Origin of the sequence: Glutamicibacter sp. NPDC087344 (assembly GCF_044744225.1) — a bacterium.
In the GTDB taxonomy this organism is placed as follows: domain Bacteria; phylum Actinomycetota; class Actinomycetes; order Actinomycetales; family Micrococcaceae; genus Glutamicibacter.
The window spans coordinates 56861-114531 of the sequence record NZ_JBIUXY010000010.1; the positions used below are offsets into that span (position 1 = coordinate 56861).

Annotated in this window: 45 protein-coding genes and 1 pseudogene (2 of these 46 running past the window's edge); 31 read left to right on the plus strand and 15 right to left on the minus strand. The window is 58.9% G+C overall.

Features of this window, described 5'->3' with window-relative positions; translation table 11 throughout:
- Positions 1-1062, plus strand: a pseudogene (locus tag ACIOWL_RS16755) (CaiB/BaiF CoA transferase family protein); it begins 115 nt to the left of the window's first position.
- Here the strand turns inward: ACIOWL_RS16755 and ACIOWL_RS16760 are convergent.
- Positions 1059-2603 (minus strand): PucR family transcriptional regulator, encoded by a 1545-nt coding sequence (locus ACIOWL_RS16760; protein ID WP_400387613.1) that lies wholly within the window; start codon positions 2601-2603, stop codon positions 1059-1061. The pseudogene ACIOWL_RS16755 and the gene ACIOWL_RS16760 sit on opposite strands and share 4 nt — an antisense overlap.
- Positions 2604-2764: 161 nt before the next feature.
- On the opposite strand from ACIOWL_RS16760, the gene ACIOWL_RS16765 reads away from it, so the two are divergent.
- From ACIOWL_RS16765 to ACIOWL_RS16775, 3 genes are read left to right on the plus strand one after another with little or no spacing between them, the layout of a single operon-like run.
- Positions 2765-3943, plus strand: coding sequence for an acyl-CoA dehydrogenase family protein (locus tag ACIOWL_RS16765; RefSeq protein ID WP_400387615.1), 1179 nt, complete (start codon positions 2765-2767; stop codon positions 3941-3943).
- Between the two features lie 31 nt (positions 3944-3974).
- Positions 3975-5441, plus strand: a complete 1467-nt coding sequence (locus tag ACIOWL_RS16770; RefSeq protein ID WP_400387618.1) for an aldehyde dehydrogenase family protein — start codon at positions 3975-3977, stop codon at positions 5439-5441.
- A gap of 33 nt (positions 5442-5474) precedes the next feature.
- Positions 5475-6335 carry a 3-hydroxyacyl-CoA dehydrogenase family protein gene (locus ACIOWL_RS16775; RefSeq protein WP_400387620.1) on the plus strand — a complete coding sequence of 287 codons (861 nt, stop codon included), beginning with the start codon at positions 5475-5477 and terminating at the stop codon, positions 6333-6335.
- A gap of 36 nt (positions 6336-6371) precedes the next feature.
- Here ACIOWL_RS16775 and ACIOWL_RS16780 read toward each other — a convergent pair whose 3' ends face one another.
- Positions 6372-6803: a pyridoxamine 5'-phosphate oxidase family protein gene (locus ACIOWL_RS16780; protein WP_400387623.1), complete on the minus strand. Its 432-nt coding sequence runs from the start codon at positions 6801-6803 to the stop codon at positions 6372-6374.
- A 99-nt stretch (positions 6804-6902) separates the two neighbouring features.
- Between ACIOWL_RS16780 and ACIOWL_RS16785 the strand changes: the two genes are divergently transcribed.
- From ACIOWL_RS16785 to ACIOWL_RS16795, 3 genes are all read left to right on the plus strand, one after another.
- Complete coding sequence (locus tag ACIOWL_RS16785; protein WP_400387626.1) at positions 6903-7985, plus strand: App1 family protein; 1083 nt, start codon at positions 6903-6905, stop codon at positions 7983-7985.
- Positions 7985-8452 (plus strand): acyl-CoA thioesterase, encoded by a 468-nt coding sequence (locus ACIOWL_RS16790; protein ID WP_400387628.1) that lies wholly within the window; start codon positions 7985-7987, stop codon positions 8450-8452. Before ACIOWL_RS16785 ends, ACIOWL_RS16790 begins: the two co-directional genes overlap by 1 nt.
- Positions 8453-8515: 63 nt before the next feature.
- A complete protein-coding gene (locus ACIOWL_RS16795; protein ID WP_400387631.1) occupies positions 8516-9379 on the plus strand; it encodes a siderophore-interacting protein in 864 nt (287 codons plus the stop codon).
- A gap of 326 nt (positions 9380-9705) precedes the next feature.
- On the opposite strand, the gene ACIOWL_RS16800 is transcribed toward ACIOWL_RS16795, so the two are convergent.
- Entirely contained in the window at positions 9706-10302 is a 597-nt protein-coding gene (locus tag ACIOWL_RS16800) for a DNA-3-methyladenine glycosylase I (RefSeq protein ID WP_400387634.1), read from the minus strand.
- A gap of 81 nt (positions 10303-10383) precedes the next feature.
- Between ACIOWL_RS16800 and ACIOWL_RS16805 the strand changes: the two genes are divergently transcribed.
- From ACIOWL_RS16805 to ACIOWL_RS16825, 5 genes are all read left to right on the plus strand, one after another.
- Complete coding sequence (locus tag ACIOWL_RS16805) at positions 10384-10755, plus strand: ArsR/SmtB family transcription factor (RefSeq protein WP_400387637.1); 372 nt, start codon at positions 10384-10386, stop codon at positions 10753-10755.
- Between the two features lie 4 nt (positions 10756-10759).
- On the plus strand, positions 10760-11674 hold the full coding sequence (locus ACIOWL_RS16810; protein ID WP_400387640.1) for a cation diffusion facilitator family transporter: 915 nt from the start codon (positions 10760-10762) through the stop codon (positions 11672-11674).
- Between the two features lie 126 nt (positions 11675-11800).
- Complete coding sequence (locus ACIOWL_RS16815; RefSeq protein WP_400387643.1) at positions 11801-12550, plus strand: ABC transporter ATP-binding protein; 750 nt, start codon at positions 11801-11803, stop codon at positions 12548-12550.
- A 3-nt stretch (positions 12551-12553) separates the two neighbouring features.
- Positions 12554-15058 (plus strand): ABC transporter permease, encoded by a 2505-nt coding sequence (locus ACIOWL_RS16820; protein WP_400387646.1) that lies wholly within the window; start codon positions 12554-12556, stop codon positions 15056-15058.
- An 86-nt stretch (positions 15059-15144) separates the two neighbouring features.
- Positions 15145-15489: a DUF6176 family protein gene (locus ACIOWL_RS16825; protein ID WP_400387649.1), complete on the plus strand. Its 345-nt coding sequence runs from the start codon at positions 15145-15147 to the stop codon at positions 15487-15489.
- An 86-nt stretch (positions 15490-15575) separates the two neighbouring features.
- Here ACIOWL_RS16825 and ACIOWL_RS16830 read toward each other — a convergent pair whose 3' ends face one another.
- From ACIOWL_RS16830 to ACIOWL_RS16840, 3 genes are read right to left on the minus strand one after another with little or no spacing between them, the layout of a single operon-like run.
- Positions 15576-18902, minus strand: coding sequence for an ATP-binding protein (locus ACIOWL_RS16830; RefSeq protein WP_400387652.1), 3327 nt, complete (start codon positions 18900-18902; stop codon positions 15576-15578).
- 3 nt (positions 18903-18905) lie between these two features.
- On the minus strand, positions 18906-19598 hold the full coding sequence (locus ACIOWL_RS16835; RefSeq protein ID WP_400387655.1) for a DUF4194 domain-containing protein: 693 nt from the start codon (positions 19596-19598) through the stop codon (positions 18906-18908).
- A complete protein-coding gene (locus ACIOWL_RS16840) occupies positions 19595-21055 on the minus strand; it encodes a DUF3375 domain-containing protein (protein ID WP_400387658.1) in 1461 nt (486 codons plus the stop codon). Before ACIOWL_RS16840 ends, ACIOWL_RS16835 begins: the two co-directional genes overlap by 4 nt.
- A gap of 224 nt (positions 21056-21279) precedes the next feature.
- On the opposite strand from ACIOWL_RS16840, the gene ACIOWL_RS16845 reads away from it, so the two are divergent.
- Positions 21280-22548 carry a polysaccharide deacetylase family protein gene (locus tag ACIOWL_RS16845; protein ID WP_400387661.1) on the plus strand — a complete coding sequence of 423 codons (1269 nt, stop codon included), beginning with the start codon at positions 21280-21282 and terminating at the stop codon, positions 22546-22548.
- 37 nt (positions 22549-22585) lie between these two features.
- Here the strand turns inward: ACIOWL_RS16845 and ACIOWL_RS16850 are convergent, their stop codons facing one another.
- Both ACIOWL_RS16850 and ACIOWL_RS16855 read right to left on the minus strand, forming a co-directional pair.
- Entirely contained in the window at positions 22586-26044 is a 3459-nt protein-coding gene (locus tag ACIOWL_RS16850; protein WP_400387664.1) for a TM0106 family RecB-like putative nuclease, read from the minus strand.
- A 79-nt stretch (positions 26045-26123) separates the two neighbouring features.
- Positions 26124-26438 (minus strand): hypothetical protein, encoded by a 315-nt coding sequence (locus tag ACIOWL_RS16855; protein ID WP_400387667.1) that lies wholly within the window; start codon positions 26436-26438, stop codon positions 26124-26126.
- 177 nt (positions 26439-26615) lie between these two features.
- On the opposite strand from ACIOWL_RS16855, the gene ACIOWL_RS16860 reads away from it, so the two are divergent.
- Complete coding sequence (locus tag ACIOWL_RS16860) at positions 26616-27335, plus strand: M50 family metallopeptidase (protein WP_400387670.1); 720 nt, start codon at positions 26616-26618, stop codon at positions 27333-27335.
- On the opposite strand, the gene ACIOWL_RS16865 is transcribed toward ACIOWL_RS16860, so the two are convergent.
- Both ACIOWL_RS16865 and ACIOWL_RS16870 read right to left on the minus strand, forming a co-directional pair.
- Complete coding sequence (locus ACIOWL_RS16865) at positions 27300-28490, minus strand: YihY/virulence factor BrkB family protein (RefSeq protein ID WP_400387672.1); 1191 nt, start codon at positions 28488-28490, stop codon at positions 27300-27302. The two genes, ACIOWL_RS16860 and ACIOWL_RS16865, sit on opposite strands and share 36 nt — an antisense overlap.
- A 551-nt stretch (positions 28491-29041) precedes the next feature.
- Positions 29042-29584, minus strand: coding sequence for a TetR family transcriptional regulator (locus ACIOWL_RS16870; protein WP_400387675.1), 543 nt, complete (start codon positions 29582-29584; stop codon positions 29042-29044).
- 176 nt (positions 29585-29760) lie between these two features.
- Here ACIOWL_RS16870 and ACIOWL_RS16875 point away from each other — a divergent pair, with 176 nt between their 5' ends.
- The 8 genes from ACIOWL_RS16875 (at position 29761) to ACIOWL_RS16910 (ending at position 42450) form a co-directional block, all read left to right on the plus strand.
- Positions 29761-31293 carry an ABC transporter substrate-binding protein gene (locus ACIOWL_RS16875; protein ID WP_400387678.1) on the plus strand — a complete coding sequence of 511 codons (1533 nt, stop codon included), beginning with the start codon at positions 29761-29763 and terminating at the stop codon, positions 31291-31293.
- Between the two features lie 45 nt (positions 31294-31338).
- Entirely contained in the window at positions 31339-32280 is a 942-nt protein-coding gene (locus ACIOWL_RS16880; RefSeq protein ID WP_400387681.1) for an ABC transporter permease, read from the plus strand.
- A gap of 29 nt (positions 32281-32309) precedes the next feature.
- Entirely contained in the window at positions 32310-34022 is a 1713-nt protein-coding gene (locus ACIOWL_RS16885; protein ID WP_400387683.1) for an ATP-binding cassette domain-containing protein, read from the plus strand.
- On the plus strand, positions 34019-34858 hold the full coding sequence (locus tag ACIOWL_RS16890) for an ATP-binding cassette domain-containing protein (RefSeq protein WP_400387685.1): 840 nt from the start codon (positions 34019-34021) through the stop codon (positions 34856-34858). Before ACIOWL_RS16885 ends, ACIOWL_RS16890 begins: the two co-directional genes overlap by 4 nt.
- Positions 34855-36624: a glycoside hydrolase family 3 protein gene (locus tag ACIOWL_RS16895; RefSeq protein ID WP_400387688.1), complete on the plus strand. Its 1770-nt coding sequence runs from the start codon at positions 34855-34857 to the stop codon at positions 36622-36624. Before ACIOWL_RS16890 ends, ACIOWL_RS16895 begins: the two co-directional genes overlap by 4 nt.
- Positions 36621-39380, plus strand: coding sequence for a family 78 glycoside hydrolase catalytic domain (locus ACIOWL_RS16900; protein ID WP_400387690.1), 2760 nt, complete (start codon positions 36621-36623; stop codon positions 39378-39380). Before ACIOWL_RS16895 ends, ACIOWL_RS16900 begins: the two co-directional genes overlap by 4 nt.
- A 777-nt stretch (positions 39381-40157) precedes the next feature.
- Positions 40158-40946 (plus strand): transglycosylase family protein, encoded by a 789-nt coding sequence (locus tag ACIOWL_RS16905; protein WP_400387692.1) that lies wholly within the window; start codon positions 40158-40160, stop codon positions 40944-40946.
- Positions 40947-41076: 130 nt separating this feature from the next.
- Complete coding sequence (locus ACIOWL_RS16910) at positions 41077-42450, plus strand: CoA transferase (protein ID WP_400387693.1); 1374 nt, start codon at positions 41077-41079, stop codon at positions 42448-42450.
- Here the strand turns inward: ACIOWL_RS16910 and ACIOWL_RS16915 are convergent.
- Together ACIOWL_RS16915 and kynA are read right to left on the minus strand one after the other, a co-directional pair.
- Positions 42447-43286, minus strand: coding sequence for a PaaX family transcriptional regulator C-terminal domain-containing protein (locus tag ACIOWL_RS16915; protein ID WP_400387695.1), 840 nt, complete (start codon positions 43284-43286; stop codon positions 42447-42449). The genes ACIOWL_RS16910 and ACIOWL_RS16915 overlap by 4 nt on opposite strands.
- Complete coding sequence (kynA, locus tag ACIOWL_RS16920; RefSeq protein WP_400387697.1) at positions 43276-44139, minus strand: tryptophan 2,3-dioxygenase; 864 nt, start codon at positions 44137-44139, stop codon at positions 43276-43278. The genes ACIOWL_RS16915 and kynA overlap by 11 nt, the downstream gene beginning before the upstream one ends.
- Positions 44140-44291: 152 nt before the next feature.
- On the opposite strand from kynA, the gene ACIOWL_RS16925 reads away from it, so the two are divergent.
- From ACIOWL_RS16925 to ACIOWL_RS16940, 4 genes are all read left to right on the plus strand, one after another.
- Positions 44292-44978 carry a CE1759 family FMN reductase gene (locus tag ACIOWL_RS16925; RefSeq protein ID WP_400387699.1) on the plus strand — a complete coding sequence of 229 codons (687 nt, stop codon included), beginning with the start codon at positions 44292-44294 and terminating at the stop codon, positions 44976-44978.
- Positions 44979-45232: 254 nt separating this feature from the next.
- Positions 45233-46018: a 2-oxo-hept-4-ene-1,7-dioate hydratase gene (hpaH, locus tag ACIOWL_RS16930; protein WP_400387701.1), complete on the plus strand. Its 786-nt coding sequence runs from the start codon at positions 45233-45235 to the stop codon at positions 46016-46018.
- Positions 46003-46812, plus strand: coding sequence for an aldolase/citrate lyase family protein (locus ACIOWL_RS16935; protein WP_400387703.1), 810 nt, complete (start codon positions 46003-46005; stop codon positions 46810-46812). Before hpaH ends, ACIOWL_RS16935 begins: the two co-directional genes overlap by 16 nt.
- 84 nt (positions 46813-46896) lie before the next feature.
- Positions 46897-48207 (plus strand): DUF6350 family protein, encoded by a 1311-nt coding sequence (locus tag ACIOWL_RS16940; RefSeq protein ID WP_400387705.1) that lies wholly within the window; start codon positions 46897-46899, stop codon positions 48205-48207.
- 105 nt (positions 48208-48312) lie between these two features.
- Here the strand turns inward: ACIOWL_RS16940 and ACIOWL_RS16945 are convergent, their stop codons facing one another.
- Entirely contained in the window at positions 48313-48834 is a 522-nt protein-coding gene (locus tag ACIOWL_RS16945) for a DinB family protein (protein ID WP_400387708.1), read from the minus strand.
- A 150-nt stretch (positions 48835-48984) separates the two neighbouring features.
- Here ACIOWL_RS16945 and purN point away from each other — a divergent pair, with 150 nt between their 5' ends.
- Positions 48985-49551 carry a phosphoribosylglycinamide formyltransferase gene (purN, locus tag ACIOWL_RS16950; protein WP_400387711.1) on the plus strand — a complete coding sequence of 189 codons (567 nt, stop codon included), beginning with the start codon at positions 48985-48987 and terminating at the stop codon, positions 49549-49551.
- Between the two features lie 63 nt (positions 49552-49614).
- Positions 49615-51126, plus strand: coding sequence for an SDR family NAD(P)-dependent oxidoreductase (locus ACIOWL_RS16955; protein WP_400387714.1), 1512 nt, complete (start codon positions 49615-49617; stop codon positions 51124-51126).
- A gap of 82 nt (positions 51127-51208) precedes the next feature.
- On the opposite strand, the gene ACIOWL_RS16960 is transcribed toward ACIOWL_RS16955, so the two are convergent.
- Positions 51209-54220: an alpha-mannosidase gene (locus ACIOWL_RS16960; protein ID WP_400387717.1), complete on the minus strand. Its 3012-nt coding sequence runs from the start codon at positions 54218-54220 to the stop codon at positions 51209-51211.
- A 450-nt stretch (positions 54221-54670) separates the two neighbouring features.
- On the opposite strand from ACIOWL_RS16960, the gene ACIOWL_RS16965 reads away from it, so the two are divergent.
- Positions 54671-55249 (plus strand): TetR/AcrR family transcriptional regulator, encoded by a 579-nt coding sequence (locus ACIOWL_RS16965; protein ID WP_400387720.1) that lies wholly within the window; start codon positions 54671-54673, stop codon positions 55247-55249.
- 7 nt (positions 55250-55256) lie between these two features.
- On the opposite strand, the gene ACIOWL_RS16970 is transcribed toward ACIOWL_RS16965, so the two are convergent.
- Positions 55257-56594, minus strand: a complete 1338-nt coding sequence (locus tag ACIOWL_RS16970) for an MFS transporter (protein ID WP_400387723.1) — start codon at positions 56592-56594, stop codon at positions 55257-55259.
- A 150-nt stretch (positions 56595-56744) separates the two neighbouring features.
- Between ACIOWL_RS16970 and ACIOWL_RS16975 the strand changes: the two genes are divergently transcribed.
- Both ACIOWL_RS16975 and purH read left to right on the plus strand, forming a co-directional pair.
- Positions 56745-57521, plus strand: a complete 777-nt coding sequence (locus tag ACIOWL_RS16975; RefSeq protein WP_400387726.1) for a hypothetical protein — start codon at positions 56745-56747, stop codon at positions 57519-57521.
- Positions 57522-57617: 96 nt separating this feature from the next.
- Positions 57618-57671 carry the 5' portion of a bifunctional phosphoribosylaminoimidazolecarboxamide formyltransferase/IMP cyclohydrolase gene (gene purH, locus ACIOWL_RS16980; RefSeq protein ID WP_400387728.1) on the plus strand. 1617 nt of this gene lie beyond the right edge of the window, so 54 of the gene's 1671 nt are visible here — the first part of the coding sequence; the start codon lies at positions 57618-57620; the stop codon falls past the right edge of the window.

Below are 57671 nucleotides of genomic sequence, written 5' to 3' on the forward strand. Positions count from 1 at the left end.
AACGTCCCGGGACGGGGGATGACACACGCAGCTGGGGTCCTCCGTTCTCCGCCACGGGAGCCACCTACTTTGAATCCGTTAACCGCAACAAACAGTCAATAACGTTGGACCTGCGCAGCGAGCCTGATCTCAGCCTGGCGCGCGACTTGGCGTCCAAGGCCGATGTGCTGGTGGAAAATTTCCTGACCGGGGGGCATGGAGAAACTGGGTCTGGGCTACGAATCGCTCGCCGCGCTGAATCCTTCACTGATCTACACCTCGATCACCGGATTCGGCTCGGCGGGCGGATCAAAAATCCCGGGCTACGATTTTATCGTCCAGGCCTTGGGCGGGCTGATGTCGATTACCGGCGAGCCGGATGCGGAACCTGTGAAGGCCGGCGTGGCGCTGGTGGATGTCCTGACCGCCAAAGACGCTGCCATCGCGATCTTGGCCGCGTTGCAAAACCGTCAGACGACCGGTCGTGGCGCGCACCTGCAGGTCAATCTGCTCTCAAGCCTGCAAGGAGCGCTGGCCAATCAGGGGCAGGCCTACCTCGGCGCCGGGAAAATCGCTGAGCGTATGGGCAACGCCCACCCATCCATCGTTCCGTACCAGCTGCTGGGGTGCAGCGACGGGTCGGTGGCAGTGGCTTGCGGCAACGATGGGCAATTCATCAAGTTATGTGCCGAGTTAGGTGTTCCAGGGCTGAGTAGCGAGTCGAAATTCGCCACCAACACCCAGCGTGTTGTGCACCGCGAAGAGCTGATTCCGTTGCTTGAACAGGCGCTGCGAGCCGACAGCGCGGCCAACTGGCAACGCCGATTAACTGCGGCAGGAGTCCCCGCCGGCAAGGTGGCAAACATTGCTGAAGGTTTGGACTATGCCGCTTCGCTGGGGCTTGAACCCACCATTGAAGTCGTGGACGAGAGCGGTGCGCTCCTCGGTGAACAGGTGCGCCATCCGGTCACCTGGACACCGGCATTGGATACTCCGCGCTTGGCTCCGCCGCAGCTCGGAGCCCACAACGAAGCGGTCCGCGGATGGCTATCCGACACCGGAAAGATCGAGGGCAGGCGTTAGTATCCCTGCATTTCGGCTTGCCGCAGGGCCAACCACAGGTGCGCCGAGACATCCGGGTCATCAAGATCCACACCGAGCAACGACTGGGCCAACTGCATGCGGTAACGCAACGTATTTCGGTGCAGCCCTAGCTCCCGTGCGGCTTCCTCCCAGGTGCCGCGGTGCCGTAGATAACTGGTCACCGTGGCAACCAAATCGGTTCTGGCATACTCGCGCAGCGTTTTGACCCAGGTGGAGGCCTTGGCTTCTTCGCTGGAACCCAGGTGCGTCAGCGTCCCCTTGGGCGCCCGGAGAATTGCCGTGCGCAGCGCCTGGAAAACTGCGGGGAGCTGATCACCATGGATCGGCGCGGAGAGTACCGCGGCGGACTGGGACTCCTGCAGCGCCCTGCCGGGGGAGCGGCCTAATACTTGAAACTCGGTGCCTTCCAAGTCATCAAACGGTTGTGCGTCCAGCGCAGTCACCAAGGCCGCGTCAAGCAAGGCAATCAGTGAAGTCTCGTGCTCAAAAATGAAGGGTGAAGCCTTCAGCGCCGGCCCCAGGTCATGGGGTTCTGGGCTGCCCAGACCCCGGGTGGATTCCGCGGCCATGGCTACGGGAATACTCCCTTGGGTGCGGAGCGCGAGCAACCTGAGGGTTGAGGGGAGATCCGGCAAACCGGAGTCTTCGGCCAGCATCCTGGCCGCTTCGAGGTGTCCTCGCACCGCAAGTTTCGCCACCGCACCGCCAAGCAGTGCGGCGGATTCGCCACGTTGTTCTCGGTGGCGTGAACGCATTGCTAGCAGTACGCAGACCGTGGTGATGACCTGACGGTCTGCGGGTGTCAGCCGCCGCCCCGGCCCGAGCGCCAACACCCCATAAACTCGCGCGTTGATCAGCACCGGATAGAGCACCACCGGCTGGTTCAAAATTTCAAAGGTCGCTGCGCTGGGTGCCTCAAGCTTGTCGATCCGCTGCGTTTCCTTCAGGACCTGGGGCATAAACTGCCGTGCAGAGGCAGGCCACACGGTCTCAGGCTCACCAAAACTTGGCACAAACGCCGCCCAGCCGCCCAGTGATTGAGCCAGGCCACGCACCACGGCGGGGATCGCGTCCGGACGCATGGCGGCGCGGGCCAGGGCAGTTTGGGTTCCGAGCGAATCCATCAGGTCAGCGTTGCTACTGCGTATCGCCAGATTCCAGTAGGCCCGCGAGACGTTTTGAAATGGCACCTGATCCGGGACGATAACCAGCTCCAGATTCGTCTCGGCGCAGGCCTTGGCCAACGTGGCGGGGATCGTTGTGAGCGAGGGGCCCAGCCCAATGCCCAGAATCTTCACCGATTTCTCCCGCAGACGTTGAACGTATGCCACCGGATCGATCTGGCCATGGGCGAAGATCATGCCGGTGGTCAGCAGCAGTTCACCGCCTGCCAGGTAGGGGGTGGGATCCTCCAACTCGGAGACGTGAACTCCGGTAATTGGGGTGGCGCTATAGCGCCCGGTGGGGCCGGGTTCCAGGTCTGTTGCAAGCGCCGTACCGAGTTGAAGCAGAGTGATCATAGAAAAAGTATCTGATAATTTGCATTTCTTTGTACAGGTTATCTAAGGCGCGATGTGTCGAAGTTCCGTAGTTTCATAGGTAGGCAATTCAATGGTGCGGTACTGATCCTCAGCGCAACACCGTACTCATTCCATGTTTGACGACTCTGAAGGAGCACCCCGTGGCATTGGCAGAAAACGTATTGGATCCGGCAGACCTGATCAACTTTGATGCGCTGCTCACTGCTGAGGAGCTCGCGTTACGCAGCTCTGTGCGTAGCTTCGTGAATGAAAGCATCAAACCGAATATTGCCCGCTGGTATGAAGACGCCATCTTCCCGCTGGAAATTGTTCCCGAAATGGCAAAGCTTGGCCTGTTGGGGATGCACCTGAACGGTTACGGGTGCGCCGGGCGCTCAGCGGTGGAGTACGGGCTGGCCGGAGCCGAACTGGAAGCGGGGGATTCGGGCCTGCGCACCTTCGTTTCGGTTCAGGGCTCCTTGGCCATGAGCGCCATTTACAAACATGGTTCCGAAGCGCAGAAGCAGGAATGGTTGCCGCAGATGGCCAAAGGTGAGGCCATTGGATGTTTTGGGTTGACCGAACCAACTGCCGGATCGGACCCCTCCAGCATGAAAACCTTTGCACGCCGTGACGGCGAAGATTGGGTGCTCAACGGCTCAAAACGGTGGATCGGCCTGGCCAATGTCGCCAAGGTCGCGGTCATCTGGGCACAGACGGATGAGGGGATTCGCGGATTTGTGGTGCCTACCGACACCCCCGGTTTCCGGGCGACCCCCATCGAGTCGAAACTCTCCATGCGAGCCTCGATCCAGTGCGAAATCGAACTTATCGACGTGCGATTGCCCGGCACAGCAGTACTCCCCGAGGTCAAGGGCCTGAAAGGTCCCTTCTCTTGCCTCAATGAAGCTCGCTACGGCATTATTTGGGGCTCCATGGGTGCTGCCCGTGATGCCTTTGAAGTGGCCTTGAAATACTCCCAGGAGCGGTTGCAGTTCGACAAACCGTTGGCCGGGTACCAGATGACTCAGCAGAAGCTGGTGGACATGGCTCTGGAAATCAACAAGGGATTCCTGCTGGCTTTGCACATCGGCCGGCAGAAGGATGCAGGTACCTTGGACCTCCACCAGATTTCCGTAGGCAAACTCAACAACTGCCGCGAAGCCATCGAAATCTGCCGAGAGGCTCGCACCATCCTTGGTGGCAACGGAATCACCTTGGAGTACTCGCCATTGCGTCATGCAAACAACTTGGAATCGGTGCGCACCTACGAGGGCACCGATGAGGTCCATACCCTGATCCTGGGTAACAAACTCACCGGTGTTCCGGCCTTCCGCTAAGCGCAACCAAGATGAGAGAAGGTAAAACTCGATGACCCTTTCGCCTGGCACCACACTACTTGCCACGCTAGATCAATACATCAACGGCCAGTGGGTTTCTGGTGAAGCCGACCCCATTGATACTCGCAGTGTTATCGACCCCAACCGGGTCTTGGCCTCGGGCAACGCGGCCAGCGTCAAGCAGGTAGATCAGGCATTCCAGGCCGCCGTTGCCGCCAAAAAATCTTGGGCCGCGCTGCCCATGGCCGCGCGCGGCGCGATCCTGCTCAAGGCCGCGGCTTACCTCAAAAAACATGCCCAGGACTTCGGCGAACAGCTTTGCACCGAGGAAGGCAAAACCAGATCTGAGGGAATCGGAGAGGTATTACGCGCCGCGCAGGTGCTCAGCTACTACGCTGCCGAAGCCGAGCGTGCCGCCGGAAGTGTGTTCCATTCCCCGCGCGCCGGGGAACAGATTTTAGTGACCCATAAACCCCTGGGTGTCATCGGGGTGATCACCCCGTTCAACTTTCCTATTGCGATCCCGGCCTGGAAAATCGCTCCGGCGCTGATCTTTGGCAATACCGTGGTGTTCAAGCCGGCCAGTGCGGTGCCACTGCTCGCGATGCGTTTAGTGCAAGCTTTGGCTCACGCGGGTCTGCCGGCCGGGGTGTTAAACCTTGTGCTTGGCGGCGGTGCGCTGGGTGATACGTTCATGGAACATGAACACCTCGACGCGGTTAGTTTCACCGGGTCCACCCGGGTAGGGCGCAGGCTCTGCGCTGCCGGCGCGGCGCGGGGCATCCCGGTGCAGGCTGAAATGGGTGGCAAAAACGCGTCGGTGGTACTCGCCGACGCCGACCTGGAATTAGCCAGCGAGCAAGTTCTGCTGGGAGCATTCAGCTCCAGCGGACAAAAGTGCACCGCCACCAGCCGGCTGATCTTGGATGACACGATTGCCGACGAGTTTTTGGCCAAGCTCGCAACGCGGTTGGATACGTGGGTGACCGGAGACCCCCATGACCCGTCGGTCAACATGGGCCCACTGGTTGATGTTCGCAGCGCGGCGTCTGTCCGCAACGGAATAGATCAGGCAATTGGGCAAGGAGCAACGGTATTTTATGCCGGTGCAGCGCCGACCGGCGGTAGTTTCATCGCGCCAACCATCCTCCTGCTGCCCGCGGGGGCGGCCGGACGCCAGAACACCGCGTGGCGTGATGAGTTTTTCGCTCCGGTGCTCAGCGTCGTGCGGGTTCGCGGAACGGCAGAAGCCTTTGAAGCCGCCGAGGATTCGGAATTCGGACTGAGCCTGGCATTGTTCACCCGAGACCTGTCCACCGTGGTGGCCGCGCAACAGGAACTCACGGTAGGGATTTTGCATGTTAATTCGGAATCTTCCGGTGCAGATCCGCACCTTCCATTCGGTGGGGCCAAAGCCTCGGGTTACGGTCCCAAGGAACAGGGGGCTGCCGCCCGCGAGTTTTACACGCAGTCCACCACGGTGTATCTACGCGGATAGTTTGCGCCAGATGTCGAACAAGAAAAGAGAATTATGATGATCGAGCGCATCTTGGTGATTGGTGCCGGAACCATGGGGCGGCAGATCGCGATGAGCTGTGCGCTGGCGGGATATGCCACCATCCTGCAGGATGTCTCGGCTCAGGTATTACGCGAGGCCCGTGCCGAGCTGGAGGGCTGGGCAGCCTCCCGGGTGGCTAAGGGAAAAATGGCCAGGGAAGATGCCGAGCTGGCCTTGGGGCGGCTGAGCCAGTCAACCGACCTTGAGCGCAGCGCAGGGCAGGCGGACCTGGTAATTGAAGCGGCCGTGGAACAACGGGAGATTAAGGAGCGGATTTTCGCGCAGCTCGGCTGTGTTGCTCCCACCCACGCCATCCTGGCCACCAATTCCTCGACCCTGCCTTCGTCAGCTATCGCTGCGGCCAGTGGGCGGCCGGCGTTGGTATGCAACATGCACTTCTTCAACCCGGCCTTGGTCATGAAGTGCGTGGAGATCGTGCGCAACGGGCAGACCAGCGACGCCACCGTGCAGGCGGTCATGGGGGTCGCCAAGCGCCTGGGCAAAGAACCTGTCCTGGTGAACAAGGAAATCCCGGGTTTTATCGCCAACCGCATCATGGGCGCGATCAACCGCGAGGCGCTGGAACTGGCCGAAGCTGGGGTTGCGAGCATCGACGACATCGACACCACCGCTCGCACAGCCCTGGGGCATCCCATGGGACCCTTTGAGCTGATGGACCTAGTGGGCCTCGACGTGATCGACTTTATTGCTCAAATGACCTATGCGCAGAGCGGGGAAGAACAAGACCGTCCCCACCAGCTCATCACCGAGAAAGTGCGCTCGGGAAAACTCGGGCGCAAGAGCGGGGAGGGATTTTATCCCTACACCCACTAGGTCGTGCGGTGCGTGCTGGCGAGCCAGCACCCACGGCTAGATGACTTCGGGCTGCTCGCCTAGCTGGAAGTGGCGGCCGGAGATCGACCGCACGTGTATGCGGACCCAGAAATCCTTGAGGGTTGGAATCCATGGGCTCACCCCGCTTTCGCGGGCTTCTTGGATATCCGCCTCGCGTTCCAGGATCTCCGCGGTACCGTGCACCACAACGGACCAAGCCTCGTCGGCCAGGATTCCGTCGGCTTCGAACGCCACCTTGTCATTGATGGTCATCGCAGCGAGTTTGTTGCCCGGCGCGGTGCGCAAAAACAATTTGCCGTTATGAACCCCGTAGTTAACCGGGACGATATCGACGTCCCCCGCGACGGAGGTGGCAACACGCCCATGCGAGGTATGGGCCAACAGCTCCCAAGACTGTTCTTCGTTCAGGACGAGGACTGGATTGTTGTTGTCGTGATCGTATTTCATACCTTTTAGTTTTCTACGTAAAGTAGAAAACCGCAAGGGGAGGAACGACACTTTGTGATTTACCGCCTCGGAGGCCACCAGACATGAAAGACTGGGGGCATGAGCCATGCTGCAAGTGACGGGGTTGCGCGCCATGTCGCCTCCAGGTTAGAAGATGGATTTCACCGCTGGAGGGCCCGTGCTGGGGAGCGTAAGGGCTTTGAAACGGTGATTTTGCCCTACCTCGGTTACGGGTACGCCAGTACCAGCGGCGGGTGGATCAGGGTCCTTGCGCGGGTTGTTCTGGCCAAGCCGGGGGCCTTCGAGGACGGGCACCATAAACCCCAAGTCATCGCCGATGGAATCCGCGGATTTCGAAACTTTATCTCCCCAATCCTTCCTGGCGGCAAGGTCTCCATCAATGTTGCGGGGCAGCACTTTGAAGTGCAGGCAGATCGTGGCGGGGTACTCGACGCCAAACTCGCGGTGGACCTGAGCCCTGGGTGGCATGAAATTTCGTTGCGAGCCCATGATGGTGAAGACGCCCGCGCCAAGATCTTGGTCATTGATGAAAGCCAGCGTTTCGGGGTGATCAGCGACGTGGACGACACCGTGGTGGTGACCGCCTTGCCCCGGCCGCTGCTCGCGGCCTGGAATTCATTTGTCCTTTCCGAACATGCCCGGGTGGCGACACCCGGTATGGCGGTGATGATGCAGCGGATCTTGCACGAGCATCCACAGAGTCCCACCATCTACTTGTCGACCGGCGCGTGGAATGTCGCCCAGACGTTGCAGCGTTTTATGTCTCGCAACCTTTATCCGCGTGGGCCGCTCTTGTTGACCGATTGGGGACCCACCGACCGCGCCTGGTTTCGCAGCGGCCAACAGCACAAGGTGGACCAACTGCGCCGGTTGGCCGAGGAGTTCCCGCAAATTTCTTGGGTGCTGATTGGCGACGACGGACAACACGACCCGGCGATTTATGCGGAGTTCGCTCGTCGTTATCCAGAGCATGTGCGTGCAATTGTGATTCGCCAGCTCACTCCCTCCGAAGCGGTGTTAGCAGGCGGGCGCTCGCAGGAACTCTGGCGCACCACACCGGGTATTCCATGGGTATATGAGCCTGACGGGGCGCGGATCTTGCAGGGGCTGAGCCGGCTGGGGCTGGTTAGCGACGAGACGGATTTTCACGAGGAGAAGTAATGCCAGCTGTATCACTACGGGTGCAGGTTCCCATGCGTTGGGGCGATATGGATGCCTACGGTCACGTTAATAACGTGAACCTGATCAGGCTGATGGAGGAAGCCCGTATTGCCGGTTTTGGGGTACCTGGCGGCACCGGTGCTCCCGGGGTAAGCCCGAAGGCCGACATTTTTTCTGCAGTCCCTGCCGGAGTCCAGATCCTTGTTGTTGAACACCGCGTACGTTATTCGCGCCCGCTGGAATATCGTAATGTTCCGGTGAACGTCGACCTGTGGGTCGCGAACATCAAACCGGCCAGTTTTGAGATCTGTTACGAATTTCGCGATCCCATCGAGGACTACCTGTGCGTTAAGGCCGCGACAACGCTTGCCTACTTTGACCCGGCAGTGGGCCGTGTGCAACGACTGAGCGAAGCCGAGCGCGCCGGGCTGGCTGTTTTCGAAGGTGCGCCGACCTTCGCAAAATAGGGTGTCACGCTGGGGTGAATTAGGATTGAGATATTTAGTCTTATTCAGATAGGAAGTGCTCTCGTGGCCAATCCCCAAGCCGATCGCCCACAGGGCGGCGCACGCGCCGCCCGTCCACTGACCGTACTGCAGGTTTTGAGCAGGGAACAGATCGCCCCGCATTTGGTGCGCCTGACCCTGGGCGGGCCTGGATTCGCGTCATTCGTGGACAAGCCGGTCACGGATCGTTATATCAAGATTCTGTTCGCCAAACCTGAACTGGGCCTGACTCCTCCCTACGACATGGAAGAGTTGCGCGAGAAGTTGCCCCTGGAAGACCTGCCGGTGCGACGCACCTATACCGTGCGAAGCAGTGACGCCCAGGCTGGCACGATTGACGTTGATTTTGTGGTCCACGGCGACGAGGGACTAGCAGGTCCTTGGGCGCGCGATGCCCAGATTGGCGACAGTGTGTGTTTCGCCGGACCCGGTGGGCTGTACTACCCGCAGGAAGAATTCGACTTCCATTTCCTGGCGGGCGACGAAACCGCGATTCCCGCCATTGCCGCGGCCCTGGAATCCATGTCTGAGCAGATGCGCGGCGTGGCGATCATCGAGGTTTCCGGCCCTGAAGACGAGATGGAACTCAAGGCGCCGGCTGGTGTCCAGATTCGCTGGATCCACCGCAACGCTGAATTCGATCCGCAGAGCACGGTGTTGGAATCTGCGGTGCGGGAATTCCCGTGGCCGCAGGGTCGCGTTCAGGTTTTCGCCCACGGTGAGCGCGAGGTGAGCAAAAAGCTGCGTGCGTACTTCTACAACGAGCGTGGTGTGGACCGTCGAGACATGTCGTTGTCGGCTTATTGGGCCTTCGGCCGCGCCGAAGACGACTTCCAGGCGGAGAAGCGCAGCGCCGTTGGACAGATCTTTGAGGAAGCATCGAAGTAGTAAGTTAGAGCAACCTAAGTTAATTTTTAAGAAATTAGCATCTTTGGGTTGACGTTATTACCCCTAGGTGGGTTATGCTTATTCCAGAGCTTCTCCCGTGTGTGGTCGGGAGAAGCGACAAACTTGACCGATGCAAATCGGCTTGTTCACCGAGAGCCAGGAAATGCTCATCCTGCTCTGGTGGTCGGCTTCGCCGGCTTGAAATGAGGGGAAAGGGAAGCGGTTGACCTGCTCAGTCAACCGAGTCGCAGAAAATGAGGCCTACCGGGATCGCACACCCTGGTAGGCCTCATTTTTGTATGCTCTGAAGGCTTGCGGTGCTTAGCCTAGGCTTGCCAAACACCCGAACTTCCCCGGCGGTGGGAGCCGATCAAGTGGGTGTCGACGATTCCCACGGCTTCCATTAACGCGAACATGGTGGTTGGCCCAACAAATTTGAATCCCCGTTTCTTCAACGCTTTGGCGAGGAGTTTCGACTCGTCGCTTTGTGTGGGGATTTCGTCCAGTGTTACTGGTGTGGGGGTATGCGCGGGTTTGTAGGACCAGATGAAATCCGCCAGGCCTCCTTCGTCGCGCAGGGCCAGCGTTGCCTGCGCATTGGCAATCGTGGCGCGAATCTTCAGCCGATTGCGGACGATTCTCGAGTCTTCGATGAGCCGTTCAAAGTCGGCTTCGGAGAATAGCGCGACCTGCTCGGGGTTGAAGAAAGCGAACGCGTCCCGGAAGGCCTCTCGTTTGGAGAGGATGATGGCCCAGGACAGGCCCGACTGGAAACATTCCAGGCTGAGCCGCTCGAACAGGCCGATCTCACTGGTGACTGGCATTCCCCACTCGGTGTCATAGTAATTGCGCAGCATCTCGTTGCTCGCGGCCCAAGGGGGACGGGCTAATCCATCGTCACCAATGATGAGATCGTTGTTCATTCCTCAATTTTGCCATTGTGAGATGACATTGGGGTTAAGCGGCACCTGTTTTGCAACGTTGAAAACTGCTAACATCGTCATATGGCGATTATAGAGTCTCAGATCGATGCAACGGATACGGCGCAGGACCGTCTTCAGCTCGCCGCGCTTTTTCACGCGTTGGCTGATCCAACACGATTGTTGATCCTGGAACACCTGAAAACCGGTGAGCACAAGGTCAAGGAGCTCACCGAGCACCTGGGGCTGGCGCAGAGCACGGTCAGCGCCCACCTGTCCTGCCTGAAGGACAGCGACCTGGTCAGTGTCCGCACCCAAGGGCGTGCCAGCTTGTACTCCTTGAATCACGCCCAGGATCTGGCCGCCGTGCAAAATCAAGCGTTGCGCCTAGGCCGCCCGGCCAATCGTCATCATCAGTGGCATGAAGGTCATCCGGCCTTGGGAAGCGAGGAGTAGTTTCATGGGACATGACCATTCGCATGACCACGCGCACACCAACAGGACGCGTCTGGCCTGGGCCTTAGGGATTACCGCCAGCATCCTCGTCGCCGAGGTGATCGGCGCAATCATGACCAACTCGTTGGCGTTGCTGGTGGACGCGGCGCACATGCTCACCGATACCGCCGGACTGCTCCTGGCGCTGACCGCGGCGAACCTGATCATGCGCAAACCCACCATGAAACGCACCTGGGGTTTTCGCCGCGCCGAGGTGCTCTCCGCCACCTTGCAATCAGCCCTGCTGTTGGCCGTGGGAATCTACGCCGCGGTAGACGCGGTCCAGCGACTTTTCGACCCGCCAGAGGTCCAGCCCACCGGGTTGCTGATTTTCGGTTTCGTGGGGCTGGCGGGAAACATCATCGCCATGATCATTATTTCGGGGCAGCGCGGGCAGAATTTGAATATGCGCGCCGCGTTCCTTGAAGTGGTGAATGATGCGCTGGGCTCGGTTGCCGTAATTATTGCCGCTGTGGTGATCTCACTGACCGGATGGATGCGCGCCGACTCGGTAGCGGCTCTTTTGATCAGCGCCCTGATTGTGCCGCGCGCGGTGGCCCTGCTCAAGGAAACAACCCACATCCTGCTTGAATCCACCCCGCGCGGTCTTGATCTGAACGCGGTGCGTTCCCATTTGGAAGAACAACCGGGGGTGTTGGCGGTCCACGACCTGCACGCGAGCCAGATCGCGTCGAACCTCCCGGTCCTCACCGCCCACGTCGTGGTCAAGGACGACATGTTTGACGCAGATGCGACCGGAGGCCTGCTGCGCAACCTGCAACAGTGTGTGGCCGCGCATTTTGAAGTGAGTATCGAGCATTCGACCTTCCAAATTGAACCCGAGTCGCACCGACTCACCGAACACCATTCGGGCTGCTAAGCAGGCTTCTTCAACCCCGGGACCAGTGCCCGAACGGCCGGCTCATACCTGGGTATGAGCCGACCGGATTTAAGACCGGTCTGTCGGCCGATACGGGTTTCTCTTGGTGTTTTATAGTCTGTAAACATGACATCTGAAACTCTGCCCCTTACCGAATATGCGGTCTCAGCCCGTGGCCTGAGCAAAAGCTACGGACATGACAGTACCCGCGTGGAAGCACTGCGCGGAGTCGATGTGTCCTTTGCCCGCTCCCGCTTCACCGCCATCATGGGCCCCTCGGGTTCCGGCAAATCGACGCTGATGCATTGCCTGGCCGGATTGGACACCGCCGATGCCGGTGAAATCATCATCGGCGGCCGTGACCTGATGACGCTCAACGACGATGAACTGACCATGATGCGTCGTGAACAGATCGGATTCGTTTTCCAGTCCTTCAACCTGGTGCCGACCATCAACGCCAAAGACAACATCCTGTTGCCGTTGTCCTTGGCGGGCAAGAGCCATGACCGCGAATGGTTTAACACCGTCATCGACGCGTTGGGGCTGCGCGACCGCCTGAGCCACAAACCTCATGAACTCTCCGGCGGACAGCAGCAGCGTGTGGCCGTGGCCCGCGCACTGCTCACCCGACCCGAAGTAGTTTTCGGCGACGAACCTACCGGAAACCTGGACTCGCGGACCGGTGCCGAGGTGCTCTCGCTGATGCGGACCTCAACGCGTGAAATGGGGCAGACCATCATCATGGTCACCCACGACCCGGCGGCCGCCTCCTACGCAGACACCGTGCTGTTGATGAAGGACGGAAGCATTGTCGGCCAGCTGGAGGACCCGACCGTGGCCACCGTGACCGAGGCTTTGGCCTCCTTGGCGGAGTAAACGATGCTGCACGTAGCCCTCTCAAACATCAAAACCTATGCGCGGCGGTATATTGCCGTGATCCTCGCGGTGGCCATTGGCACCGCGTTCTTGGCGGCGACCTTGGCCGTGAACACTTCAACACGCGCCACCCTGAAGAACTCTTTGGGTGATACCTACAAAAACGCTGACCTCGTGGCCTTCCAGGACTGGGAACTGGTCAGGGGCGACGCGAACTTCGAATTCACCGACATCGATTCAAAACTGGTCCAGGCGATCCGGGAACTCCCAGAAGTCTCCACCGCCTACGGCACGGCCTTCGAATCCGCCGAGCTGCACACCTCAGATAACGGCTACCAGGTGCTGCTCCAGCCGGTTTCCGCCGAACAAAACCTCGGCGGCATGGAACTGCTTGAAGGCCGTGCACCGCTGAACGCCAACGAGGTCATCATCGATGATGCGCACGCCGAACAGATGAAAGTCTCGGTGGGGGACACCGTGGGGCTGACCGTTGCGGAGTCGACCAAGGACATGAAGGTGGTGGGCATCCAGCGCACCAGCACCGATCCGCAACTCTCCGGCTATGCCATGGCCGGAATGGAGGAATCGTCCTGGGCAAAGATTGCCAGCGAGGTAACCTCTTTCCAGAACATTGTGATCAACGCCAAAGATTCGGTTCCCGGAGCGCAGCAGGCGCTAGCCAGCTACTTTGCCGAGCACCAGATGAAAGACGTTGCGGTGTTGACCGCGGATGAAAAGGTCATCAAGGACGTCGCCTCGCTGACCGACGGCACCGATCAGCTCACCGTGGTGCTGCTGATCTTTGCCCTGGTGGCACTGGTGGTCACCGGGCTGGTGGTGGTGAATACCTTCAACGTGGTGATTGCCCAGCGCACCCGTGAACTGGCACTGCTGCGCACCCTGGGAGCCAAACGGAAACAAATCCGCAGCTCCGTGCTCATCGAAGCCGTGGTGATCGGCATCCTCGCCTCGGTCATTGGCGTGGCCCTTGCCGTTGCCTTGATGGCTGGCCTGATTCAATTGCTGCATGTATTGGTGCCGAACCTGTCCTACGCCACCCTGGCCCTGAATCCCACCGGACTGGTAGTTCCGCTGGTGGTGGGTATCGCCATGACGGTGATTGCCGCAAGCCTCCCGGCCCGCCGGGCCATGAAACTGGCCCCGCTGGCAGCCCTGCGCCCCTTTGATGCGGCAAGCGTCAAAAACCGCGCAGGCAAAATGCGGATCGTTTTCGGTGCACTGCTGACCCTGGCCGGAGCCGGCCTGCTGATCTGGGGGACCGTCAAAGGATCGTTGCCGATCGCTTTTGGCGGCGGGCTGTTGTCCTTCCCCGGCATCCTGATGCTCGCCTCACTGTTCGTCCCGGCCAGCGTGTTCGGTATCGGACGACTTGTAGCCGGACGCTCGGTTGCCGGGCGTTTGGCGGCGCTGAACGCGGTGCGCAACCCGGGGCGCACCACCGCGACCGCCACGGCCCTGCTCATTGGTGTCACCCTGGTCTCCATGATCATGGTGGGAGGACAGACGGCCAAGGCGAGCCTGAACAACTCCATTGCGGGGGAGTTCCCGGTTGACCTGATCCTCACCCTGGACCAGAACGGCGAGGACGGTGCCAAGGCCCAAAACCTCGCTCAGGAACTACTGACCCTCGACGGCATCGAGCAGACGTCCACCTTCGTGTCAGGCTACGCAGAAATTGCCGGTCAGGAAGAATTCGGTGCCATCTCGCTGCTGGGTGTTGACCCGCAAACCTTCTCCAAGGTGGCCCTGGACCAGGACATCGTGCCTGAGGACGGCCAGATCATCCGGGTCAACACCGGCGGTGTCAAGCAGCCCGAAACCCTCACCATTGGAGGTCAGGAGCTTTCCGTGAAGGTCTCCTCGGCTTCGCTCTATCAGGACTTGGTCACCCAAAATACGTTCGAGCGGCTGAGCCTGGATGACATGGGCGGTGAAAATACCGGTGTGCTGATCAAGGTTGAGCCCAACCTTTCCACCTCCCAGATCACCGAACTGGTGGATAACATCGGTGATGTGGCGAACGTCGAGTCGTACATGATTGACGGCGGCGTGGTGCAGAACGCCATGTTCTCCCAGGTCATCGACGTGTTGTTGGCCATCGTTTCCGCGCTGCTGGCGGTCGCGGTATTGATTGCGCTGATCGGTGTGGCTAACACCCTGAGCCTCTCGGTGCTCGAACGCACCCGCGAGAACTCGTTGTTGCGGGCCCTGGGCCTGAAGAAGAAGCAGCTGCGAGCCATGCTGGCCCAGGAAGCGGTGCTGATCGGCGGGGTGGCCGCCCTGCTCGGCCTGGTCCTCGGTGTGGTGTACGGACTGCTCGGAGCGCACGCGACACTGTCAACGGTCGGTGAAATGACCTACGAAATTCCGTGGTTGCAGCTGGCACTGGTGCTGGTGGTGAGCATCGTGGCCGCCTTGCTGGCCTCCATCACCCCGGGGCGCCGCGCGGCGAAACTCTCCCCGGTTCAGGGGCTGGCCACCGAATAATAGTCCGGGACCTCCTGCGGCATCGAAAGCCCGGGGCAAATGAACTCATCATTTGCCCCGGGTTTTCGCGTTGTATCCTAGGTGCCATGAACATCGAACTGATGCGTTTTCGTGTCAAGCCGGGCAAAACCGAGCAGGTAGATCAATGGCTTGAGTTTCTCAATAACAATATGCCGGCCGTGCTTGAAACCTTGGACGGGGAGAAAATGTATGTTGAGACGATCTTCAGCGAAACACTTGATGCAGTCCAGTACCTGTATTGGTACAGCATCCAAGGCGAAGGCGGCATCGAAGTCCGCGACTCAACCCACTGGATCGACGAGATTCACCTGAAGTACTGGGACGAGTGCATCGACCCGGAATTCACCCCGCAGACCCTGACCCCGCGGGTGAGCATGATTCCGCAGCGAATCCAGGAACAGATGCGCTGAGCCTGGAGGTAGCAACAGCACACCGGGACCGAAAACGCAGTTGAATGCGGTTTCGATCCCGGTGTGCGGCCGTCTCCGGCGGTTGACTAACCGCGCAACGTGATGGTGGTAGCCATGGCCGGGGAACGGCCGGTGGTGACAAATCCCGAGATGTTCGAACCCGGGTGCTTGATGATGTCGGTAATCGAACCCAAATGGCGGCTCAGATCGATCTTGTCTTCCGGGGCGGCGAGCACCAGGTGGAAACCGAACTCCTGCAACGCGCGGATACCCGCCGCGGCGTACTCGGAGTTGGCCTGGATAAACGCTTCATCAATCATCACCGTGCCGAAGGACGTGAACCCCGCCGTGGCGAAGCCCAGCTGATAAGCCAGCGCGGCCCCCATGATAAACGAGGTGAACCGCTGGCCCTCGCCTCCGGAAAGTGTGCCCGGCTCCAGCCCGGTCTCCACCTCGCCGTTGGGTTTGTGCTCGTTGCAGCTGATCACCACATGCTGGCGTACGTCGAGCACGGTTGAACGCCATGCCGACAGGCCCGGATCGCTCAGCGCGGACACCAGGGTTTCCAGCGCCTGATAGGAACTGGCCAGGGTGCCTTCATCCTTGGTGGTGTAGGCGTCCTGCAACGCGTTTTTCAGATCGCTGCGGAATGCGGCAGCCTCTGCCGGGATGGAGTTTTCCACCTCGAGGCGCAACAACGAGCCATGCTCGAAGACCACTTCACCGAGGATTTGGTTCAGCGGTTTGATCCGCTCGGAGATCATTCGCCGCTCTTCATCCAACAGCTGCAACAGGTCGCTAAAACGTTCGTAGGAGCGGTTGGCGAAGTATTCGCGGAACTGCGCCTCATGATGCGGCAGGCCGTCCGCGACGATCTGCTGATGCAGCTGCGCGTAGTGCTCCGCCGCCTCCGGGGAGGTGCCATGGGTTTGGGCCTGGGAGCCGCCGAATTCGCGGGCAAACCGGCGGAAGGTTTCGCTCAGTGCACCGCCGATCTCTTGGCGCTGCGTGTTCAAATCGTTCAGCTGGCTGGACAGCTGCAATTTGACCTCTGCGAAGGCGGCGGAAATCTGCTCCGAGGCGGGGCTGTTGCCGGTGGAGACCTCTTCCAGCAGCGGGCCGAGTTGCGTGTGGCTGCGCAGGGCGGCGGAAACCTGCTGCAACCAGTTATCGGAACTGTCGGCAGCTGAGGCCAAAACCTTCTGCGCCCGCTCGATATGCAGGTCGAGTTCGCTCACCTGGGAACGAACCAGCGCCAACGCGCCGACCACCTCTTCGGTTTCTGCTTTCGCCGCATCGATTTGGCTGCGGACCCGCGAGGAATCACCGGAAAGGGCGAGTGCATCCCCCAGCTTTTGCTCGCTGCGGCGCAACGCCTCCAGCGCCGGGGCGGCATCGAGCTGGGCAAAGGTGCGTTCATCGTTGACTAGCGCACCAAGCAGCTGGGCCTTGGACAGCACCTTGGTTTTGGCGGCGCTGCGTTCATCGGCGGCGTTTTTGGCATCCTGGACCTTGATCTCCAGGCGTGCAGCCTTGGACTGCAGCTCGGAAATTTTCGCCTCATTGGTGAAACCCAAAAGGTACTCGGACGCCGGCAGCGTCCGGGTGTCGCGCTCAAAGCTGCCCGACCCGGTTTTGATGGTTCCTGCCGGGGTGATCGCCTTGGGATGGATGTGGATGGCCGCGTCATTCTCCACGCAGACCAGCGGATAATCGGCAGCGATTTTGGCGCGCAGCCAGGTGCCGGCCTCTCCCGGGGCGAAGTCCAGTTTGGTGACCAGATCGGCCGGTCCCGGAGCGGCTTCGCGCGGCGCCAGGGAGATGTCCGCCCAGCGCACCCTGCCCAACCCGTCGAGTTTGTCGATGGCGTGGGTGACTTGGGTGAGGAACTCGCCGGGGACCAAAATGGTTCGAGCCACCGAATGCAGCGCCTTTTCGGCGGCCAAACGCCACATGGCGCAGTCGGCGGAGACATCCATCAGCTCACCGGCAAAGGGCAGCTGCTCTTCGCGCAGCGAACAGGCCGAGGCGATGGTGCGCCGGGCGGCGACCGAACGGTCGTCGATATTGGTGCCGCGACGCTGGTAGGAGCGGATCTGCTCGTTCAGGGTTTCGGCCCGCTTGCGCAGGTTGACCAGCGAGGCCATGGCCTCGTATTCAACGGTTTGCGCATCCTTGGTGATTGAATCCAGTTGCTGCAAGGTCCGTGCCGCGTTGGCGCGCAGCTCATCCAACCCGGTGGCGCTGAATTCGAAACCGAGGCCGGCCTCATCGGCTTGCTCGCTGAGCGCCCGGAGCACACGTTCCTTCTCGCTCAGCGCCTTGCGGGCGGCATCGGCTTCGCGTTCCAGCAGCATCAGCGAGGCGGAGCCGGCGGAGTCATGGGCCGCCTCCAGCGCCTGCAACTGGTCATCCAGGGCATTTTTGCGTTCGCTCAGCGAGGCTTCCTGGGCCACCAGGCCCTGATGCTCGCGGCGATGGGTGGCCAGGTCATTGCGCAGCACCAGCTGGCGCACCTGGGCCTGAAGCTGTTGCAGCTCGGTTTCCAGAAGCTGGCGGGTGGCGCCAATCTGTTCGGCCAACAACCGATAGGCGCGGTCCTGGTCCGGAACGGCCGCCAACACGTCGCGTTGGGCGCGCGCGGTATCCAGCTGCCGGTAAATGCCGCGCAGGTGAGCGAAGTCCTCCACTGCAGCCGCGGCGGCCTTCAACGTGGCAGGCTCTTCGAGCACCTCGTGGCGGAAGAACTGGTTCACGCCCTTGGCTAGGCCTTTGCCGTTTTGCAAGGTGCGCAGCAGGGCGAACGCCTTGTCGCTTTCAACACCCAGGCGCCGGCGCAACCGATCGATGAATGCCTTATGCGTCTCGAAGGCTTCGGTGGGGGCCAGCGCCTTGGACAGCGAAGAGACCGTAAAACGTCGCGGTCCATGATTCTCCAGTTGCGCAATGTCCAGCGCGCCTTCGCACAAAAGATAGTGTTTGGAAACCTGTCCCTCCAACCCGGCATCCGGCAGGTCGAATACCGCCCCGGCGCTGAGCGTGTTGCCCAGACCGTCTTGGTAGCTGAGCAGCACGGCACTCCACGTAGCACCGGGGCGTTGGAACACGGTGCCGGTGCTGGTTTTGAATTTGCGTCCGCGCATATAGGAAAAGGTGGTGCGGCGGTCCTCGCGGGTTGCCGCGTCGTTAGCCGACTCGTTGAGCCGCGGGCTGGCGAAAAACACGTGCCCCATGGCGTCGAAGAGTGTGGATTTGCCAACCCCCGGGTGCCCGGTGACCAGTGTTCCGGCCCGGTCCACCCCCACGTCATGCAGCCCGTGGAAGGTTCCCCAGTTCACCAGCTGGACGCGCGAGAGCCGGTGCTGGCCGGGGTTGATTTCGCCACCCAGCGGCAGCGTCATTTCAATACTCATCGGCTACTCCTGCACCAGTGGGTCGGTCTGTTCGGATGTCTCGGCGTCATCCGGTTCGGCCTGCGAAAGATTCAGCACACTCTCATTGGCGTCGATCGCGGCGAGATATCGGGGGATGTCCTGGATCGAGGAGATCGGCAGGGCCATGGCCAGGGCCGGGGAGATCCGGAATTCGTCGGCAAGTTCGGTGTTGGTCAACAGCCGGAGGGAACCGAGCCGGGCAATCGCCGCATCGCAGGATTCGGCGAAACGTTTGTCGTCGCGGTCGGTCGCTGAACGGTGCTCGGAGAGGACTTCATGCATACCGGCGCGGGAAATCACCGCGCCAACCCCGGTACCGGCCTGCTGTTCCAGCACTAGCCGCAGGCGTAACGCCAGCAGGGTCTCATCTCGTTTGAGCGGACGGCGCGGGGCGATCGGGGCGGTGTGTGCCTGCTCGATATCCACCGGTGCCAACATGGCGATCTTGCGGTCCATATCCAGGCGCAAGACGAGGAAGATCTCGGAGAAGTAGGCGCCCAGGGTGTCCTGGGTATCGATCAGCAGCTGCCAGGCTGCGGCGTCGGTGGAGCCATCCAGATACGGGCCGCGCAGCAGCCGTACCAACAGCTGGCGCAGCGCAAGCGGGAAACTGCCGGAATCGCCGTCGAACAACGGGTCGGTGATCGGTGCGGCGTATGAGTCGGTGTAGGTCATAGCGGCTCCTTCGTGAAGCTCAGGGCGGGCAGGTATGCGGTGCGGGTCGAACCGTCCAGCTGGGTGAACTCGACGCTCAGCAGCTCGCTGGTGTGCAGCGTTTCCCCGTTGGTGCGCCCTATTTCAATCAGCGCCCGGATGGTGTTCAGGTGCTGGTGTTCCGGTGGAAGTTCGTTGAACATTTTGTCCAGGCGAACCGGTGATTCGCTGGACCGGCGCACGGACGCGGTGATCGCCTCGCGCAAGGCAGGCATGTCCGCTTCCGGGGTGCTGGGGGTGCGGATGATGTCTTGGGCGCTGAACTCCGGCGCCTGGGCCAACGGGGGAGGGGCCACATGCTCGGAGGGGTCATAGATCCCCAAGCCGTGCAGGGTCACGAACTGCGGGGCGAACAGCTCCATCGGGGCCAGGCCACTGCGCGGTTTCAGGACCAGCGACTTGTTGATCGCGGCTTCGGCTTCACGGACCGCCCGGCGCAGGAGTTCGGCTTGTTTATAGTCTTCGGACTGGACAAAGGCGTGCAGGGACTCGGAAAGTTTGCCGTAGGAGGTGTGAACTTCGGTAGCCTGGCGGCGCAGCTCGCGCAGCAGGTTGGTAAGGATCTGGCGTTCGGGGGCGTCCAAGTCATCGACGAAGTCGCGTTCCAACACCTCGGCCAGGGCGGCACGGAATCGTTGCTGGGCTTCGGGTGAGTTGAGGAATTCGGTGAAGCCGCGGAAGGTTTCCCCCTCAGCCGTTGAACGCAGCTGGCGGTCGGCCTCCAAGACCTGCCCCACCGCAACTCCCTTGGCGGTCGAGGCATCCAAAATTCCCTCGCGCAGCGAATGGAGCATGTCCTGCACCCCATCACGCATGCGGCGGAAGTCCGCCGGAAGGCTTGCGGCCAAGTCCAGCACGGAGCGGGCGGCAGACAACGCCGTGGTTCGGGACAGCACCGCAGGATCAGTGCCGGTGCGCAGCTGGTCGATCTGCGCCTGGCGCAACGCGATCTGGGATTCCAAGGCACGAATACGCGCCTCGGGATCCGGGTCGGTTTCATGGGCTAGGGATTCCAGCGAGGACAGCAGGGTGTTCAAGCGCGAAGAATTCAGGTGTGAATCGTCGGTGGAGAAATCCGCCAGAAAACGCAGCGTGCGCAGGGTCTGGGCGCTGGGTTCATAAACGAAGCGTCCGTCGATCAGCGGCCGGGCCAGCAGACCTTGTTTCACCCAGGTTTCGGCGAAGTCTTGCGCGGTGTAGGACTGCGGAATCTGTTCATCGCTGCGTCGCGCGGTTTTCAGAAAAGAATCCAGCGAGGCATGAAATAGTTCCAGGGCGATCCGCGGACGGTCGGCGGTGAACTCGGCTCGAATAAATGCGACCGCCCAGGGCTGAGCAGTTAAGAGCCGGTACGCCGCCGAGCTTCTGAACTGCTGGGACTGAATCCACAGGCTATTCGCGCGGTGCGAGGGCTGCATGCATTTCCTTGATCTTCTCGACGCCTAACCAACTAATTCTAGAGCATCAGGCTCCACCCGAAATGTGTGGGCTCTGCGTGCAAGATGTCAGTTCCGTATCGATTTGAGTAATGAACTGGGATTCGGTGTTATTGGACCGGCGCCCTGTGTAGTGTCGGAACCAGGCCGGAATAGCACCAGATCGGTGTGATGGCGGTTCGTTTCGGGTATGGAGGTTAAAGCGGATGAAGTTCGTACGGTGGATGGCGGCGGGAATACTGGTGGTTGCGCTCGCCGGATGCAGTAGTGAGCAATCCAACCCGCAGGATCCGGCGAACGATGATGCCGCCGCGGCCCAGGCCTCCAAACAGGCCGCCGAGGAAGAGGCGCGCGTGGCCGAAACCAAAGCTGAAATCAACCGGTTGGCCGATGGGTACGATTATTCGGCCGCGATCAAGCTGGCCGCCAAAGACTCCAGCGAAGAGCTGACCAAGATGGTCCCGGGGCTGGAGGACGAAAAGGCCCAGACCGTTGCCTGGGAAACACCGAATCAGATCCCTCACCTGTTTTTCCATTCACTCGTGATCGACACCGACCGCGCCTTCGACGGTGACAATGCCGCGCAGGGATACAAGGACTACATGGTGACCCAGAAAGAGTTCACCGCAATCATCAAAGAGCTCTACGCACGGGATTTTGTATTGGTGAATCCGGAAGATTTCGCCGCTGAAGATAAAAAGGGCAACATGGCCTATCGCAAGATCATGTTGCCCGAGGGCAAACAACCGCTGGTGCTCTCGGTGGATGACGTGAGCTACTACGAATACATGGACGGGGACGGCTTCGCGAGCAAGTTGCTGGTGGACAAGAACGGCAAGGTCCGCAACGAATACACCGACGCCAAGGGGAAAACCCACGTGGGAGCCTACGACGTCACCACCATGATCGACGACTTCGTGGACGAACACCCGGACTTCTCCTACCGTGATGCCCGCGGCTTGGTGGCCATGACCGGGTATAACGGCGAGTTCGGCTACCGCACCTCGGCCAGCCAGTACCCGGAGAACAAAAACCTGGAAAAGGACCAGAAGGCGGCCACCGAGGTCGCCAACGCCATGAAAGAGGAAGGCTGGGTTTTCGCTTCGCACTCCTGGGGGCACATCGCTACCGGCACCGTGGACATGGCTCGCTTTAAACGGGATATGAAACTGTGGAAGGCGGAGGTTGAACCGATCGTCGGCAAGACAGAGCATCTGATCTACCCGTTCGGCTCAGACATCGCCCATACCGCAAAATACTCCGGCAGCCGCTACGAATACCTGAAAGACCAAGGGTTCAAGTACTTCTACGGGGTGGACGGGACCATCCGTGCCTGGATGCAACAGACCGATAACTACCAACGGCAGATGCGTATCAACATCGACGGGCTCCAGTTCGAGAAGGAACAGCGCGGGGACCGTCCGGTGCTCGCCGAATTCTTCGACGTCGACAAGGTCATCGACCCGGCACGCTAAGCACTCCGGGCCGAATCCTCGACGCACCCATCGGCGGTCACAGGGCCATGAATGCACCGAGCTGTGACAGCGCGGCAGGACTGGAGGGCAGGTAGTCGGTGAGCCGGTCGCTACGCACAACAACCGCCTTCCACTGGCCACGCGAGATCGCCACGTTGATGCGGTTGCGGTTGAGCAGGAAATCGATGCCCCGGGCTGCATCCGCGGCACTGGAACAGGCCATGGTCACCAGCACCACCGGAGCTTCCTGGCCCTGGAACTTGTCAACTGTACCAACCCGTACCTCGCCGAGCCCCTCGGCTTCGAGGATCTCGCGGACCAGGTTGACCTGCGCGTTGTAGGCCGCGACCACCAAGATGTCCTGGGTGTCCAGCGCCCGGGCCGGTGCACCGGGTCCCGGAGTCCATTCAAGTCCCAGATGTTCGCGCACCACCTGGACAATTTCCCCGGCCTCCTCGATGCTGCTCACGGTGTTGCCGCGGTGCTCCACCAGACGGGTTTGAACCCCGGCAAAACTTCCATCCAGGATGCGGTCTCCTGCCGCGGGGGCGGAGAACAGCTGATGGTCATAACTCAGCGCGGAGACCTTGGCGCACAACGCCGGGTGCATACGCCACGACGCGGCGAGGAAATAGCCCAACTCCCGGGGCAGCACCGCACGTCCATTGGAAAGCCACCCGAGGGCCGATTCATCCACCGGTTGCGGGTGCGAGCCCTGGGTCACCTGCGGCAGCTGCTGTGGATCTCCGAGCAGCAACAGGTTGCGTGCGGCCTGGGACACGGCCAGCGTGTTGGCCAGCGAGAACTGGCCGGCCTCGTCGATCACCAGCAGGTCCAGGCTGCCGGCGGGAACCTTGGAACCGGTCATGGTCCACGCGGTTCCGCCGATCAGCGCACCACCCTGCCTGGAGAGCACTGCGGACAGATCGTCTTTGCTGGTGCCGTGCCACGGGACCGGATCCTTGTGTTTGACCTCCTTGGCCACAAATTCCGGGTCCACGCCGGCGGCGATCGCCTTGTGCAGCACATTTTCTACCACCGCATGGGACTGGGCCACCACCCCGATTTTCCAGCCCGCGTTTACCAGCTCGCGGATCACATGAGACGCGACAAAGGTTTTGCCGGTGCCCGGAGGACCCTGCACCGCCAGGTATGAGTTGTCCAGATCTTTCAGGGTCTGCACCACGGCCTGATACACCTGGGTGCTTCCATCCACCACGGCCGGCTCTGCCGGGGCGGACAAGGTCTTCAAGCGCGGCGGAATACGGCGCAGGATGTCGATGCCCGGTTGCCGCGGGAGCACCGGAACCGTGGAACCCACCTGAATGGCGATCTGAGCCAACGCCTGGTCGATGCTCTGGGTGGCAATGGGTTTGTCCGGGGTCAACGCCACCGGGAAAGCCCCGTACTCGGGGATTTTGCCGCTGGTTTTCTCCGCAATCGTGATCCACCCCTCGCCGAGTTCCACCACGGTGGCATTAAACGCTCCGCCGCGTAGGGCCTCGTCATCAACTTCCATTCCTTCGGGTAACGGAGCTGCGAACATCGCGAAAACACTGGACCCGGGGGAGAGCAGCGACCCTTCGGCCAGGGTTCCGCGAAGCCGCGAAGTCCGGGTGAGGGTGCGTGCTCGCGGTGTTGCTTTCTGCCAGGGCTCAAGGACCTGCGCCGAATCAACCATAAACACCCCGCGCACGTCGGAGAACTCGTCCATTGGCTTGGAAAGCCGGTCGAAGTGATCCCACCAGTACTGCTTCTTTTCACGGCGGTTGTAGCCGGTGGCGGCGGCAACCATCGCAATGGCGCGGTCATCGGCGCTGAGTGGTTCGGACTGGGGAAGGGCCGCCAGGTAGTTGTGCAGCCGCAGTTCCTCGGGAGTCGGTTCGTATTCCTCGGTGGCTTCCTGGACTGCCGACTCGGAAATCAGTGCATGCGGTTGGAAATCCCCCACGGACAGCAGCCAGTCCCGCAGGCGCAACGTCGACAAACAATCGTATTCGTTGTAATCGGCGATGGAATCCAGCATGTGCTGGGCCGTGCGGGAATCACCGGAATCCCGGGCTTCCATGTATTGGGCGTAGGCGACCACCGAGGCCCCGGCATCGGTGACCTCGCCCGCGCGCAGGTGCTCGCCCATATACAGCGGCTCAAGTTTTTTGATGGAGTAGGAACGGGTCGAAACGACCAGCGAATTGCGCACGGTGTCATACAGGTCGATCAGCAGATTCTCGCGTAGCCACTGGTCCACCTGGTCCTCTCCGGCAATGTGGACCTGGGAGAGCTTGCGCAGGGCGCTCTTCTCATACGCCGCGTAGTGGTAGATCTTCATGTTCGGGAAGCGGCGCCGGCGTTCTTGAACGTATTCGATGAAGTCGAGGAATGCCTGGCGCTCGCCGGCCCTGCTGTGCGCCCAGAAGGGGCGGAAGACCGGTTCGCCGGTGTCGTTCTCGATGACACCGAACAGGTACTCCAATCCCCAGGAATCATCTAACGGCTCCTGATACAGCGGATCCCCTTCGAAATCGAAAAAGATATCACCCTGGTCGGGGTTGGGCAGGCTGGAGATGGTGTGCGCGTCTTTGACCCGATAGGAGACACCTTGGGTGGTTCCATCTTTTTCACCGATGCCAAGCTGCATCTTCGCCTGCTCCACGGTGCGGGCCAGCGCGGTGCGCGGCTCTGGTTCAAGGGCGGCCAGCTGGTCGATGCTGAAGATCCCCTGGCGCCTGAGCTTTTCACGCTGCGCCATGGACATGCCGGCGACCAACAGGACATCACGGTTTTCTTCCACCTGCTCGGCGCAGACGCCGCACCGTCCACAGATGCGAAGTTGGTCCGAATCCCACGCCACCGTGCCATCGGAGGCAATATGTGAGTGCACCATGTCCAGGAACCGGGTGCGCTGGGCGCGGAAGACCGGCAAGATCTCGTCAATCCGATGAGTCGAATGGGTGCCGTCACCCAAAACGAGGGTTGTGGAGGGGTGGACCTCGATCCCTTCGGCCATCATCTGATCCGCGTAGGCCGCGACTTGAAGCAGTGCGCTGACCCGCGCATGGCGGGCAAGTTTTGTATCCCAGACGGCCCAAGTTCCGTCCTGCTGGCGCACCAAAAAGTCGGCGAAACCCACAAACGACCCGTCAAAAAACGTCGCCTGGAAGATGACGTCTGCCCCGCTGCGCAACACGGCGATGGTTTCGTCATGGGCCTGGCGCAGGGATTGTTCGTTCATCTGCGGCCGGTTAACAAGCTGCTTGACACCGGTCCCGGTCTGCGGGTTGTACTCACCGTAGGTTTGCACCAGCTGCTCCAGGACCCGGTGTTCATGGACGTCGCCCAACAAGGCGGTGCGGTGCAGCATTTCGTCGGTGACGGTTTCTGGCTGTTCGCGCCGTTTCAGCTTGATGTCCAGCACAAACAGCGACTGGTATTGGCATTCCACGGCAATGGAGAGGTCGCTGGCCGAAAATACGAGGTGTTGGTCCAAAAAGAACACGGGGCCGGTGCCTTTCGCCGACTAGATAGGTACCTAGTCAACGTAGCACTCGACCCCGACAAAAAGATTATTCTGGTTCTTACTGGTCAGTTGCTTTCTTTTTGCCGCCCAGCAGCAGTGAGAGGACACCGACCCCGGCGGTTACCGAGTTGACAGCCGGCCAGGCGCCCATCTTTTTGGCCAGCGGGTGGGAAGCGCCAAACCCGCCGAGGTAGGCACTGATCAAGGCCACCGCCGTGGCGGTACCTGCATCCTTCTTCCAGATGAGGAATGCGCCAACACCGGCGGCACCCAGGACCACTGCTGCCAGCGGACGCTTTTTGGTCGCACGGCCGGTTGCGTAGCCACCAGCAAGACCGGTCACGGCAAGCGCAGTTGAAGCCAAACGGGACACGAGGAACCTCCATATAGATAAGTAGAGCTGATGACCCCATCTTATGGTGAGCAGCTGTGACTATTCCTAGAACATGACCAACACCGTGTTGTGCGTAGCCGCACCGCACGCCGAGCTTGGAAGAATGGAAACGTACTACAGTCGCAGGGCGCATCCAGCCCGAGCAGGAGAGCTGAAATGAACCTGAATATTGGCGAAGCTTGGGCTCGCCTCGCACAGCCGGTTGCCGTGGACCTGCAGAGCTGGCAGTGGGTTGCGCTGGCCGCTGTGGTGGGCCTGCTGGTGCTACCACGCCGGGTCTGGCGTATTACCGGCTTGTACTCCACCCTCGTTCACGAGATGGGGCACATTGTCGCGGCCATGCTGACCGGACGTTTTGTGATGGGGCTGCGGTTGGGATGGGATCATTCCGGGGAAGTTGTCAGTCGTGGCCGCGGAAAGTTCTCGGTCATTTTTTCTGGTTTGTTCGGCTACCCGGCCCCGTTGTGGGTCTCTGCTGTGATGCTGTGGGCCGTTTCGGCGGGGTACGCCGGCCGGGCGCTGGGTATTTATGCGCTGTTTTTCGTGATCGCCCTGTTTTTCGCCCGCAACTGGCCTGCGCTAGTGGTGTGCCTGATCACTTCCGCGGTGGCATTCGCGGTGGTTTTTTTCGCTCCGGCCAGCGCCTACATTTATCTTGCCTTGCTGATTTCCGGCTTCTTGCTCCTGGCCGGGGTCAAGGACTTTGTGAAGGTGATTGCGGTTCACACCTGGCGGCGGCAGGACGTTGGCCAGTCTGACGCGTATCTGATTGCCCACGCGACTGGTACCTTCGCCAGCCTCTGGCTTGTGGTGATGCTGATCTTGGGTGCCACCGGGTTTTTATGGGCGGCCAATAGCCTCATCAGTCTCTTCTGAGACGTGCTGCTCGGCGGCCCTTTTGACGACCCAGCGGGAAACGAGCCAGGCGACGGTGGCGCCCAGCACGACGGGTGCCAGCTTGGTCTTGCGCCGTGTTTTTCCGGATGGATCCATCTGCATGTCCTGTAGCGGGTCCCCGCCGTGCTGAATCCGGATGTCCTGGGCTTGGACAAGGTCGCGGTAGTTGGAGAGGGATTTTTTGGCGATGAGTGTTGAATCGCGGATGGGTAGCTGAACGACTTCTGCCGCGGGCATCCCGGTGCGCAATTGCCGAAGCCTGATGAATTCGATATCCACCAGCGCACCGAAGATCAACGCAATGTTGCTGACCCAGCAAGCGATGATCAGCACGATGAGACCACCAATGGTTCCATAGGTCGCCGAGTAGGTGGCGAAATTGCTCAGATAAAAGCTGAAACCAACTACCGACAATCCCAGAATGATGAGCGCGGTGATGGTGCCGGGCGAGAACCACTGAAACGTCGGTCGTTTGACGTTGGGCGTGAAGTAGTAAAGCAGGGCAAGAACCAGCAGGAACACGACGAGCAGGGCTAGTGGTTTAACCAGGTTGACGATCGTGACGAAGTTGTCTCCGAGACCGAAGATATTACCCAGTGCCATGGCAACGGAACCGGAGACCGCAAGCAGCACCATGGTCACTACCGCCAAGATCATGATCAGCAAGGTGATGAAGAACATCTGGGGGCGGCGCTTCCACTGCGGGCGCCCCTCGCTGACCTTGAAGAGCCGGTTCATCGACCGTCCGAAGGCCGTGACATAGGCCGAGGTGCTCCATAACGCGCCTAACGAACCGACGGTAATGGCCAGTGTCGTCCCGGTCGCATGGTCCGAGAGCGTAGTGAGAAGCTGTGCCGCCGTAGTCATCAATTGTTCAGATTCGGCGCTGAGCGTTTCACCGTTGGGTGCCAGCGCCCTATTTAGCACTTCCAACATCCATTCGGTGCCGTCTTCGCTGGCTCCCACCAACGTCAGCAGTGAAATCAGGGCCAAGAGGCCCGGGAACATTGCCAACACCATGTAGTACGACAGCGAAGCAGCGCCATCAAGCCCTTCGGTTCTAAAAAACTCGCGGACGGCCCGCGGGTAGCAGAGATACGCCTCGCGCCATCTTTCCTTCGTTGAACTTTTCATCACGGCAAGAGCTTCCTCTGCTGCCCAATGCCGGGCTCCGGACCTAGTAACTTAAGGTTCAGACTACCGAAAAACGGTTCTGGATAGGCCAAAATGTGTACATACTGAGGATTCCACGCTTCAATTTCGCATAAAGTCGACCCGGCGATTCTGGAATCTCCTCAGCAGTCTTTATCCAGGTAAGCGACTTAGTGTTCTCGATTAAAGCTTGTGTATCTGTCAGGGTTGTGGAGGATCGGATTGCACGTTTTCCAGCTCTGCCTAGCACTGGACTTCGAAATATCGCTGTGCGCAAGTATCTTGGTGCGGGCCTGCAGGTCCGCAGGATGAGCTGGCTAAAACACTCTGCAAAGGTGGCGACTGCATCAATATCTTGGTCGAAGCTGATCTTCATTGGTTGATCAGAGTAATTTTCCATTGAAGTCGCATGTGGGGATACAGGAATCAAGCCACAAATTTATGGCTACGCACACCTCTTCTCCTCTGGGCTTCCATTGAGTGAGAATATCGCTAGCTCCGCTTGGGGAGCTATTCATCGTGGATGCGCGGAACTATGGGGCATCGATGAGTTGGTTATCAAGGAATGTCCGCATTAATTCAGTTTGAGAATGCTTTCCGACTCTATAGAGACGCTGGAGCTGCAATCCGTCGGATAGTGCAATGAGGAATTGCGCGGCCGCTTCGGGGTCAACACCAGTGCGCAGCTGACCTTCTTTGGCGGCTTCGGCGAATCCACGAGTCACGTTTTCCAGGACCACCTCGTATCGCTGGGTGAAGTACTGGTGGGCGGGGTGATCGGCAACGGAGGCCTCTGCGGAAAGGATGGCAAAAAGTTGTGTGAGATTATCTTCCGCTTCGTCGCGGGAAACGATGTTCAGTACACCTCGCAATAGGTCCGCCCCATGGCGCCCTAGGAGGTGATTATTGGCATCGAGATCGCGTTCCTTCAGGACTTCCTCGAGCAATTGCGCCTTGGTTGGAAAGTGATTCGTGATGCCCGGCACGGTCATCTCGGCGCCTCGTGCAATTTCGGCCATGGAGCTATTGAGATAGCCGTTTTTGGAAAAGACCTCGAACGCCGAGGCCAAGATCATCTCTTTGGTCTTGAGGGTTTTGGCGTATTCGCCACGAAGTTTACGGGTAGCAGTCACACGGCAAATTTAGCAGATTGACCAAGTTTCTTAAAACCTTTGACACCGAAGATTTTCGTGTTAGGCTCACTTCAGCGCTCGTCGATCGACCGCACTCACACCTTCTGGAAGGATGCCGTATGTTGCGCCGCACGAAGTTCACTGTTGTTGGAAGCCTGGTCGCAGCGCTTGCTTTGGCAGGTTGTTCAGGCTCCGGAAATGCCACCACATCTGATTCCGAAACACCCAGCGAGCTTCGTTTGGGCGTCGTAACTCAGCTCACTTCTTTTGCCCCGTGGGAAGCCTCTTGGGCTAACCAGTCTCCGTATCTTCAAGCCGTTTACGACACACTGTTGCGTACTGAACCCGATGGCACCATTGTCGAGGGTCTGGCTACCGAATGGACATGGGATGAAACTCGTACGCAACTGACACTTAAGTTGAGAGACTCGGTGACATTTACGGACGGAACTCCGCTCACCGCAGATGTTGCCGCGGAGAACCTCACCCGATTCCGCGACGGTACGAGCGAAAATGCATCGTTTCTAGCAGGAATGAAATCCGCCGAAGCAACTGATGAAACTACTCTGGTCATCACGCTGAATGCACCCGACCCGGCGCTCCCTGTCTACCTGAGCCAGAATGCTGGTCTAGTTGGTGCTCCAGCTATGTTCGACTCGGTTGACGCCCAAACTACACCGGTCGGTTCTGGACCATACAGCTTGGATGTTGACGAAACTGTGGTGGGCTCGAAGTACGTCTTCGATCGGAATCCGGAATATTGGGACCCGGAGAATACTCACTACGACGAAATTGAAATGACTGTCTACGGAGATCCCACCGCGCTGATGAACGCTGTTAAAGGCGGTCAGGTGGATGCTGCTAACGCCCAATCACCAACTCAGGGCCCGGAAGCTGAAGCTGCAGGGTTCACTGTAGAAAACTACGAACAGAACTGGACTGGGTTCCTCCTCTCTGACCATGATGGCAAGGTCAACAAAGCCTTGGGTGATGTACGTGTGCGTCAAGCCATTAACTATGCACTTGACCGCGAGGGACTTGTCCAAGCACTCGCAGGGGGTCTTGGAACTACAACCACCCAGGTTTTTAGTCCTAGCACTGCGGCCTATGATCCGGCCCTCGATAATCGGTATCCACATGACGTAGCAAAGGCCAAGGAATTGCTTGCTGACGCCGGATATCCGGACGGCTTCACCCTAACGATGCCCAGTAACGATTTTGTGCCTGAATCCGAATTTGCGATTTATGCAGAACAGCTGGGGTCTGTGGGAATCACCGTTGAGTGGGAACCAACTGGAGATGATCTTTTTGGCCGAGTGCTAGGTGGTGACTGGGCAGCCTTTAACTTTCTGCTACAGCTAGATCCAACTCCGTGGCAGACGGTTCAGTTTTCGATGCTTCCCGAATCCGTATGGAATGTTTTCCACGGTGCCGACGACACAGTAGCGAAACTTGCGGAGGTAATTCGTACAACCGAAGGAGCTGAAGCCGATACAGCAGCCAAAGAACTGAACGCGTACATCGTTGAGCAGGCGTGGTATGCCCCGGTGTATCGCCCCTACTCGGCATTCATGACGAATGCTTCGACACAGGCCAAAGTGCAAAGCGATAACGCTGTGCCGTACTTGTGGAACATCCAGCCCGCTCAGTGAAAGGAATAGTGTGTCCGGCACTAGTTGGACATACCGATTTAAACCATGACTTCCTTTATCTTTCGCAGACTACTTTCCGGTGTTCTCACCTTGGTAACAATCAGCGTATTTGGGTTCGTGCTTTTGTATTCAGGTGCCCATGACATTGCGCGCCGGCTCGTTGGAAACACTGCAGCACCCGAGATCGTTGCACGCAAGGAAGCCGAACTCGGGCTTGATCGACCCCTGATCGAGCAGTTCGTCGAATGGGCAACGGGGGCTATCAGTGGTGACTTGGGCCGATCATGGTTTTCCGGTCAGTATGTCGTTGACGCATTGGCAGCGCGACTACCGGTAACGCTTTCGCTCACTCTCGGAGCCACCGTACTCACACTGATTGCTGGAATCATGATTGGAGTCATCGCCGCCAGTAAACGTGGGGTAGCGGACCGAGTCACTCAAGTGATCTCGTTCGTCGTTTCGGCGGTTCCAGGATTCCTAATTGCTTTGTTCCTGGTTTATCTTTTCGGTCTGACGTTGCACTGGCTTCCTGCGACCGGATATATCCCCATAGAAAAATCGTTTACCGGATGGCTTTCGACGATAACACTCCCCATCGTCGCTCTGGCCCTAGGCGCGACCGCCAGCGTTGCCCAACAGGTTCGTGGAGCAATGATCGATACCCTGCGGCTGGACTACGTGAGAACCTTGCGATCGCGGGGTCTTCCATACAACCGCGTGGTGTACCGTCACGTGCTGCGCAATGCGGCCGGTCCGGCACTGAGTATTCTCGGGTTGCAAATCATTGTGATGTTCGGTGGAGCGGTCGTCATTGAACAGGTGTTTTCGGCACCAGGCGTGGGACAAGCCGCTGTGGCTGCCACCATTCAAGGCGATGTGCCATTGGTGATGGGAATCATTGTCGCGACAGGCCTATTTGTACTCATCATTAATCTTGTAATCGATCTGATTCAAGGTCTACTGAATCCGAAAGTGCGTGTGTCATGAGAGGGAAAAGCTCAGCTAACAAATCTATCGTGAGCAGACTAATGCGTAATCCCATGGGGTTCCTCGCTACGGCGTACCTCGGTGTGCTTGTTCTTGTCGTCGTGCTCGGCCCGTGGATTGTTCCATACGACCCCAACGCTGTTGATCTTAAACTTGTTCTCGCAGCCCCGGGCGATGGCCATCTGCTGGGAGGCGACAGCGCAGGCAGGGACGTATTTTCCCGTCTCATCGTTGGAACTTCAGTGAGCCTTGCCAGCGCTGCTGTTGCGGTCGCAGTCGCGGCAGTTTTGGGGGTGAGTTCTGGGCTCATCGCTGGCTATCGGCTGGGATGGTTCGATACCCTGACAAACTGGCTGACTTCTGCCATCTTGTCATTGCCTGCGATCGTGGTCCTACTTGCCGCCCGCGCCGTGCTCGGACCATCGATTTGGATCATCATGGTAGTTTTCGGCATTGTCTTGGCACCGTCTTATCACCGCATCGTTCACGGTGCGGTACGGGCTGTGCGCAACGAGCTGTACATTGATGCGGCTCGCGTCGCTGGCCTGAGCGACCTCAGGATTGTTGGACGGCACATCCTTACTGCGGTAAGAGCTCCGGCAATCTTGTTGACAGCAGGCCTATTTTCGGTAGCCATTGCGATCCAGGCCAGCCTAGATTTTCTTGGTGTTGGAGATAGTACGCTGCCCACCTGGGGTGGCATCCTTAGCGATGGTTTTGCCAATATCTCGCGTACTTCTTTACTTATGATCTGGCCAAGCATCATCATCGCCGTTACCTGTCTAGCCTTGAATCTTTTTGGCAATGCAGTGCGTGATGAATTGGAACAGACTGGTGACAGCCGTGCCGCAAAAAACGTTGAATGGAAACGAGTACAAGAACCCCATAGCCCGCTGCGCCATAGTGAGGACATCTCCAGTAATCCCGTTCTGAGTGTTGCGGACCTTTCCGTCGCCTACCGACACGCCTTGGGCTGGAATACCGTAGTTCATGGCATTTCGTTGGAGATTGCTCCGGGGGAGATCCACGCGTTGATCGGTGAATCGGGGTCTGGCAAATCACAAACTGCTTTTTCGATTCTGGGCTTGTTACCTGAGGGCGGGAAGGTTGTGTCGGGAGACATCAGATTTGCGGGTCTGAATCTCACCCAGGTCGATGAGAAGGAGTATGCCAAGCTACGAGGTCAACGCATTGGCTACATTCCCCAAGAACCCATGTCGAATCTCGATCCGACAAGAACTATCGGCGCGCAATTGCTAGAACCCCTGCAACTGGTCCTGAAGGTCAACCGTGGTGAAGCCACTGATCGGATCATGGAACTTTTGGATCGTGTGGGAATCCCCGATCCGCAGCGCTTATTCCGGCTCTACCCACATCAGATTTCGGGCGGTATGGCACAGCGAGTTCTGATAGCCGGCGCGGTGAGTCTTGAACCCGAACTGATCATTGCTGACGAACCGACAACAGCTCTGGACGTTACCGTTCAGGTTGAGATTCTGAACCTGCTGCGAGAACTTCAAACAGAACGAGGAATCGCCATGCTGCTGGTAACCCACAATTTTGGTGTCGTCGCAGACCTTGCGAACAGGGTTTCTGTGATGAGGGAAGGAACCATCGTCGAGCAGGGCACCGTGACTGAAGTTTTCGCCGCACCACAACACGAATACACTCGGGGACTTTTCGATGCACTACTTGACGATGCACCGGCGCGTGGTGCGCTTGCAGAGTGGGAGCTGGCATGACATCAACATCTAACCCATTGCTGGATGTCCGAGGGCTTCGAATAACTTATGCGTCCCGAGGATTTCGGCGATCGAATCCCGAGATTCTTCACGGCGTTGATTTGGACGTTCGTGCAGGTGAAACCGTTGGACTAGTAGGCGAATCGGGGTCAGGGAAATCGACCTTGGGGCGTGCGGTTCTGGGATTGGTTCCGGTAACCTCCGGTGAAATTCACTTCGCGGGTCAACGAATTGATACCTTGAAAACACGTGAACGACGAGGCCTGGCAACCAGTATTCAGGCGGTATTTCAGGACCCCTACTCATCGCTGAGCCCCTCGCTGACCATTGGCGATACTTTGTCTGAACCGTTGCGGGCCCAAGGAATCCAGCGCTCAGAGGCAACGCGGCGAATTGCCGAGTTGCTTGACTTAGTATCTCTACCCGCAGATGCGGCCAGCCGTCTGCCACGAGAATTCAGCGGCGGGCAACGTCAACGGGTTGCCATTGCGCGGGCGCTGGCCCTGAAACCACGATTGATCGTTTGCGACGAACCAGTATCGGCTCTTGACCTAACAACTCAAGAGCGGGTTCTCAAACTCTTCTTAGATGTCCAAGAACAAACAGGCGTGGCTTACCTTTTCATTTCTCATGACCTGAACGTAGTACGCGCCCTGTGCCACCGAGTCGCCGTCATGGCTGGTGGCGACATCGTCGAAGCAGGCGATGGGGCAATCGTGACGAGCAATCCACAGCACCTTTACACCAAACAACTTTTGCTTTCGTCTCCGGTTGCCGACCCGGTTCGCCAGGCAGAACGCCGTGCACTACTCCTTGCCGGAAAGGCTACTTCATGACCGTGATACAGACTCTAACTCAGCAAGCGCAGCAACGTGTGGCGAGCCTCGACATAGCAGAGAAAGTGGGGCTACTTTTTCACCCGATGATCATGCTGCATCCCGGGCAAGACTTTGATTCCCCGTCACCCATGGGCCCATCGTTGAGGGAAATCATCGTTGAAAAGCGTATTCGTTTCTTATGCCTAGCAACGATCGGTTCCCCGGAACAAACAGCTGAAATGATCGAACGGTGCCAAGAATTCGCGCGTGCGGAGGGCAGTGGAATCCCCTTGGTATTCTCCACGGACCCACGACATTCCTTTATTCAGAACGATGGTGCGTCGCACCGAGCTCAAGGTGTGTCACAGTGGCCAGAGCCCATTGGGCTCGGTGCCATTAACGATCCAGATGAAGTACGTCGCTTCGGAGAAATCGTTCGCAAAGACTACCGGGCCATGGGCATCAGAATGGGTCTACATCCGCAGGTAGATTTGACCACGGATGCTCGGTGGGCGCGTCAAGCTCAGAGTTTTGGAACAACCGCTGCACAGACATCAAGACTACTCGAAGCCTACTTACGTGGACTGCAGGGCGAAAATCTCAGCTCATCGTCGGTAGCAGCCGTCATTAAGCATTTCCCTGGCGGGGGCGCTCAGCTTAACGGCGAAGACCCGCACTTCCCCTATGGGCGCGAACAAGTGTATCCGGCGGGAAAGTTTGAAGAACACCTAGAACCATTCCGGACTGCCATTGATGCAGGGGCAGAGGTCATCATGCCGTATTACGGTATGCCCATGGGGCTGACTCGCAACGGTGCGCACATTGCGGAAGTGGCGTTTGGATACAACAAACAAATCATCACCGGTTTGCTCCGTGAAGAGCTGGGCTATCAAGGAATGGTGCTCAGCGACTTCGGGCTGGTTACAGACGTGGAAATTTTTGGAAAGCCGTTTCCTTCGCGGGCTTGGGGTGTAGAACACCTCAGCATTCCTGAACGCTATGGACGGCTACTTGACGCAGGAATCGACCAGTTTGGCGGTGAGCACGATACAGCCTCGGTTTTGCAACTCATTGCCGACGGTGCGCTAGCAGAAAGCACCGTGGATCGCGCCGCTACTCGGGTCATGAAGCTGATGTTGCGGATGGGAGTATTCGCCGATGCATCGGATGACATAACTGATGTGCGCCAAATCCCTGCGCGGGCCGATGTCGAGGCGGGTGCACGGGCGCAAAGCCGGGCCGTAACCATACTTAAAAACGACTCGGAATTGCTACCGTTGGCGGCTGACTCTTACAAGGTCTATGTGGAGGGGATAGATAGTGACTCTTTGCCAGCGTCATGGCAGAGCGTGCCACTAGAACAAGCCGACCTAGCCATTCTTCGACGAAATGCTCCCTTTGAACCGCGCGATACATATTTTCTGGAACAGGGGATGCAACAAGGGTCGCTGGAATTTGAATCACAGGACATCGCACACATTAATTCGATAGCTCGTGCCGTTCCCACAGTTCTTGTTGTGTGCCTTGCACGGCCAGCGATCCTTACCCCAGTTGTAAATGAAGTCCGCAGCCTGGTAGCAGAATTCGGAGTCAGCGACCTAGCCCTGATCGATGCGATAACGGGTTCGATCGCTCCAGAGGGGCGGTTGCCTTTTGAAATTCCGCGGACAATGAAAGCCGTAGAAGAAGCAGACGAAGACGCGGGTGCAAATACACAAGATCCACTGTTTCCCTTGGGATACGGACTTGACCTGTCAATTCCAGTAGTAAGCGAGTACCAATGAGTTCTGTAGTTCTCAGAGCAGAGTATCGTGGCGATTCGCCTTTTGTCGCGACCGCGCGTCCACGGTTGTCATGGGTTGTACAAACCAACGAATCAGGATGGGAGCAACATCGCGTTCAGTTGCAACTGGATTCTTCGCAAACCATAGAGCTGTTCACATCGGAGAACACTTTTGTCGCGTGGCCATTTGCGGATCTAGAAGAAGACGAAATCCATCATGTAAGGGTTCGCATCGAGGCCGCAAGCGGTGGCTGGAGTGCCTGGTCGTCGAACCTCAAGCTACGGTTGGCGACGCGTGGGACTTGGACGGCACCATTCATCGGGTTACCTGATCCTCAACGCGCCGCGCAGCCGGTCATGCTGAGTCATGATTTTGACGTACAAGATGGACTTATTGACGCAGTGATCCATCACTCTGCCTTAGGGGCTGCAACGGTCCTAATCGACGACCAAGCAGCCGATGATGCGGTCTTGAGTCCGGGATGGACCAGTTATGAATCCCGGGTCCTCTACGATTCCTTCGAAGTGACAGACAGGCTATCGGCCGGTACTCACCGTCTAGCAATAGAGCTGACCGGTGCGTGGTACACGGAAGAATACGGGTTCGGACCGCAGGGCACTCGCGTCTACGGGGAACAACCAGTAGCGGCACTAGAACTACGATTACGCTATGCCGATGGATCCATGCAGAGCATCGTCACCGGCTCGCACTGGTTAGCCGACGGGGAGAATGAAATTGTCGACTCGGGGATATACAAAGGAGAATTCCTCGATACAAGGCGCCGCCGTACTGGCAGCGGTGTTCCTGCAAGTGTCACGGAGGTTGATGCCGCACCTGTTCCTCGAACGCACGAGCCAGTTCGTCGAGTACGGGAGCTAAGCGTGCGCACGCACTGGCAAGCTCCAAATGGCGGTTACATCGTGGATTTTGGACAGAATCTGGTCGGGAGAATCCGGTTGCAAGTAAGCGGACCCGAGGGATCTGAAATTACGGTGCGTCATGCTGAAGTCATCGAAAATAATGAGCTGGCGACACGCCCATTGCGCCGTGCGACCGCAACCGATAGGTTCATTCTATCGGGCGCACCGGATCAGGTAGTGGAACCACGTGGAACATTCCATGGCTTCCGCTATGCCCATATCGATGGATGGCCTACGGACTTTGATCCGCGACACGTTACCGCGGTGGTTCTACACAGCGATATGAAACAAACCGCAGAGTTTAGCTCCTCGCATCTTGGACTGAACCGGCTCCACGAAAATGTCGTATGGTCTATGCGCGGCAATTTCCTCTCCGTGCCCACAGATTGCCCGCAACGTGATGAACGATTGGGCTGGACCGGAGACGTGCAGAGCTTTGTCCCGACAGCCAGCACTTTATTCGACTGCGCCGGATTCCTGGGTAGCTGGCTTGAGGATCTTGAATTTGAGCAGGAGCAACGTCATGGAATCGTTCCCTTTGTTGTGCCTGATGCGCTGAAGTTTCCGGTCGGCCCTATGGCCGCCTGGGCCGATGCGGCAACGATCGTGCCCGACACACTGACTCATCGTTTTGGCGATGAACAGGTTTCGGTCCGCCAGCTGTCCAGTATGCGCTCCATGGTGGACGCCGTTCAACCATTCGTGGATGATTCAGGCATTTGGCAGAAGCATAATCAATTTGGCGATTGGCTCGATCCGGATGCTCCGGCTGACGCACCAGGGGCTGCCAAAACTTCTAGCGATATTGTGGCTACGGCATACCTCTACCGGTCCACCTTAATAGTGGCTCGATGGCTGAGACAGCAGCAGTCAACGTTGGCTATGCAGTACGAACAACGTGCCGAACATACCCGGCGAGGGTTTCACGACCATTTCGTTACTCCTGCCGGCCGCATGGCGTCGGACGCGCCCACTGCGTATGCACTTGCTCTGCACTTTGGCTTGGTCACTGATTCGACCATCCGTGAAAAATTGGGTCAACGCTTGGCCGACCTAACGCGTCGTAATGGATACCGTATTGCTACGGGGTTTGTGGGCACCCCGATCATTCTTGATGCACTCACCGACGCTGGCCATCCGGACGTTGCGATGCAGCTACTTCTCCAATCGGATTTTCCATCCTGGCTCTATCCTGTCTCCATGGGCGCTACGACAATATGGGAACGCTGGGATTCCTTGTTGCCGGACGGATCCATCAACCCTGGAGAAATGACGTCGTTTAATCACTACGCGTTCGGTGCGGTGGTGGATTGGCTTTATCGAAGGCTGGCGGGAATCGAACCAGTAGCCGCCGGTTATCGCAAGATCCGTTATGCTCCTGTTATTGCACGTCAGATCGACGAAGTGAATGCCTCTCTTGAATCACCGTCGGGACGTATTGAAACTTCGTGGTCAAGGAAAGGCGACCAAGTGCACTGCCACCTGGTCGTTCCGGCTCACGCGACAGCCGAAGTCAGCTTGCCAGATGGCCAGGAGTACACGGTTGGAACGGGAACATACCACTGGCTGATTGACGAAGCTCCGGTCGAGTTTCAGAAGCTCCACTTCGGTTCTACCTTCCGGCAATTAGCTGATGATACCGAGGCGCGGGAAGCACTCTGGGCGCCGATTGAGCAGTTCAATTCTGAGCTAGCGGCGACTTTACGCAAGCGCATCGATTGGACATTGGAAGACCCCCTGCCTGTTGGCCTATTTGATGTACCGCCGCCGGTGCAAAGCGAGATAGCTCAGGGCTTGGAACGGCTGAATCAACTGCGATTCAATCCGAACCAATAGGCTACTTCAGGGTCTACATGCATAGACACCGTCGAGCGGTGTCTATGCATGGCTTGAAATCGTTATTCATGGCACTGCGAGATTCCAAGGGGCCAATCTTTTGAGTCGCGGAATCCTTGGAGAAGAATCGATGGCCGTGGTGCGGGAGAGGAACCGCAACCTGGTCGAGGAACCTAGTCGAGGATTAAAGTGCCCTCGCGCTGGTTTTGCGCCTGCGCCCCCATGCCGTGAATAGAACTTTGATGGCCGAACAAGACATGACGGGTAATAATTGCACGTTGTTGGCGCCCGAGACACGTTCAACTGGAACTACACTGCGGCGGTACTTCTTCGTTGTTCCGTCGATGAACGATGACCCCACTGGTATTGCAGCGAGAGACGTTCAGCGACGGGTCTCTAGGAGCGAATACCTCATTCAAAATGACGGGTTCTATATCACATTTGTAGGCTATGAATCCATTTCGAAACAGTAACGTCTCAGGGGGCTGCATGGCGTTTGGGGGCTCCCTTTGGGCGGATTTCTTAAATTTTTTTTCCTACTATGACCTGTATATTTGTTGAATCTGAGGATTTGCTGAGTTGCCAAGGCCCGGGGGAAGTGCGCTATCGTCTTTCATAACGTTTCGATAACACTCGCGGTGTTATGGGGAAACAGGTACTGCCGGAACTTCCGAATCGCTCGTCAGGGCAGTGCTTAATCAACGTCGAAATGCGACGCTGAGCGGTGCACAAGGATGGTCTTGGAAGACCTGAGTGCTGGAAGAGCACTGGAGAATTATGATCCAGCAGAAGACTAAAAAGATCATCCGCCGTGGCGGAGCTACCCTGGCTGCTTTCGCTGTAGCAGGTGGCGCAATGGTTGCCACGACGGCACCTGCCTCCGCGGCAAGCACCTGGGACAAACTGGCTCAGTGCGAGTCCGGCGGTAACTGGTCCATCAACACCGGCAACGGTTACTACGGTGGCCTGCAGTTCTCGGCATCGACATGGAAGGCTTACGGCGGCAAGGGCCAGGCCAACAACGCGTCGAAGGCTGAGCAGATTCGTGTTGCCACCAAGGTTCAGCAGTCGCAGGGCTGGGGCGCATGGCCAGCATGTACCGCGAAGCTTGGAATCAGCGGTTCGCCATCGGGCACCTCCTCGGCAGCGACTTCCACCAAGCAGTCGACCTCAACTGCCAAGAAGTCGACCTCGACCGCCAAGCAGTCGACGTCCACTACGAAGAAGTCGACCTACTCTGCCAAGAAGTCGACCGCCCAGAAGACCCAGTCGTCTTCGAGCAGCTACGACCGCACCGCAGCTACCCAGTCGGTTAAGTCGACCAAGTCGGTTGCTTCGGCTTCCTCGGGCAAGCGTGTTGCAGCTGCCCCGGCACCGGTGACCTACAACATCGACGTGACCGATTCCGGCAAGAACTACACCGTCAAGTCCGGCGATACCCTGGCAAAAATTGCCAATCAGCTGGGTATCCAGGACTGGCGCGGACTGTTCGTTTTGAACGATGATCAGTTGACCAACCCAGATTTCATCATGGTTGGCCAGACCCTGAACGTTCCAACGAAGTAATTTCGCAGGACGTATCGCAAGTCCCATGATCGGTATCTCACCGGTCGTGGGACTTGTGTTTTGTGCCTGGGGATATGCATCGGCCTCGTACCTCTATATAGAGGTACAAAAAGAGGCGTAGTGTGGCGTCATGAGCGCAGAATTTACTCCTGGGGACACCTCGGATTCGTGGGACATCCTCGGCTCCGGGTTTCATGCCATGGGGCTCCTGGACCGACCACGAGTCGCGCAGGAGCTGACCCCGTACTGGTGGGGTGGCGCGTTAAGCGTCGAGGGGCTCGCATTACACGCAGTGAGACTGATCGAGCAGGCTATTGGCGAGTTGTCTGCCGGACGTTTTGAGCTGACTAGCGGCCTCGCTCAGATGGCCGCCGGATATGAATCCTATAAACACCTGAGGATCTCTGGACGGCAGATGCAGTCGTTTGCGCCGTTGTCCGGATTCTTCCCCACGGCTGATGGCTGGATCAGAACCCATGCAAACTATCCGCATCATCGCCGGGCGCTCTTGGCGGCGCTGGAGATTCGTGAACCGGATCAAGTGGCCACGGCACTTGGCGAAACGAGTGCCCTCGATGCTCAAGAGCGGATCGTAGCAGCTGGCGGGATTGCCGCGGCGGTGCGCAGCCGGACTCAATGGTTGGGTGAACCGCAAGCCCGGGCCGCCAGCGCGGGTCACTGGGCCCAATTCCGGTTAGCTCAGCGTGGCACCCCGGCCGGCTGGACCTTCGATCCCCGAGCAGATCTGCCACTGAGTGGGCTCAAAGTTCTAGACCTCACCCGGGTTATTGCCGGCCCGACCGCCTCACGCACCCTGGCGGCGTTGGGTGCGCAAGTACTCCGGATTGACGGACCGCGGTATCCCGAGCTGCTCGATCAGCATATCGACACCGGCTTCGGCAAACGCAGTACGGTCCTGGACCTTGCCACAGCGCAGGGATCTTCTGCGATTGATCAATTGCTGGCCCAAGCTGACGTCGTGATCCTTGGGTATCGACCAGGGGCGCTGGAGGCTCTGAAGGTGTCTGCCGAGCAGCTGCAGGAGCGCTATCCGCAGCTGGTCGTTGCGCAGCTGTGTGCTTGGGGAGTCGAAGGGCCCTGGGGCACACGCCGAGGTTTTGACAGCATTGTCCAAGCGGCCACCGGCATCGCGCAGGCCTACGGTCTGCCGAATGGCAAACCTGGTGCATTGCCGGTGCAGGCGCTTGATTATGCCACCGGGTACGGTGTTGCCGCTTCGATCATTTCCCTGGTTCGGGCGCGAACTGAACTCGATGTTGTGGGTGGCGTCAGCTTCTCGCTGGCCAGAACCGCGCATGCGCTGTTTGAGTTTCCCCGACCCACGTCCCCGCTGATCGAGCTGGAGGGGCCGCGGACCGCTCGCCGAGCTAGCACCTTTGGGCAGCTTGATTATGTCCTTCCGCCATTCACGCTCAACGGAACACAGCTTGACTACCTGAGCGCGCCGAGGCCTTATGGGGTCGACGAGCCTGTCTGGATTTAACCGGCCAGCACGTCTTGTGCGAAGTGTTGGGCTTTGGCTTCATAACTTCCGGAGAGCTGGAGGAAACGTTCCCGGCTGAGGATTCCAGGCCATGTGGATGGCAACATGGAGGCCGGTAGCCCCGGGTCAAGATAGGGCAGTGCCCGCCACGCATCAATCATCAAAACATAACCGCGGTAGGCCTCGGAGAATGAGGCTGGCTCGTTCGTTAACGACTCGGTGCTGTTCAAGAACGTTGTATGAAGTGTCTCCAACCGGTCTAGATCCCACCAGAGCCGGGCTGCCTGTGACGGGGTGCTGGGGAAATCCGGAGTTTGGGTGGTGAACACGGTGGCATAGGACCGCACCTGAAGCGCGCTCAGCACCTGGAGAACCTCGGCACGCAGGTAGGCCGGGAAGATCCACAGCCCGGCGGCGACCAGGCCGCCACCGAGCTGAAGAAAATGTTTGCGTACCTGATGCCGGAGCGGACGCATCGTTTCTGGCAAGGAATACGCGACCAGGCACCACCAATCCTCGGCCTGCATCTGCCGGGGTGTGAAGATCCGCTGGTTGCCCCTGGCAAACATTGCCTGTGCCTGCACGGTGACGTGCAAGCAGGAGTTCTCAGACTGATCCAGCACCCCGCGGTCAACAAGGCGTGAAACAGCCGTTTGCGCCGCCGCCGTTGACACTCCGGCGGCAGCGGCAAGGGCGAGAACTTTACTTCGGGCCACAGGTGTCGATTCGTGGCGCAAGTAGAGTCCGGCAATGGTGCGGATCATCGATACGGCACTACCCGTGCGTGCTTCAAAGTCGTCGAGGGTAAACGAAACAAGCTCAGTGTCAGTTGCCAATTTCGGTGCGCACCGCAAATAGCTCAGGAAAAAACGTCAAGTCCAGGGCTCGTTTGAGGAAATCAACTCCGGAGGAACCGCCGGTTCCGCGTTTGAATCCAATGGTTCGCTGCACAACACGCAGGTGGCGGAAGCGCCAGGCTTGGAAGTTGTCTTCCACGTCCACTAAATCTTCACACGCCTGATAGAGGCTCCAGCGGGTCTGCTCGGATTCGTAGATCTCTTTAAATACCGGAATCAAAGACTCTTGGAAGGTCCACGGAGTGGTGACATCGCGTTCAAGGATTTCTGCCGGGATTGAATATCCATGGCGTGCAAGCGCTGCGAGGAAAACGTCATACAACGTTGGTTCGTTGAGCAAGTTGGTCAGTAACTCATGTGCTTTGGGGTCCGCTTCATGAACCTTGAGCATTCCGGCGTGTTTGTTGCCGAGGATAAATTCGATGGCGCGGTACTGGAAGGACTGGAATCCGGAGGACGAACCGAGGAAACCACGGAACTGCGCGTACTCACGGGGCGTCAGTGTCGCTAGTACCGACCATTGTTCGGTCAGGGTTTTTTGGATGTGTTTGACGCGGGCGAGGCACTTGAGCGCCTTGCCGATGTCGTCGGCACCTAACAGGCGACGTGCCTCGAGAAGCTCGTGGAGCATGAGTTTCAGCCATAGCTCGGAGGTCTGATGCTGAATGATGAACAGCATTTCATCGTGGTGCTCCGGGACGCTGACCGGATGCTGGGCGGAAAGTATGCGCTCCAGATCCAGATAGCTGCCGTAAGACATGGTGTTGTGGAAGTCCGTTCGGACCCCGGTCTCAATGTCGCGCTGATTAGTTCCATGCTGGTCGGTGCTCATGAGAACTAGAGTATCAATATCGTTCCGATCGTCACAATAGTGAAAATCTGAAATCTTAGCGGAGGTGCAAAAGATTTCTGCGACGGGGAATAGATTTCCCGGGGTTAGGGTTGATACATGCATACGCATCTAAATATCTGAAGGGTATGAACATGAGCAAGTCAGTTGTGGTGATCAGCGGTGGCCTGGGTAGTCCATCTAGTTCTTCATTGCTGGGACGTCAATTGGGTGATTCGATCGCCGCGGAATTGGCTCTTTCCGGTGTGCAAGGCGACATCACCAATGTCGAGCTGCGCGAGTATGCCAGCGACATCACCAACAATATGCTGACGGGGTTCGCGGCCCCTGCCTTGCAAACGGTGATTGACGCCGTGACCAAAGCCGATGTGCTGGTTGCGGTGACACCGGTGTTTACCGCGTCGGTTTCTGGCTTGTTTAAGTCATTCCTGGACATCTTGGACCCGAAATCGCTGAGTGGAAAGCCTGTGGTGCTCGCGGCCACGGCAGGAACCCAACGTCATCAGTTGGCCATTGATTACGCCATGCGACCGATTTTCGCCTACCTGCGGGCGCAGATCATGCCAACCACGGTCTTCGCGGCATCGGAAGACTTCGGCGGCCAAGGGCTCTCCGGCACCCTGTCCGAGCGTGCTGAACGTGTCGCGAAGGAAGTGGTGTTGACGCTGGCCGGATCCGCTGGCGAGCTGAAACAGGATACCGACCTGGGGGACACCCGATCTATCGCACCCTCTGTCAGCGAAAACGCAGATCCAAACGATGAGATGACGTCGCTGCCATTCGAATCCCTTCTGGCAAACGTCCGCGCTGGAATGAACTAGGTGCAATGAACTAACCAGCGCAGTCGAGTCAGATCCCGCCGGAATAACGAGCATTTTTTGCTCGGGCTCCGGCGGGATTTTTGTATTCTGCGACGGATGGAATCGGGTTGGGGCCTGGCAACAAAAAATGTTAGTACGATGTGCCAAGCCAGCCGAACGGCTATACCATCAAGGATTGTGGGCCTTGCAATGATGCCAAGGCGTCCGGCGGTGCCCGCATAGCTTTGTACTCCCAGTGAAAGGTGTAGCAGTCGATGCTATCCGAGGAAACAATCACGGCAATTGCCGATGAGCTGGTCCAAGCCGGAGCCACCCGCACCCCTGTGCCCCGACTGACCGCCCGCTATCCGGAAATGACGGTCGAGGACTCGTACCGGGTGCAGAATCTGTGGCGCCAACGCTCCGAGGCCAACGGACGCGTGCTGGCTGGCCGCAAAATTGGGCTGACCTCCCGGGCCATGCAGATGGCAACCGGAATCACCGAACCGGACTACGGCATCATCTTTGATGACATGGTTCTGGATTCAGGCTGCACCGTGAAATGGGACCAGTACACACACCCGCGGATTGAAATGGAGCTGGCATTCAAGCTCAAAAAAGACATCCAGGGCCCGAACGCAAATATTTTTGACGTGCTCGAAGCTACTGAATACGTTATCCCGGCCTTGGAAATCCTCGACTCGCGCATCGAAATGGAAGGCCGCACGATTGTGGACACCATCAGCGACAACGCTGCGATGGGTGCCATGGTCATTGGCGGCAACCCGGTGCGCCCCGAAGCGGTAGACCTGCGCTGGATTTCGGGCATCCTGTTCAAGAACCAGACAGTTGAGGAAACCGGCGTCGCTGCCGGTGTGCTGAATCACCCGGCAGCCGGGGTGTATTGGCTGGCAAACAAGATCGCCGCCCACGGCGATAAATTGAATGCCGGCGAAATCATCTTGGCCGGGTCATTCACCAGGCCGATGTGGGTCTATGAGAACGACACAGTATTTGCCGACTATGGACCGTTGGGAACCGTGACATGTCATTTCGAGTAGAAGCCGATCCCTCGCTGAAGGATGCACTGAAAAACGCACAGGGTTCACTGTCCGGGGTCTGGGTATGCTCGGGATCTCCGCTGGTTGCCGAGATCTGCGCCGGTGCCGGTTTTGACTGGTTGTTCATCGACGGCGAGCACTCACCCAACGACCTGCAAACCGTTTTAGCCCAGCTCCAAGCTGTCCGCGGTTATCCAGTGGTCCCAGTGGTGCGCCCGCCGGTCAACGATCCGGTGATCATCAAGCAGTACTTGGATTTGGGTGCGCAGTCACTAATCATTCCGATGGTCAACAATGCCCAGCAGGCCGCCAACGCGGTTGCCGCCTGCCATTACCCGCCGGCCGGAGTGCGCGGTGTCGGTTCGGCCTTGGCTCGTTCGGCGCGGTGGAACCGCATCCCGGACTATCTGCAACGCGCCGAGGAAACCATCACCATCATGGTGCAGATCGAATCGGCCGAGGCCGTAGAGAATGTTGAGCAGATTCTTGCCACCGAGGGGGTTGACGGAATCTTCATCGGACCTTCAGACCTGGCGGCCTCCATGGGGGTCATCGGTCAGCAAAACCACCCCGAGGTTGTTTCCGGGGTGCTGAAGTCCATCACAGCGGCACGCACCGCCGGCAAATACGCGGGGGTGAACGCCTTTGACGAAAGCACCGCCCGCAAATACATCGAGGCCGGGGCCCAGTACGTGGGTGTCGGCGCCGACGTGGCCCTGCTGGCTCGCTCCACCGAAGCGTTGGCGGCTCGCTACAGGGCAGAGGCCTCGGGACAGACGCCGGACAGCTACTGACACAGGCGACCTGCGTTACCCTGGGTGCCATCATTGCGCGTCGATCCTGATCGGTTGGCGCCGATGGTGGCACCATGGAAGATGATGAACCGCGAAAAGAAACCCATGAAGGCAGTGATGTTGCGCCTGCGCAACGGTTGGCCGATGCCTCTTGCCCTGCAAGGGGTCTTCGAGATTCTGCAGTCGGTTGTGTTCTGCCTGGCCTTGATTACCGTCCCGCTGATCGCTGTGTATTTCAGCGGCGGTTTTCTGGAGGAGTCTTTCGAGGTCATTCTTCAGTTTGGCGGTTTCATCTGGCTGCTGATCCACGGTGTGCCGATTGAGGTTTTCAACGTCGGTCCGGAGGCGGATCCGAGCTCGATGACCGGATGGCTGACGTTGATGCCGTTGGGCCTGAGCCTGCTGCCCTTCCTTTTTTGTTTGCGTGCGGGCCGGCGGATAGCGCGCGCCTCCTACACGGATCAGCTCTGGCAGGGATTGCTCGGTGCGATCCTTGCCTATGGCGCCATCGGCACCGGAGTGGGCTTCCTGGTTGCCAATGACTACGGCCGGGTTAATATCCTTGCGGCCACTTTCATTCCACTGATCATCGCCTCGTTGGGCCTGATCATCGGGGCGCGCCGCGAAGCCGGCTCCTGGGGAAGGCTGTTCGGTATGGATACCGCAGCTTATCTACGCAGTATTTCGCCCCACCGCCGATGGGCGGGCTCCTACGTCTGGCACGTGATCGTCTCCGGATTCATGGGTTATGTGGCAGCCGTCGGCATCTCCGGCATCCTGTTGACCATCACCCTGGGACTGCATTGGACCGAGGTCGCCAACGTCTACCAGGAGTTGCGGCCCGGACCCATCGGTTCGGCTGCACTGACCCTGCTGCAGCTTTCGCTCATCCCCAATACCGTGTTCTGGGTTTTGTCATGGATCAGCGGCGGAGGTTTCAGCCTGGGGTCCGGCAGCACCCTGTCCACCCTGGAAACGACCGTTGGCCCGCTGCCCTCAATTCCGATGCTGGCGGCCCTGCCCTCGGGTGAACCCGACTACCAGTGGCTGTACCTGCTGATTCCGGTGCTGGCCGGCATCCTGGCTGGCTGGTACTTCATGCGTGTGGGGGAGAACCACCTGGAAGACTGGTTCGCTCGACGCATCCCGTTTAACGTGCTGGCCTTGGGTGCGTCTACTGCCTGCCTGGCGATTTTTACCGGCATTGTGGCTGGGGTGCTGTCCCTGGCCGGGTCCTGGCTGTCCTCCGGCTCACTGGCTATCGGCCGGCTGACCGAGCTCGGCCCCCACATCTGGCTCACCGCAGGAGCGCTCGCCCTGCAAATTGGCGTCGGCACGGCGATTGGTTACCTGATTGCCCCGCTGTTTGAAGCGGATCCGGTACTGGAAGGCTAAAAGCCTCGGGGCGTCGTTCGAGCGGCAACCCGGTCCTGCGCAGCGCTGGCTGAGCATTTTTGGCTGGCTCGGTTCCGGTGGTTTGCCTGCGGAAACCTGCCTTGCCTAGGCTTTCAGGTCCCGCAGGTGGTGCACCACATCGTGCCACGCATACTGGGTGAGGCTTTCTACGGTGAACGCCGAACCATTAGAACGCATTCCCTTGCGGGAATACTTCTCGGGGGCAATATTAGCGAGTTTGCCACCATAGGTCTGCGCCGCGGCCTGCAGCTTGTCAACCGCTTGCGACGTGCTGAGGGTGTTGTAGTTGCCCTGATCCGCCGCAACGTCCTGGTCCCAATTGGGGAACGTCGGTTCGTGCTGATCCAGCATGAGATCCAAACGGCCGCTCATGATCTCAAACATCTCGGCAACGTGCACCACGTATTCCTGATCGCTCCACCGGGTTGCGCTGCTGCGGGTTCTGGCGTTTGGCCGGTCGAGTACCGATCGGTAGCGCTGTACCACCTCTGGCAACTGTGCCACCACAGAGTTCACGGACACCCCGCTAACCTCGGCTCCGCATTCGTTGCACTTCTCCTGCAGAACGAAGGTCCAATCCTTGTCATCTGGAACAATTTGGCTCATGGTCGGCTCCTTGGCTGTTGGGCTGGGATTTCAGTTTAGGCATGGAAACCGCAGGTACGCGGGCAGATGAATTGCATGTGACGAACTACGACCGTTGCTCGTGTGGCGCTGGGTCGGTGGCAATTACCGGCCAGCCGTAGAATGGAAGTTATGCGTATTGTGGTTTTGGTGTCCGGCACCGGTTCAAATCTTCAGGCAGTTATCGATGCGGTCGCCAGCGGCGAGTTGCCCGACGTTGAGATTGCCGCGGTGGGTGCGGATAAACACGACACCTACGGCGTCCAGCGCTCGGCGGCCGCGGGGATTGAGACCTTTGTGGTGAACTTCAAGGATTTTGCGGATCGCGGCGAGTGGAATCATGCCCTGACCGAAAAATGCCTGTCCTACACCCCGGACTACGTGGTCTCCTCCGGGTTCATGCGCATCGTGGGTGAAGAATTTATTAATGCCTTCGACGGTACCTACATCAACACCCACCCGGCCTTGCTTCCTTCCTTCCCCGGAGCCCATGGGGTACGCGACGCCTTGGCCTATGGGGTCAAGGTGACAGGTTGCACCGTTCACATCGCTGACGCTGGGGTGGATACCGGCCCTATCCTGCGCCAGGAAGCCGTGGCGATTTTGGATGACGATACCGAGGACAGCCTGCACGAACGTATCAAGGTGGTTGAGCGCCGCCTGCTCATCGCCACCCTGGCCGATTTGGCTGCCAAGTAAGCCACCAGTGCCTTCCCGCAGCATGCCTTGGTGCGGCTGCGGGCAACCCCTAGCGAGACTGAGATGACCGAACATACTTCACCGGCCACCGCCGCAGAGCAAACACCATTCACCGCCGAAGAGCTGGCCACCGCCTTGAAGGTGCTCTCCGTGGTGCACCAGCTGGACTCGGACGATGAACGGCACATCGCGGTACGCCGTGCGACCAGCAACATGTTCAAGGCGGCCAAGCGGTACCGAAAGTCGCAGAAACGCGCCGAGATCAGCGCGGCGGACCGTGCACTGATCGAGAGCACGGCGACCGGCTCGCCGCAGCGCCTGGACGATGAAACCCTGGGCCTGGATTTGAGCAGCCCAACCCAGGGCGACAGCGCCGGCGAATTCCGCAAACCCCGAGGCTGCTATATCTGCAAGCAGCGTTACACCACGGTCGATGCATTCCACCACTACCTGTGCCCCGACTGCGCCAGCGCCGGCCGTGAACGTCGTGACGCCCGGGCGGACCTGAGCGGTAAACGCGCACTGCTGACGGGTGGACGTGCGAAGATCGGTATGCATATTGCCCTGCGCCTGTTGCGCGACGGCGCCCACACCACCATCACCACACGCTTCCCCAAGGACGCCGCCCGGCGTTTCGCCGCGCTTGAAGACAGCGCCGACTGGTTGCACCGCCTGCGTATTGTGGGTATCGATCTGCGTGATCCTGCTCAGGTGATTTCGTTGGCCGATCGCGTCGCGGCCGAAGGCCCGTTGGATATCTTGATCAACAACGCCGCCCAGACCGTGCGCCGCACCACCAATTCCTATCAGCACCTGATCGAATCCGAACAGCAGCCCCTAGCCGGTGAACTGGCCTTTGGACACGGCGGCCCCGAGCTGTGGGGTGAAGCCAACCCGCCGGCCGAGCATCCACGCGCCTTGGCTAGCGCTTTCAGGCTGGAAGATTCGGCGTTGCTGGCTCCTACTGCCGTGGGCAGTTATGACGCGCAACAGTTGGCGGACCTCGCGATGACCGCCGGCTCCGCATCCTTGGAGCGAATCGCCGCTGGCACTGCGATTGATGCCGGAGGACTGGTTCCGGATGTGGTCACGGAGAATTCGTGGACACAGATCCTCGGCGACGTGGATGCCTTGGAAATGCTCGAAGTGCAGCTGTGCAACGTCACCGCACCGTTCCTGCTGGCCTCCCGCTTGCGCCCGGCCCTGGCGGCCAGCCAGGCGCGGCGCAAGTACATTGTGAACGTCTCCGCGATGGAAGGCCAGTTCTCCCGGCGTTACAAGGGTGCAGGGCACCCGCATACCAACATGGCCAAAGCTTCGTTGAATATGCTCACCCGCACCAGCGCCGAAGAAATGCTCTCCACCGACCGGATCCTCATGTCCGCGGTAGACACCGGCTGGATCACCGACGAGCGTCCGCACGATTCCAAGGTGCGGATGGTTGCCGAAGGCTGGCACGCACCGTTGGATCTCATTGACGGCGCGGCACGTGTTTATCAGCCAATCGTGGACGGGGAACGCGGAATCGATTTGTACGGATGTTTCCTCAAGGATTACGAACCATCCCCGTGGTGAACCGCTAAATAACGGACCGAATGGTAGTGAACCACTGGGACAAGGCGGGCCCGTGAGGGCCCGCCGTGCCTCATCACAGCGATTACTGCACCAGGGTGAAGCGCATCGTGCGCACCTCGAAGGCGCCTAATTGTAAGTCAAGAGAATCACCGGCTGGATGCACCGCATCCAGGGCATCCTCCAACAGGCTCACCGTGGTTGCCGAGCGGACCGGACGGTTGATTCTCAATGTCCCGGTAGCTCGGCGGCCCAAGGACTCATAAATACGCACCACCAGATCACCGGAACGGTCGGCGGCCAGCTTCACGCTGGAAACCACCAAACCTTCACCGCTCAGGCTCACCAGCGGGTCTACTTCATGGGCTCCTAAACGTGTTGTCGCGGAGCTGTTGAGCAGGGCACCGGCCTGGGTGGCGCTGGAGATATCCGCCCCGATGACCAGCCCGTAACGGTGGGTTTGCAGCCCCTGATCGGTGTGCGGGTCGGGGAACCGCGGCGCACGCAGCAACGACAACCTGATGGTGGTGGTGACGTGCGCGTCTTGCGCCTGCCGGGTCACATCAAAACCGTAGATCGAATCATTGATTAGCGCGGCCCCAAAACCAGGTTCTTCGGCCAGCACAAAACGGTGCATGGAGGTTTCGAACTTGGCCGCCTCCCAACTGGTGTTCACATGGGTCACCCGCTTGTGATACCCAAACTGTGTTTCGGCGATGGTGTGCTCGGCCCGGATATCCAAGGGGAACGCGACCTTGAGGAATTTCTCGGCCTCGTGCCAGTCGGTGCTCTGGGAGATCTGCAACGTACGTTGACCGGGAGCCAAGGACAGTTCTTGCACCAGCGTGGAATTGGAAAAACTGCGGGTGACGGTCACGGTTGCGGTGCCGTCAACAACCGAGAGTTCCAGGCTGTCTATTTCACGCAGATCGACGACCTGGTTGCGGTAGTACTTATCCACATCCCAGGCATCCCACATATTGGGGAAGTCCTGGTGCAGTTGCAACAGGTTGGCTTCACTGCCTGCGGCAATGGTTTCACGCCCGGTGGCCAGATCAACCGCGGAGGTAATCAGGCCTTCGGCCGTAATCACCACACGGACCAGTTCGTTGGACAGGACGTAGCCACCGTCCAAGGGCTCTGCCTGGACCGAACCAAGCAAGGACGGGTCGAGTTCACGGGCCGCGCCAAAGGCAACCGCCCGGCGGGTGAATGCGGCGGCGTTAAAGGTCAGCGGGCGCTGGCCGGAACCCGCTAGTACGTCCTGCGCTCGGGAAATCAGTTCCTGGGCTTGGGTACTGACCTCGGCATAGCGGGCCACAACTTCACGGTGAACCCAGGCAATAGAGGTACCCGGCAGGATGTCGTGGAACTGGTGCAGCAGCACCGTCTCCCACAACTCATCAAGCTGCTCGTAGGGGTATGGTTCCCCGGTGTAAACCGTGGCGCTCGCGGCCCAGAGCTCTGCCTCTACCAACAGCTGTTCGGAGCGGCGGTTACCCTGTTTGGTTTGGTGCTGGCTGGTCAAGGTGGCGCGGTGAAGTTCCAGATAAAGTTCACCCACCCAGACTGGCGGATTCGGAAGCTCATGTTTGGCCCGGGCGAAGAAGTCATTGGGATGCTCCCAGGACACCTTGGCGCTGCCCTCCAGATTGGCCAGGCGCCTGGCCTTGCCAGTCATTTCCCGGGTGGTGCCGCCGCCGCCGTCGCCCCAGCCAACCGGAGCGATTGAATTGTTGGTCAGCCTGGCTTCGCGGAACTGGCGTGCGGCCTTGGCAACCTCTTCACCGGATAGTTGAGAGTTGTAGGTGTCCATCGACGGGAAATGGCTGAACATCCGCGACCCGTCAATACCTTCCCAATCGAAGGTGTGGTGCGGGAACTTGTTTTGTTGATTCCAAGAGATCTTCTGGGTAAAAAACCACTCGAATCCGGCCCGGCGCATCAGCTGCGGCAGGGCGGGGGAGTAACCGAAGGAATCGGGCAACCAGACACCTTGGGAGGTGATGCCGAATTCTTTGCGGAAAAAGTTCTGGCCGTAGAGGAACTGGCGCACCAGGGACTCACCGGAGGGCATGACGGTATCCGACTCGACCCACATGCCGCCCAACGGGAGGAAGCGGCCTGCGGCGACTTGTTGCTTAACCCGGTCCCAGACCTCGGGACGGTGAGTTTTGAGCCATTTGTACTGCTGGGCGCTGGACATGCCGTAGAGGAACTCCTCTTCGGTTTCCAGCAGCTCGACCATGGAGGAGCTGGTGCGGGAGACCTTCCGGATTGTTTCCCGCAACGGCCAAAGCCATGCCGAATCGATGTGCGAATGTCCGATGGCCGAGATGCGATGGGCGCTGTGTTCGGCACCAGCCGCCAGCACGGCGGCCAGCTGGTCACGGGCCGCCTGCGCGGTTTGCTGAATTTGTTGCAGGTCCAGCACGTCCAGCGCGTCATCCATAGCCTGCAGAATCTGGAAGCGGCGCGGACCGTCGGACAGCTGTTCCTGGAGGTCAAAAAGCACTTCCAGGTCAAGCGCCAGGTCGTGGACCACGGGTTCAAAAACTGCCAATTCGACGCGGCGCAGCGTGTAGAGCCGACGCGAGGAGGAGGTGAGGATGTCGCCTTGTTCGGTCGGCAGGAACGGGTGGTAATCCAGCAGTACCGGATTGGAAGCGGCTTCCAAATAGAGGTCAACAACTTCATCGCCGGTGGCCTGCGTGGCGATCGGCACCCACTGGTTGCGCGGGTTCAGCGCCTTGATGGTGATTCCGTCCGGGCGGTAGATCAGCCCCTCGCATTGGAAGCCGGTCATATTGATGTCGAATCCCAGGTCGATGACCGCTTCCACCCGACGGCCAGCCCAGCTCGAGGGGACCTTGCCTTGCAAGTGGAACCAGGTGGTGCCCCACGCCGCGCCCCAGGCGGTACCCACGGTGGTGGGGGTGTACTCCAAAGCGATGCCAGCCGATGGCGGTACCGGCTCACCGGGCAGTTCGTGCCATGACACCTCCAGCGGAACGGTTTCCGAGTAGATGGCCGGACGAATTCTTTCGTCAAGCACACGCTTGATTCGTCCGATGGTCAGCGAAGTGTCGTCGTGCATGAAGACCTTTCAGGGGTGGGACTTGCTGGGGGACAGCTTATTGGCCACCTTATCGAACAAACCCTGAAGGGAGCCGATGCGACTCCCACAGCATCGCAAGGCAAGCTGGCAGTTCACTGCATGTTCTGGAATATGAGCCATTTTGGGTGCACGGTTATTTCGAGCCTTCGGCGAGGGGCCGCCCGACATAAATCATGACGTGCGGCAGCTTCGTAGTACTCCTAGCTCACAGTGAGGGGAACGAAATGCGAACAGGATTTTCGGGTGTGGTTCAGCGTAGATTCGGCGGAATATCAGCTGATACCCAAACTCGCGGACTACCATAGGTGTCTTGCTGCGTGGAATGATCACTTCCACTTCGTCAGAACTTCTATTTCCGGCTACCGTTAAATTTTTACGGATAAGTAACATCAGCACCAAAACCCAAAATTCTGAAAGGTGGGGAAACGCATGCGCTCAGATGCCCTACGGCGACGTAAGCAAATTCTCCGCACAGCACGTGAACTTTTTGCCTCTCATGGCGCGAACGTTGCTATGGAAGCCATCGCTGAAACCAGCCACGTTGGAATCGGCACGTTGTACCGAAACTTTGCCGACAGGATCGAACTGGTTGAAGCAGTGACCCTGGATATGCTCCAAGATGTGATGGATGCTGCCGAGGCCGCCACCGAAAGCTTGGAGCAGGGAGAGACCGCGGCCTGGCCCGACTTCCTGGACACCCTGGTTGAGTTGAACCTCGGTGCGCTGAGCGAATCGTTGAGCATCCAGCTTCCGGCAAAAGTCGGTGCACGGATTTTGCAGCCGCAGCGCGCCACCGCGCTGGCCGTGAGCAAAGCCTTGGAGCTGGCACAGGCGGAAAAGCTGGTTCGTCAGGATCTCACCGGACATGAACTGATCACCGGCATCGGGATGATCACCCGACCTTTGCCGCGGGCGTTTGCCAAGGCCGCGCCGGGTGTCGGCCAGCGGTTGACCCGCATCATGCTTGATGGAATGCTGCCTAACCAAGCGCAGGCGGAGCTGCGCTGAGCAAGAGCTAACCCAGCTCCCGTCCTCGCGTTTCCGGAGCGAACTTGGCCATAAACAGCACGGCGAGGACCACCAGCACGGTGGCGCCAGCGAACAGCCACGTAAGGCCAACGACGGGCCAGAGCGCGGCGAACAGCAGCGGGCCAAAACCGGCGGCAAAGCGGGACATGGTGGAGGCCCAGCCGAATCCGCTGGCGCGAAGCTCTGTTGGATACAGCTCAGAGACGTACGCGTAGAGAACCGGGATCGCGACCTGAACAACCACCCCGAACACCAGGATCCACCCCACGGCGGCGCTAGGGACCGACAGGTTTTGGGCAACGATGATCAACACGATGCCGGAGAGCGGGCCAAAAATTCCAAGCAACCACTTGCGGCCGACCTTCTCTACCAGCAGGGCGGCAATAACCACCCCCAGCAGACCCATCAGCGCCATCACGGCGGTGGCGAAGAACGAGGCGGACTGCGCCATGCCGGCCTCGGTCAAGATGGTGGGTAACCATGTCAGAGCCAGGTAGTAGACCAACAGCACGGTCACAAACAACAACCAGCTGGTGGCCGTCAGTTTCCATGAATACCGCCACAGCATGGCCGCTTGCTTCCACCAGCGCACAGCCTTGGGCAATTCCGCTTGTTCAATGACGTACTCCCGCGGTTGTGCACCCGTACGGGCCACCAGGTCATCGATCACCGCACGCGCCTGGGATTCTCGGCCCTTGGCCGCCAAATACAGCGGGGATTCGGGAACCGAACGGCGTATCACGTACACCAAAAATGCCGGCAGGATCATCACCACCAGGATCAGACGCCAGTTATCCGAGGTCGCCATGACCCATCCGGAGACAAAAAATGACAGAGCGGCCCCGATGGGCCACCACCCATCCATGGCGGTCAGCACCCGGCCACGGAATTTGGCGGGGGTGAACTCGCCAACCAGCGCATAGTCCACCGGGATACACCCGCCTAACCCCACGCCGGCCAAGAAACGGAAGGCCACAAAAAATCCGAAGTTCGGGGAGAGCGCACCGAGCACGGTGAACAGCGCGAACATCAACAGGGTCAGGCTGAAAGCATTTTTCCGCCCGTAGCGGTCAGCGATTCCGCCCCAAAGGAAAGCGCCAAGGGCCATTCCGACGAGGTTTGAGGTACCCAACAGGGCGGCGGTAGGGCGGTCAAGGCCCCATTCTTGGGCGACCAGCGGGATCAAAGCCCCATTGAGCGTCACGTCCCACGCATCGAACATGAAGCCAAGTCCGCCGATGATAAAGATGGTGCCCTGAACCTTCCACTTGAAGGGAAGCTCCTGCACCACATGTGCGCCGGAGGGGAGAGTGGCTGTGGACACGGTGGTGTACCTTTCGGGCTGCAAAGAAGTTTGGTTACTACCGCGTCGAAGCTTAGCCGAAATACGTTCTCGACGTGTATCTTCCTTACGTCTGATTGCCCGTGCCGTCAAGGCCTTTTGTAAGTGCAGGTTAGGGAGTAATCTCTGGACATGGGAGTAGATTGGACCGCTCTCGAAGAGGCGATACGGGTTGCAGCCCTTCGACACGCGGCTGAAGTGATTAGCGGGCACCCGGACCAAGTCTTCTATGCAATTGCCCTGCACGGGGTAAGCACCGAAGAGAGTGACTCCATCGCAATGCCGCTGCTGGCCCTGAACTCGGTTCAGGCTTTGGCTCGCGATAGGGCTACCGACTCACGTGAACAACTTGTTGAACGCGGGGAAGACGTGGATGAACCAGACGATTACGAAGATCGTCCGGATGCAGACGATCTGAATAGCTTGGAGCCGGAACCACTGGTGATCGACGAAGATTCCTTGGTGATTTCCGACGCAGAACACGATGATGAGTCTGAAGATGATGATGAATCGGATGACGGTGAAGATCTTGATGCGGTCCTTGCCTCAATTGAAGCCGATCTAGACGAAGATGATGCCGAAAGTTTTTATTCGGATAAATGGGAACCGAGCGACTGGCATTGGTCTTCGATAGACCTCTGCGAGGAGCCGGCTGCCGGAATCTGGTCTGAAGCACTGACTGACTTGGCTTCCCGCGACGGTTGGGAATCAACCATCAAACGCTACTACGGCTGTTTGGTATCGGTGGCGCATTCATTGCGCAACGAACTAAACACAAAAACCTCGGTGGATTTGGTGTCCTACGTTGCAGACGAAGACCATGCGGAGAAGCTGCTTCGGCTGTGTCTGACCGATCAACAGTTAGCGCAGCATTTTCCGCAGCTCGGTGATCTGGTCCAAGGCCACTGACACGAACTGAAGGGGAACCGGCAGATTTCGATAGAATAGGGAAGGCGGCTGTGCGCCGCCCGCCCCATTCATTCTCACCGCCGGGAGAAAAATTTCGTGAGTAAGACCGTCTTGGACAAAGTCGCTATCCGCCGCGCATTGATTTCCGTC

What these genes read in the sequence shown, in the direction of transcription:
- ACIOWL_RS16770 (WP_400387618.1), top strand. Translation starts at nt 3,975, where the DNA reads ATGACCCTTTCGCCTGGCACCACACTACTTGCCACGCTAGATCAATAC.
- ACIOWL_RS16835 (WP_400387655.1), bottom strand. Translation starts at nt 19,598, where the DNA reads ATGACCTACACCGACTCATACGCCGCACCGATCACCGACCCGTTGTTC.
- ACIOWL_RS16860 (WP_400387670.1), top strand. Translation starts at nt 26,616, where the DNA reads ATGAACCTGAATATTGGCGAAGCTTGGGCTCGCCTCGCACAGCCGGTT.
- ACIOWL_RS16955 (WP_400387714.1), top strand. Translation starts at nt 49,615, where the DNA reads ATGACCGAACATACTTCACCGGCCACCGCCGCAGAGCAAACACCATTC.
- ACIOWL_RS16815 (WP_400387643.1), top strand. Translation starts at nt 11,801, where the DNA reads ATGACATCTGAAACTCTGCCCCTTACCGAATATGCGGTCTCAGCCCGT.
- ACIOWL_RS16790 (WP_400387628.1), top strand. Translation starts at nt 7,985, where the DNA reads ATGCCAGCTGTATCACTACGGGTGCAGGTTCCCATGCGTTGGGGCGAT.
- ACIOWL_RS16910 (WP_400387693.1), top strand. Translation starts at nt 41,077, where the DNA reads ATGAGCGCAGAATTTACTCCTGGGGACACCTCGGATTCGTGGGACATC.
- ACIOWL_RS16945 (WP_400387708.1), bottom strand. Translation starts at nt 48,834, where the DNA reads ATGAGCCAAATTGTTCCAGATGACAAGGATTGGACCTTCGTTCTGCAG.
- ACIOWL_RS16865 (WP_400387672.1), bottom strand. Translation starts at nt 28,490, where the DNA reads ATGAAAAGTTCAACGAAGGAAAGATGGCGCGAGGCGTATCTCTGCTAC.
- ACIOWL_RS16810 (WP_400387640.1), top strand. Translation starts at nt 10,760, where the DNA reads ATGGGACATGACCATTCGCATGACCACGCGCACACCAACAGGACGCGT.
- ACIOWL_RS16785 (WP_400387626.1), top strand. Translation starts at nt 6,903, where the DNA reads ATGAGCCATGCTGCAAGTGACGGGGTTGCGCGCCATGTCGCCTCCAGG.
- ACIOWL_RS16965 (WP_400387720.1), top strand. Translation starts at nt 54,671, where the DNA reads ATGCGCTCAGATGCCCTACGGCGACGTAAGCAAATTCTCCGCACAGCA.
- ACIOWL_RS16800 (WP_400387634.1), bottom strand. Translation starts at nt 10,302, where the DNA reads ATGAACAACGATCTCATCATTGGTGACGATGGATTAGCCCGTCCCCCT.
- ACIOWL_RS16960 (WP_400387717.1), bottom strand. Translation starts at nt 54,220, where the DNA reads ATGCACGACGACACTTCGCTGACCATCGGACGAATCAAGCGTGTGCTT.
- ACIOWL_RS16820 (WP_400387646.1), top strand. Translation starts at nt 12,554, where the DNA reads ATGCTGCACGTAGCCCTCTCAAACATCAAAACCTATGCGCGGCGGTAT.
- ACIOWL_RS16935 (WP_400387703.1), top strand. Translation starts at nt 46,003, where the DNA reads ATGTCATTTCGAGTAGAAGCCGATCCCTCGCTGAAGGATGCACTGAAA.
- ACIOWL_RS16905 (WP_400387692.1), top strand. Translation starts at nt 40,158, where the DNA reads ATGATCCAGCAGAAGACTAAAAAGATCATCCGCCGTGGCGGAGCTACC.
- ACIOWL_RS16895 (WP_400387688.1), top strand. Translation starts at nt 34,855, where the DNA reads ATGACCGTGATACAGACTCTAACTCAGCAAGCGCAGCAACGTGTGGCG.
- ACIOWL_RS16830 (WP_400387652.1), bottom strand. Translation starts at nt 18,902, where the DNA reads ATGAGTATTGAAATGACGCTGCCGCTGGGTGGCGAAATCAACCCCGGC.
- ACIOWL_RS16805 (WP_400387637.1), top strand. Translation starts at nt 10,384, where the DNA reads ATGGCGATTATAGAGTCTCAGATCGATGCAACGGATACGGCGCAGGAC.
- ACIOWL_RS16890 (WP_400387685.1), top strand. Translation starts at nt 34,019, where the DNA reads ATGACATCAACATCTAACCCATTGCTGGATGTCCGAGGGCTTCGAATA.
- ACIOWL_RS16875 (WP_400387678.1), top strand. Translation starts at nt 29,761, where the DNA reads ATGTTGCGCCGCACGAAGTTCACTGTTGTTGGAAGCCTGGTCGCAGCG.
- ACIOWL_RS16825 (WP_400387649.1), top strand. Translation starts at nt 15,145, where the DNA reads ATGAACATCGAACTGATGCGTTTTCGTGTCAAGCCGGGCAAAACCGAG.
- kynA (WP_400387697.1), bottom strand. Translation starts at nt 44,139, where the DNA reads ATGAGCACCGACCAGCATGGAACTAATCAGCGCGACATTGAGACCGGG.
- purN (WP_400387711.1), top strand. Translation starts at nt 48,985, where the DNA reads ATGCGTATTGTGGTTTTGGTGTCCGGCACCGGTTCAAATCTTCAGGCA.
- hpaH (WP_400387701.1), top strand. Translation starts at nt 45,233, where the DNA reads ATGCTATCCGAGGAAACAATCACGGCAATTGCCGATGAGCTGGTCCAA.
- ACIOWL_RS16880 (WP_400387681.1), top strand. Translation starts at nt 31,339, where the DNA reads ATGACTTCCTTTATCTTTCGCAGACTACTTTCCGGTGTTCTCACCTTG.
- ACIOWL_RS16845 (WP_400387661.1), top strand. Translation starts at nt 21,280, where the DNA reads ATGAAGTTCGTACGGTGGATGGCGGCGGGAATACTGGTGGTTGCGCTC.
- ACIOWL_RS16940 (WP_400387705.1), top strand. Translation starts at nt 46,897, where the DNA reads ATGAACCGCGAAAAGAAACCCATGAAGGCAGTGATGTTGCGCCTGCGC.
- ACIOWL_RS16760 (WP_400387613.1), bottom strand. Translation starts at nt 2,603, where the DNA reads ATGATCACTCTGCTTCAACTCGGTACGGCGCTTGCAACAGACCTGGAA.
- ACIOWL_RS16780 (WP_400387623.1), bottom strand. Translation starts at nt 6,803, where the DNA reads ATGAAATACGATCACGACAACAACAATCCAGTCCTCGTCCTGAACGAA.
- ACIOWL_RS16900 (WP_400387690.1), top strand. Translation starts at nt 36,621, where the DNA reads ATGAGTTCTGTAGTTCTCAGAGCAGAGTATCGTGGCGATTCGCCTTTT.
- ACIOWL_RS16975 (WP_400387726.1), top strand. Translation starts at nt 56,745, where the DNA reads ATGGGAGTAGATTGGACCGCTCTCGAAGAGGCGATACGGGTTGCAGCC.
- ACIOWL_RS16870 (WP_400387675.1), bottom strand. Translation starts at nt 29,584, where the DNA reads ATGATCTTGGCCTCGGCGTTCGAGGTCTTTTCCAAAAACGGCTATCTC.
- ACIOWL_RS16925 (WP_400387699.1), top strand. Translation starts at nt 44,292, where the DNA reads ATGAGCAAGTCAGTTGTGGTGATCAGCGGTGGCCTGGGTAGTCCATCT.
- ACIOWL_RS16775 (WP_400387620.1), top strand. Translation starts at nt 5,475, where the DNA reads ATGATGATCGAGCGCATCTTGGTGATTGGTGCCGGAACCATGGGGCGG.
- ACIOWL_RS16840 (WP_400387658.1), bottom strand. Translation starts at nt 21,055, where the DNA reads ATGCAGCCCTCGCACCGCGCGAATAGCCTGTGGATTCAGTCCCAGCAG.